The 42,138-nt window shown below is 63.8% G+C and carries 44 protein-coding genes and 1 pseudogene (2 of these 45 cut by a window edge); 24 read left to right on the top strand and 21 right to left on the bottom strand.

Features of this window, described 5'->3' with window-relative positions:
* Positions 1 to 150: the end of a hypothetical protein gene (locus tag BRA471DRAFT_RS33055; protein ID WP_007615282.1), read on the top strand. 453 nt of this gene lie to the left of the window's left edge; only the last 150 of its 603 coding nucleotides appear in the window; its start codon lies off the left edge, out of view; its stop codon occupies positions 148 to 150.
* Between the two features lie 257 nt (positions 151 to 407).
* Here BRA471DRAFT_RS33055 and BRA471DRAFT_RS33050 read toward each other — a convergent pair whose 3' ends face one another.
* Positions 408 to 1,496, bottom strand: coding sequence for a TRAP transporter substrate-binding protein (locus BRA471DRAFT_RS33050; protein WP_007615274.1), 1,089 nt, complete (start codon positions 1,494 to 1,496; stop codon positions 408 to 410).
* Between the two features lie 288 nt (positions 1,497 to 1,784).
* Here BRA471DRAFT_RS33050 and BRA471DRAFT_RS33045 point away from each other — a divergent pair, with 288 nt between their 5' ends.
* Positions 1,785 to 2,870, top strand: coding sequence for an NAD-dependent epimerase/dehydratase family protein (locus BRA471DRAFT_RS33045; RefSeq protein ID WP_007615272.1), 1,086 nt, complete (start codon positions 1,785 to 1,787; stop codon positions 2,868 to 2,870).
* Between the two features lie 100 nt (positions 2,871 to 2,970).
* Here the strand turns inward: BRA471DRAFT_RS33045 and BRA471DRAFT_RS33040 are convergent, their stop codons facing one another.
* The 6 genes and pseudogenes from BRA471DRAFT_RS33040 to BRA471DRAFT_RS33010 all read right to left on the bottom strand — a co-directional run bounded on the left by BRA471DRAFT_RS33040 (position 2,971) and on the right by BRA471DRAFT_RS33010 (position 6,979).
* Positions 2,971 to 3,312: a hypothetical protein gene (locus BRA471DRAFT_RS33040; protein WP_007615270.1), complete on the bottom strand. Its 342-nt coding sequence runs from the start codon at positions 3,310 to 3,312 to the stop codon at positions 2,971 to 2,973.
* A gap of 1,241 nt (positions 3,313 to 4,553) precedes the next feature.
* Positions 4,554 to 4,706: pseudogene (locus BRA471DRAFT_RS40460) on the bottom strand (flagellar biosynthesis protein FlgA); the annotation flags it as partial.
* 195 nt (positions 4,707 to 4,901) lie between these two features.
* On the bottom strand, positions 4,902 to 5,294 hold the full coding sequence (locus BRA471DRAFT_RS33025; protein WP_007615268.1) for a putative quinol monooxygenase: 393 nt from the start codon (positions 5,292 to 5,294) through the stop codon (positions 4,902 to 4,904).
* A complete protein-coding gene (locus tag BRA471DRAFT_RS33020; RefSeq protein WP_007615267.1) occupies positions 5,291 to 5,677 on the bottom strand; it encodes a DUF2255 family protein in 387 nt (128 codons plus the stop codon). The genes BRA471DRAFT_RS33025 and BRA471DRAFT_RS33020 overlap by 4 nt, the downstream gene beginning before the upstream one ends.
* Before the next feature lie 8 nt (positions 5,678 to 5,685).
* Positions 5,686 to 6,081 carry a cupin domain-containing protein gene (locus BRA471DRAFT_RS33015; RefSeq protein ID WP_035975259.1) on the bottom strand — a complete coding sequence of 132 codons (396 nt, stop codon included), beginning with the start codon at positions 6,079 to 6,081 and terminating at the stop codon, positions 5,686 to 5,688.
* A gap of 115 nt (positions 6,082 to 6,196) precedes the next feature.
* On the bottom strand, positions 6,197 to 6,979 hold the full coding sequence (locus tag BRA471DRAFT_RS33010; protein WP_007615265.1) for a carboxymuconolactone decarboxylase family protein: 783 nt from the start codon (positions 6,977 to 6,979) through the stop codon (positions 6,197 to 6,199).
* A gap of 230 nt (positions 6,980 to 7,209) precedes the next feature.
* On the opposite strand from BRA471DRAFT_RS33010, the gene BRA471DRAFT_RS33005 reads away from it, so the two are divergent.
* Positions 7,210 to 8,109: a LysR family transcriptional regulator gene (locus tag BRA471DRAFT_RS33005; RefSeq protein ID WP_007615264.1), complete on the top strand. Its 900-nt coding sequence runs from the start codon at positions 7,210 to 7,212 to the stop codon at positions 8,107 to 8,109.
* Between the two features lie 114 nt (positions 8,110 to 8,223).
* On the opposite strand, the gene BRA471DRAFT_RS33000 is transcribed toward BRA471DRAFT_RS33005, so the two are convergent.
* From BRA471DRAFT_RS33000 to BRA471DRAFT_RS32980, 5 genes are all read right to left on the bottom strand, one after another.
* Positions 8,224 to 9,537 carry an NAD(P)H-dependent oxidoreductase gene (locus BRA471DRAFT_RS33000; RefSeq protein ID WP_007615262.1) on the bottom strand — a complete coding sequence of 438 codons (1,314 nt, stop codon included), beginning with the start codon at positions 9,535 to 9,537 and terminating at the stop codon, positions 8,224 to 8,226.
* A 136-nt stretch (positions 9,538 to 9,673) separates the two neighbouring features.
* Complete coding sequence (locus tag BRA471DRAFT_RS32995; RefSeq protein ID WP_007615261.1) at positions 9,674 to 10,474, bottom strand: phytanoyl-CoA dioxygenase family protein; 801 nt, start codon at positions 10,472 to 10,474, stop codon at positions 9,674 to 9,676.
* A 142-nt stretch (positions 10,475 to 10,616) separates the two neighbouring features.
* On the bottom strand, positions 10,617 to 11,291 hold the full coding sequence (locus BRA471DRAFT_RS32990; protein WP_007615260.1) for a GntR family transcriptional regulator: 675 nt from the start codon (positions 11,289 to 11,291) through the stop codon (positions 10,617 to 10,619).
* A gap of 188 nt (positions 11,292 to 11,479) precedes the next feature.
* The gene (locus BRA471DRAFT_RS32985) at positions 11,480 to 12,295 is read right to left on the bottom strand and encodes an alpha/beta fold hydrolase (RefSeq protein ID WP_007615259.1); all 816 of its coding nucleotides are present in this window, start codon (positions 12,293 to 12,295) and stop codon (positions 11,480 to 11,482) included.
* A gap of 2 nt (positions 12,296 to 12,297) precedes the next feature.
* Complete coding sequence (locus BRA471DRAFT_RS32980; protein WP_007615258.1) at positions 12,298 to 13,116, bottom strand: alpha/beta fold hydrolase; 819 nt, start codon at positions 13,114 to 13,116, stop codon at positions 12,298 to 12,300.
* Positions 13,117 to 13,255: 139 nt separating this feature from the next.
* Between BRA471DRAFT_RS32980 and BRA471DRAFT_RS32975 the strand changes: the two genes are divergently transcribed.
* On the top strand, positions 13,256 to 13,798 hold the full coding sequence (locus BRA471DRAFT_RS32975; RefSeq protein WP_007615257.1) for a methylated-DNA--[protein]-cysteine S-methyltransferase: 543 nt from the start codon (positions 13,256 to 13,258) through the stop codon (positions 13,796 to 13,798).
* A gap of 17 nt (positions 13,799 to 13,815) precedes the next feature.
* Here BRA471DRAFT_RS32975 and BRA471DRAFT_RS32970 read toward each other — a convergent pair whose 3' ends face one another.
* Positions 13,816 to 15,360: an acyl-CoA synthetase gene (locus tag BRA471DRAFT_RS32970; protein ID WP_007615255.1), complete on the bottom strand. Its 1,545-nt coding sequence runs from the start codon at positions 15,358 to 15,360 to the stop codon at positions 13,816 to 13,818.
* Positions 15,361 to 15,432: 72 nt separating this feature from the next.
* A complete protein-coding gene (locus BRA471DRAFT_RS32965) occupies positions 15,433 to 16,605 on the bottom strand; it encodes an acetyl-CoA C-acetyltransferase (protein ID WP_007615254.1) in 1,173 nt (390 codons plus the stop codon).
* 107 nt (positions 16,606 to 16,712) lie between these two features.
* Between BRA471DRAFT_RS32965 and BRA471DRAFT_RS32960 the strand changes: the two genes are divergently transcribed.
* The 8 genes from BRA471DRAFT_RS32960 (at position 16,713) to BRA471DRAFT_RS32925 (ending at position 25,900) form a co-directional block, all read left to right on the top strand.
* A complete protein-coding gene (locus BRA471DRAFT_RS32960) occupies positions 16,713 to 17,417 on the top strand; it encodes a TetR family transcriptional regulator (protein ID WP_007615253.1) in 705 nt (234 codons plus the stop codon).
* A 66-nt stretch (positions 17,418 to 17,483) separates the two neighbouring features.
* Positions 17,484 to 18,242 carry an SDR family NAD(P)-dependent oxidoreductase gene (locus tag BRA471DRAFT_RS32955; protein WP_007615252.1) on the top strand — a complete coding sequence of 253 codons (759 nt, stop codon included), beginning with the start codon at positions 17,484 to 17,486 and terminating at the stop codon, positions 18,240 to 18,242.
* 195 nt (positions 18,243 to 18,437) lie between these two features.
* Positions 18,438 to 19,244: an enoyl-CoA hydratase/isomerase family protein gene (locus BRA471DRAFT_RS32950; protein ID WP_007615251.1), complete on the top strand. Its 807-nt coding sequence runs from the start codon at positions 18,438 to 18,440 to the stop codon at positions 19,242 to 19,244.
* 43 nt (positions 19,245 to 19,287) lie between these two features.
* Positions 19,288 to 21,159 (top strand): AMP-binding protein, encoded by a 1,872-nt coding sequence (locus BRA471DRAFT_RS32945; protein ID WP_007615250.1) that lies wholly within the window; start codon positions 19,288 to 19,290, stop codon positions 21,157 to 21,159.
* Between the two features lie 27 nt (positions 21,160 to 21,186).
* A complete protein-coding gene (locus tag BRA471DRAFT_RS32940) occupies positions 21,187 to 22,314 on the top strand; it encodes an acyl-CoA dehydrogenase family protein (RefSeq protein WP_007615248.1) in 1,128 nt (375 codons plus the stop codon).
* 123 nt (positions 22,315 to 22,437) lie between these two features.
* Positions 22,438 to 23,685, top strand: a complete 1,248-nt coding sequence (locus BRA471DRAFT_RS32935; protein WP_007615247.1) for an acyl-CoA dehydrogenase — start codon at positions 22,438 to 22,440, stop codon at positions 23,683 to 23,685.
* Between the two features lie 137 nt (positions 23,686 to 23,822).
* Positions 23,823 to 25,067, top strand: a complete 1,245-nt coding sequence (locus BRA471DRAFT_RS32930; protein ID WP_007615245.1) for an acyl-CoA dehydrogenase — start codon at positions 23,823 to 23,825, stop codon at positions 25,065 to 25,067.
* Positions 25,068 to 25,201: 134 nt separating this feature from the next.
* Positions 25,202 to 25,900, top strand: a complete 699-nt coding sequence (locus BRA471DRAFT_RS32925) for a nitroreductase (RefSeq protein ID WP_007615243.1) — start codon at positions 25,202 to 25,204, stop codon at positions 25,898 to 25,900.
* 87 nt (positions 25,901 to 25,987) lie between these two features.
* Here the strand turns inward: BRA471DRAFT_RS32925 and BRA471DRAFT_RS32920 are convergent, their stop codons facing one another.
* Both BRA471DRAFT_RS32920 and BRA471DRAFT_RS32915 read right to left on the bottom strand, forming a co-directional pair.
* Positions 25,988 to 26,536, bottom strand: coding sequence for a sigma-70 family RNA polymerase sigma factor (locus BRA471DRAFT_RS32920; protein ID WP_007597240.1), 549 nt, complete (start codon positions 26,534 to 26,536; stop codon positions 25,988 to 25,990).
* On the bottom strand, positions 26,536 to 26,766 hold the full coding sequence (locus BRA471DRAFT_RS32915) for a NepR family anti-sigma factor (protein ID WP_007615241.1): 231 nt from the start codon (positions 26,764 to 26,766) through the stop codon (positions 26,536 to 26,538). The genes BRA471DRAFT_RS32920 and BRA471DRAFT_RS32915 overlap by 1 nt, the downstream gene beginning before the upstream one ends.
* 221 nt (positions 26,767 to 26,987) lie before the next feature.
* Here BRA471DRAFT_RS32915 and BRA471DRAFT_RS32910 point away from each other — a divergent pair, with 221 nt between their 5' ends.
* The 5 genes from BRA471DRAFT_RS32910 to BRA471DRAFT_RS32890 all read left to right on the top strand — a co-directional run bounded on the left by BRA471DRAFT_RS32910 (position 26,988) and on the right by BRA471DRAFT_RS32890 (position 31,745).
* Positions 26,988 to 27,794 (top strand): response regulator, encoded by an 807-nt coding sequence (locus BRA471DRAFT_RS32910; RefSeq protein WP_007597237.1) that lies wholly within the window; start codon positions 26,988 to 26,990, stop codon positions 27,792 to 27,794.
* Between the two features lie 163 nt (positions 27,795 to 27,957).
* Entirely contained in the window at positions 27,958 to 28,557 is a 600-nt protein-coding gene (locus tag BRA471DRAFT_RS32905) for a nuclear transport factor 2 family protein (protein WP_007615232.1), read from the top strand.
* A gap of 251 nt (positions 28,558 to 28,808) precedes the next feature.
* Entirely contained in the window at positions 28,809 to 29,222 is a 414-nt protein-coding gene (locus tag BRA471DRAFT_RS32900; RefSeq protein ID WP_007615220.1) for a hypothetical protein, read from the top strand.
* Positions 29,223 to 29,344: 122 nt separating this feature from the next.
* Positions 29,345 to 31,222 (top strand): molecular chaperone HtpG, encoded by a 1,878-nt coding sequence (gene htpG, locus BRA471DRAFT_RS32895; protein ID WP_007615219.1) that lies wholly within the window; start codon positions 29,345 to 29,347, stop codon positions 31,220 to 31,222.
* 241 nt (positions 31,223 to 31,463) lie between these two features.
* Positions 31,464 to 31,745, top strand: a complete 282-nt coding sequence (locus BRA471DRAFT_RS32890; protein ID WP_007615218.1) for a DUF3551 domain-containing protein — start codon at positions 31,464 to 31,466, stop codon at positions 31,743 to 31,745.
* Positions 31,746 to 31,813: 68 nt separating this feature from the next.
* Here the strand turns inward: BRA471DRAFT_RS32890 and BRA471DRAFT_RS32885 are convergent, their stop codons facing one another.
* Entirely contained in the window at positions 31,814 to 32,527 is a 714-nt protein-coding gene (locus BRA471DRAFT_RS32885) for a tripartite tricarboxylate transporter substrate binding protein (protein WP_256379920.1), read from the bottom strand.
* Between the two features lie 120 nt (positions 32,528 to 32,647).
* Here BRA471DRAFT_RS32885 and BRA471DRAFT_RS32880 point away from each other — a divergent pair, with 120 nt between their 5' ends.
* The 5 genes from BRA471DRAFT_RS32880 to BRA471DRAFT_RS32860 all read left to right on the top strand — a co-directional run bounded on the left by BRA471DRAFT_RS32880 (position 32,648) and on the right by BRA471DRAFT_RS32860 (position 37,275).
* Complete coding sequence (locus tag BRA471DRAFT_RS32880; protein WP_007615217.1) at positions 32,648 to 34,462, top strand: long-chain-acyl-CoA synthetase; 1,815 nt, start codon at positions 32,648 to 32,650, stop codon at positions 34,460 to 34,462.
* A 141-nt stretch (positions 34,463 to 34,603) separates the two neighbouring features.
* Positions 34,604 to 34,849: an acyl carrier protein gene (locus tag BRA471DRAFT_RS32875; protein ID WP_007597226.1), complete on the top strand. Its 246-nt coding sequence runs from the start codon at positions 34,604 to 34,606 to the stop codon at positions 34,847 to 34,849.
* Complete coding sequence (locus BRA471DRAFT_RS32870; RefSeq protein ID WP_007615215.1) at positions 34,836 to 36,218, top strand: class I adenylate-forming enzyme family protein; 1,383 nt, start codon at positions 34,836 to 34,838, stop codon at positions 36,216 to 36,218. The genes BRA471DRAFT_RS32875 and BRA471DRAFT_RS32870 overlap by 14 nt, the downstream gene beginning before the upstream one ends.
* A complete protein-coding gene (locus BRA471DRAFT_RS32865; protein WP_007615213.1) occupies positions 36,211 to 36,933 on the top strand; it encodes an SDR family NAD(P)-dependent oxidoreductase in 723 nt (240 codons plus the stop codon). The genes BRA471DRAFT_RS32870 and BRA471DRAFT_RS32865 overlap by 8 nt, the downstream gene beginning before the upstream one ends.
* A gap of 126 nt (positions 36,934 to 37,059) precedes the next feature.
* Entirely contained in the window at positions 37,060 to 37,275 is a 216-nt protein-coding gene (locus BRA471DRAFT_RS32860; protein WP_007615211.1) for a hypothetical protein, read from the top strand.
* Positions 37,276 to 37,279: 4 nt separating this feature from the next.
* Here the strand turns inward: BRA471DRAFT_RS32860 and BRA471DRAFT_RS32855 are convergent, their stop codons facing one another.
* The gene (locus BRA471DRAFT_RS32855) at positions 37,280 to 37,657 is read right to left on the bottom strand and encodes a ribbon-helix-helix domain-containing protein (RefSeq protein ID WP_007615209.1); all 378 of its coding nucleotides are present in this window, start codon (positions 37,655 to 37,657) and stop codon (positions 37,280 to 37,282) included.
* A gap of 225 nt (positions 37,658 to 37,882) precedes the next feature.
* On the opposite strand from BRA471DRAFT_RS32855, the gene BRA471DRAFT_RS32850 reads away from it, so the two are divergent.
* The gene (locus tag BRA471DRAFT_RS32850) at positions 37,883 to 39,022 is read left to right on the top strand and encodes a DUF3095 domain-containing protein (protein ID WP_007615207.1); all 1,140 of its coding nucleotides are present in this window, start codon (positions 37,883 to 37,885) and stop codon (positions 39,020 to 39,022) included.
* 4 nt (positions 39,023 to 39,026) lie between these two features.
* Here BRA471DRAFT_RS32850 and BRA471DRAFT_RS32845 read toward each other — a convergent pair whose 3' ends face one another.
* The 3 genes from BRA471DRAFT_RS32845 to BRA471DRAFT_RS32835 form a co-directional block, all read right to left on the bottom strand.
* A complete protein-coding gene (locus tag BRA471DRAFT_RS32845) occupies positions 39,027 to 39,461 on the bottom strand; it encodes a DUF2147 domain-containing protein (RefSeq protein ID WP_088931444.1) in 435 nt (144 codons plus the stop codon).
* A gap of 107 nt (positions 39,462 to 39,568) precedes the next feature.
* Positions 39,569 to 40,954 carry an MATE family efflux transporter gene (locus tag BRA471DRAFT_RS32840; protein WP_007615203.1) on the bottom strand — a complete coding sequence of 462 codons (1,386 nt, stop codon included), beginning with the start codon at positions 40,952 to 40,954 and terminating at the stop codon, positions 39,569 to 39,571.
* An 82-nt stretch (positions 40,955 to 41,036) separates the two neighbouring features.
* On the bottom strand, positions 41,037 to 41,564 hold the full coding sequence (locus tag BRA471DRAFT_RS32835; protein ID WP_007615202.1) for a GNAT family N-acetyltransferase: 528 nt from the start codon (positions 41,562 to 41,564) through the stop codon (positions 41,037 to 41,039).
* A gap of 238 nt (positions 41,565 to 41,802) precedes the next feature.
* Here BRA471DRAFT_RS32835 and BRA471DRAFT_RS32830 point away from each other — a divergent pair, with 238 nt between their 5' ends.
* Positions 41,803 to 42,138 carry the 5' portion of a superoxide dismutase gene (locus BRA471DRAFT_RS32830; protein ID WP_007615200.1) on the top strand. Its footprint extends 261 nt past the window's final position, so the window shows 336 of its 597 coding nt (coding positions 1–336); its start codon is at positions 41,803 to 41,805; its stop codon lies off the right edge, out of view.

The raw sequence follows: 42,138 nt of genomic DNA, 5'->3' as shown, positions 1-42,138 counted from the left end.
ATGCCGGCCAAGGACAAGAAGGAAGCGCTCGACGAACTGAACGAAGCGCTGAAGACGCCCGCCCCGCAGATCGAGAACAAGGCCAATATCGAGCTCGTCGGCAAGTATTACGACAAGCTGGTCGCGGCGCTGGGTGACGATGAGAATTGAGTGCGTCACTCTCGTGTCCCGGACGCGCTGCAACGCGTAAGCGTTGCTGCGCAGAGCCGGGACCCAGAGGCCATGGGATCATCATCGGCATGGGCCCCGGCTCTGCAACGCATCGTCGAAGCGACGCTGCGTAGCGTCCGGGGCACGAGAGCCCAACTTGCTTCGTGCCCTCATCGCAAACATCGCTGCAACAAAAAAGCCCCGGAGACATCTCCGGGGCTTTTCGTCGTTTCTGACCTCACGCGTTGCTCAGCGCCTCACGTCCGTGTCCGCATCCGCATCATGAAACTATCGAAACTCAGCTCGGCGACCTGCATCCAGGCCAGCGATTCGCTGCGGAAAGCCGTCAGGCTCGCATACATCTTGCCGAAATGCGGATTGGTCTTGGCGAGATCGGCGTAGATCTCGTTGGCCGCGCCATAGCAGCTTTCCAGCACTTCCTGCGGGAACGGCTTCAGGATCGCACCGGCCACCAGCAGACGCTTGAGCGCCGGCGGATTGACGTAGTCGTATTTGCCGGTCACCCAGGTGAAGGTATCGCGCGACGCGGCATCGACCGCCGCCTGATAGTGTTTCGGCAGCGCGTTCCACTTGTCGAGATTGATGATGTTGTGACCCTGGCCGGTGCCTTCCCACCAACCGGGATAGTAATAGTACTTCGCCACCTTCACGAAGCCGAGCTTCTCGTCGTCATAGGGCCCGACCCATTCGGCGGCATCGAGCGTGCCTTTCTCCAGCGCGGGATAGATATCGCCAGCCGCGATCTGCTGCGGCACGCCGCCGACCTTGGCGATGATCGTTCCGGCAAAGCCGCCGACCCGGAATTTCAGTCCCTTGAGATCGTCGATCGACTTGATCTCCTTCCGGAACCAGCCGCCCATCTGCGCGCCGGTCGACCCGGTCGGAATGCCGATGGTGTTGTATTCCTTCAGGAGATTGTTGATCAGGTCCTGGCCGCCGCCCCACTGCAGCCACGAAATGTGCTGGCGCGTGTTCAAGCCGAACGGCAGCGCCGTTCCGAACGTGAAGGCGGGGTTCTTGCCCCAATAATAATACAGCGCGGTGTTGCCCATCTCGACCGTGCCGTTCGCGACGGCGTCGAGCACCTGCAGGCCCGGCACGATCTCGCCGGCGGCGAATGGCTGAATCTGGAAACGATTGTCGGTGATCTCGGCGACGCGCTTGGCGAAATACTCGCAGCCGCCGTAGAGCGTATCGAGCGCCTTCGGCCAGCTTGCGGCATATCGCCATTTGATCTCGGGCATCGACTGCGCGATCGCCGGCGCAGCGACGGCACTCGCGGCCAGGCCCAATCCGCCTGCCGCCAGGAATTTACGACGTTCCATGCGCTTCCCTCCGTTAAGTCGATGCTTCGACCAGGGAACGATCTTTGGTCGTCTTGTCTTCGTCGACGCTCGACGTTTTCTGTTGAGACGGTGTGGCGTTTCCGAACGGCCCTTGAGGGCCCTCGTAGATGGAATTCCGATCGTTGCGGTTCCGTGCGCGAGGATGACCGGACGCTTCGCCGGAATCAAGCCTCATGGGCGCCTCGCAAGTGCGAACGCCGGCCTGACGCAAGTCGGGCCTGTCAACGATCTGCTATTCAGTCGCGCCAAAAACCAGGAGGCTTGCGCATGACAGGCAAGAAGGTCGTAGTGGCCGGAGCGAGCGGTCTCGTCGGCAATGCCGCCTTGCGACACTTCGGCCGAGCGGGCGGGTGCGATGTCATTGCCCTGTCCCGGCGGAAGCCGCGCGATCTCTACGGCGCTCGCCATGTCCCGATCGACCTGACCAACGCAGCTGATTGCGGGCGCGCCGCCTCGGAACTGAGCGGCGCAACGCACCTGATCTACGCTGCGCTCTACGAGGCGCCGCAGCTCGTCGACGGCTGGCGCGACCCGCAGCAGATCAAGACCAACGACCTGATGCTGCGCAATCTGATGGGTGCCCTCGAGCCTGTGGCGCCCGGCCTCAGGCACGTCGCTCTGCTGCAGGGCACCAAGGCCTACGGCGTCCACGTGCGCCCCTTGACCGTGCCGGCCCGCGAAGGCCGCTCCGAAATGTACGAGCAGCCCAACTTCTACTGGGCGCAGGAAAACTTCTTGCGCGACCTCCAGGCCGGCAAGAATTGGCAATGGAGCATCCTGCGGCCGGTGCTGATCGTCGGTCTCGCCATGGGCGGCGCCATGGATTTGATTCCGCCGCTCGGCGTCTATGCCGCGATGCTGCACGAGCAGGGCAGGCCGCTCGCTTACCCCGGTGGCGCCGCGCGGGTGGGGCAGGCGGTCGATGTCGATCTCCTCGCCCGCGCCATCGCCTGGTCGGGCGAGGCCGAGGCCGCGCGCAACGAGGCCTTCAACGTGACCAATGGCGACGTCTTCACCTGGGAGAACATCTGGCCTGCGGTCGCCGATGCGCTGGAGATGAAGCCGGGCAAGCCGGTCCCGCTGTCGCTCGCGAGGGAGTTTCCATCCTGGGTCGGCCCCTGGGATGCGCTGCGGCGCAAGCACGACCTGGCATCGCCTGCGCTGGCCGAATTCGTCGGCCTCTCGTTCCAATACGCCGATTACAGCCTGCGCTACGGCCACACCGAATCCGGTCCGCCCTCGATCGTCTCGACCGTGAAGATCAACCGCGCCGGCTTCACCGAGATGATGGATACCGAGGACATGTTCCGGAAATGGTTCAGGCAGGCGAAGCAAGAGCGGCTGCTTCCCTGAGGCAGGACCAAAGCCGATGTATCCGCGAATGTTGCCCAGGTCAGATTTTGACCCGGAGCGGTCCTCTGGCAAAGCCGGTTCGAACGGCTTCAAGTCTGGCTTATCTGAGTTTCTGTGGTGACCACCGTGAGGGACGGACATCACCTATGGCGGCGATCCTTTGTAGCGGCGAAAAGTCGACCTTCCAAAGATCAAGTTCAAACAGCTCGTCGCGCTGATCGAGGTTTAGCGCGACCGACACCAGCACTCCATCGGCGTCGTCAAATTCGGCTTCGCCAATACATCGGCCGAAACGCCGGTCTGCGGCACCGACGAAGAGAAGGCTACCCATCCCACCGTCGTTCATTTCCTCGACGAGGCCAAAATGGTCCTGCAAGGGCGAATGCTGACCTAGAATAAAGACAACCAAATCACGCTCGTTGAGGGTAAGTGGGCGAGGCATCTTCTTTCTCGTAGCGGCTAGGTGCATTGGCTCATATCACGCCGCGCTCGCGATGTCCGTTCTGGCCCATGGCGTCCGTGTCCGGCACGAAGTGCAAGAGCAGCATTTGATCGTAGCGGACATAGTCTCGTTCTTGCTATCGTCCTTGGACCGAGACCGAGGTTGCCAACACTTATGCGACTGATTTCGCACTTGCTGGTCGGACTGCTCTGCGCCTTAGGCGTGATAGCAGCAGGTGCTTTTAGTCACGAAATGATATGGCCCTTTTTCTTGATCGTTTGGACGCCAGCAACCTGGCTGGTTCGTCTTTCAAACGCGCTATGTCTACCGACAGGCGCAAGATGTTTTCTGGGGTCGGTCAGCCAAGGTGCGCAGCACCTTTGGTTTGGGCTATGCCTCCTTGGCTTTTGGTGGATTGTCTTGTCGTTCGCGATTTGGCCGCTCTTCTGGTTGCGTCGATCGCCTCCGCCGGAAAATTAGAGGTCGCCGTTTGACCGGTGCAGACATGGACGTTGCGTGCTTCTTGTGCGGGGTTTTATGGACGTCGGTAGCTGAGAAGGGATTGTAACGTGCCGTACTGGGTCAAGCGAATTCTTCTGAAATCGGGAGACCTTGTGACTGAGAAGGAGCTTGGTCGCGATGAGAACTATTTTCAGGGGCCCGCACCTATTGTGGGCGATGTAATAAACGTTCGCTGCCACGGTAGGAATTTTGACGCTAAAGTCGTTTTGGGGAAATTGGCCCGGGAGAAATTATGCAGCGGAGACAGTTGTTCCGCTCCGGGTGGAAGAGATTTGGCGTGACTGCTGTTGGCCCCGTAGCGGGCGTATTCGGCCCAAAGTGAAATAGCAGCTTTTGACCCATTGCGGAATTGGGTTGCTTTTGGCGTTCGTGACGCTGAAATTGCGTTCGTAGCCTTTTGGAAGCAAGATGCTCAAAACCCTGAAGATCGCGATTCAAATCACTTGGGCCATCTCTATGATCGTCCTGGGCACAGCGATAGGTGCGGCGTACGGGTGGCATCATCATGGATGGATAGGAGCCATTGCACTAGGCTTCGTTGGGCTGACCGTTGGAGCGCTCCTTGCTGCATCGCCGACGTTGCTCTTCAGTTGGATTTAAGTTCGTGCCCTACCAGCATGTCGCCTATTGGCCCATAGCTGACCTGAGTCGATGTTCAGCTTGAGTCCGCAAAGCGTCGGCCAGCGGACATCGCTCAGGCCGCACCAACGAATACCGATCTATGAGTGCGCGGCCTGATCAGCGCTTATGAACGCCGCTTCCATTGCCTTCCGCGTCCTGATCGTCTTGTTGCCTGCGTCGAACTCGACGTCGCTCCAGCGCACGATCTCGCCATGGGCGACGTCGTGCTTCAGCTTCAGCCGATGCGCGACTTCGTCGGCCTCTCGTTTCAATACGCCGATTACAGCCTGCGCTACGGCCACACCGAATCCGGTCCGCCCTCGATCGTCTCGACCGTGAAGATCAACCGCGCCGGCTTCACCGAGATGATGGACACCGAAGACATGTTCCGGAAATGGTTCAGGCAGGCGAAGGAGGAGAGGTTGTTGCCTTGAGGCAGGTAAACCTCATTTCGCCTTTGCCCCAAGTGCGATCGGCGTCGCCTGCACCAGCTTGAGCGACTTCACCATCTTCTCCACCGCCGCCTTGTACTTCCTGAAATGATCCGATCCGAGATGCGCTTCGTACGCCTTCCTGTCGCGGTAGATTTCGAAGACCTTGACGCGGGACGGCTCGTCCTTTTCGGACACTGCGTAAAGCACCAGAACGCCCGGCTCTTTTTGGATTGCCGCGTCAATCTGCTCTTGGACCGCGGCCCTGTAGGTGTCCAGTTGAGCCGGATCGATCTCGATCTCCGCCACCTGGACGTACTGTCCGCCCGCCTCTTGGGCGACGGTGGCGCCGCCCAGCGACGTGGCCAGCACCGATGCGCCGTAAATGAAAAGTTGCATCGTATTCATGATCTGCTCCCGTCGTGCGGCATGATCCTAACGGTTGCGAACCGGGCGCGCGCGCCGATCATCGGTTCGAGATACCGATTTCCGCGGTACTTCGCGCGATAGGCCTGGTCGATCGAATCCAGGATCGCCCCCTCGACCGGTTCGAAGGTTACTTCTTTCGTGAGGCCGGCAGCGAGGATTCGTCCGGCCCTCTGCCGTGCAGCGGCCCGGTACCACCGTGAGTCCCGTCCGTTGTAGCCACGAACGTAGAGCGCGCCGTCGACCGCGACGGACCATATCCACGTCGGTGTCCCGTACGTCGTCCCGTCCTCCCTGAACGGGGAGACGTGCAGGTCGTCGGTATCAACGATCTCGCGCAATTCATCGCTGTCCCAGCCGTGCATCGCGGACCTCATTTCCGGTACTGGTCGTCGGCCACCTTCTCCATCCAGTCGACGTTCTTTCCGTCGAGAGGTTCCTGGATGGCGATGTGCGTCATGGCCGTCGTGGGTGAAGCGCCGTGCCAATGCTTCAGACCCGGCGGAAACCACACCACGTCCCCGGCGCGGATCTCCTCGATAGGACCGCCCTCGCGCTGCATCCATCCAAGACCGGCGGTGACGACCAGCGTCTGGCCGAGCGGGTGCGTGTGCCAGGCCGTCCGGGCACCGGGTTCGAAGGTGACCTGGCCGCCGCTCACTCGCCCCGGGTCTGGAGCCTGAAAGAGAGGATCCACCCGGACCGAACCGGTGAACCAATCGGCGTTCCCTTTGGTCGAGGGGCGAGAGCCGCTTCGCTTGATATCGATGTCCATGACTGCGTTCCTCTGCGTGGTCGAATCTTTGGCGTGGGCGTCCAGCGCCGCCGACGCGGCGAAACCGGCGACCAAGACGATGGCCTGTCGTCGGGAATACGGCGACACGCTACCGGGACCGCTTTTCGATGACGTCCTTGACCGCCGGCGCAGCCGAGAAGGCATTAGGCCAGCCCGCATAGAAGGCGAGGTGTCCAACGACCTCGCCGGCTTCTTCCTTGGTCAACCCGTTATCCATCGCTCGGTTCAGATGGTAAGTGATCTGCGCGACCTGGCCTGTCGCGACGAGAGCGCTGACCGTAACGAGGCTGCGGTCGCGCGGCGCGAGCCCCGGCCTCAGCCAGAGATCGCGGAACAGCACGTCCGTCGTGTACTGGACGAGGCTGGGCGTGATCTTGCCGAACTGCTCGCCGACGCGCGTCGCCCGCTGCGCCTCCGCCGCTTCGTCGAGGGGAAGCTGAGGACCGGATGCGGGCGGAAGGTGGTCGGCGCCGATGTTGCGGCTCTTGAACACGTCCTTGGCTGCAGCGACGGCATCCATCGCGTTGGCCCAGCCGGTGTAGAACCCCAGGTGAGTGATAATTTCCGAGAGTTCGATCGGCTTCACGCCGTTGTCGAGCGCGAGGTTGAGATAGTACGGCAGTTCGACCGTCTGATCGCGGGCGATGAGCGCGGCGACCGTGACGATGCTCCGGTCCCGCACGGACAGCCCCGGCCGCTGCCAGAGATCGCCGCGCACGACGTCCTTGGCATATTTTTCGAGGGCGGGCGCGACGGCCCGAATATCTTCGGTCGTGGGCATGGCTCTTGCTCCTTCGATGATTGTCTGTTGACCGTCGGCCGCGCTGGCGACGATCGAAAGCGAAAGTACGGTTGCCGAGAAAAGCTTCATTAAGGTCCTCCGACTGTTGCCGGCTTCACGATCAGCCACGATGTTACTAACGCGGCGCAGCGTACCGTGACGGCGCTGACGAGAAACACGGCGTCGAGCGCGGGGCATGGCGCTTCCGGCGATCCGTCACGTTCCGCTGTCGGAGCCGCCGGTCAGGATCCAAAGTAGGCGCTTGGGCCCATTCCGATTAGATGATAAAAGCCAATTAGATTGATTGGAGCAGCCTATAAATGGAACGTGCCGACGCGAGCGATCTGCTCGCCTTCCTTGCCGTGGCGAGGGAGCGCAGCTTCACCCGTGCGGCGGCGCGGCTGGCGATCGCTCAGCCGACGCTCAGTCAAATCGTCCAGAACCTGGAGGAGCGGCTGGGCGTAAGGTTGCTGAACCGTACCACCCGCAGCGTTACGCCGACGCAAGCTGGCGAGCGGCTGCTGCAGAAGATCGGACCCAAGTTCGACGAGATGGATGCCGAGCTCGGAGCCTTGAGCGAACTACGCGAAAAGCCGGCCGGAACGATCCGAATTACCGCGACGGAATATGCGGCGCAGGCGATCCTGATGCCTGCTTTGGCCAAACTCGTGCCGCTGTATACGGACATCAAAGTCGAGGTGATGATCGACGTTGGCCTCACGAACATCGTGGTCGCGCAGTACGATGCCGGGATTCGGCCAGGCGAACTGGTCGCGAAGGACATGATCGCGGTGCGGGTCGGTCCGGACCTGCGCATGGCCGTGGTGGGCTCGCCGTCCTACTTCGCGTCCCGAGCGAAGCCGCGCACACCGCAGGATCTGACGCAGCATAACTGCGTCAACCTTCATCTACCCACCCACGGCGGAAGTCTCTACGCGTGGGAGTTCGAGAGGAACGGACGCGATGTCAAAGTCCGCGTGGACGGGCAACTTGTCTTCAACAGTTCGGGCGCCCTGCTTCAGGCTGCACTGCAGGGTCTCGGCCTGGCCTACCTGATCGAAGGCAACGTGCAGCCCTATCTCTCTAGCGGCGAACTCATTCGTGTGTTGTCGGATTGGTGCCCGCCATTCTCCGGATATCACCTTTACTATCCGAGCCGCCGACAACCGTCGCCTGCGTTCTCACTGTTGGTTGATGCTCTTCGATATCGCGGGAAATAATCGAAGCCGAAGACCAGGAGGTGAAGTTCATCTCGGCCGGATTAAGTCCCTAAGCATCGCATAGCGACCATCCCTTAACCCGCGCTGATGAATCACGTTTTGTGAGTGCACGGTCTACTCCTCTTTCACGAACGCCGCTTCCATTGCTTTCCGGGTCCTGATCGTCTCGTTGCCTGCGTCGAACTCGACGTCGCTCCAGCGCACGATCTCGCCATGCGCGACATCGTGCTTCAGCCTCACGCGATGCGCCAGCCCGATCGGAAGCGCGCCGGCCCTGAGGCTTGTGGCCGCCGGCACCAGCTTGCCCCACACCGTGTAGCCGCCTTCGCCGTCCAGCATCTCGCCGGCGCGCAGATTGCGTTTTGCCACGGCGGCGACGTCGCCGCGGAAACCATGGGGCTGCCCCGTCGGCTCGCCCCGCAGTGCGGCCGACAGCACTGAGATGTTCAGCTCAAGCCCGATCAGATGGTAGGGTTTGTACATCGCAGCGTACCGTCCGCTGCCGTCGGTCTTGAGGCCGTACTGCCTGAAGCAGTCGGCGGCGTAGTCGTTCGGCGCCTCCAGCACGACGTAAACGCCCCAGCGCAGATCGCGAAACACCGGCCTTCCGTCGCGCTCGAGCGAGGAGACCACCTCCACGACGCCCGACCGCTCCAGCACGCCGCCCCTGCTGCGCGGCCGCATGATATGCGGCAGGTCGTCGACGCCGCAGGGTGGAAACAGCAGGCCCTCTGCAGGCACGTCCAGTCCGCAGGCGTTCGCAATCGCGGCCATCTCGATCGCCGACTTGGTGCCGTCGAGGAAAGAGTTGAACATCTGCGGATTCATCCCGGCCGATTGCGCCTCGCCCGCGGTCAACCCGTAATGCAGCCAGACGCTGTCAGGCGTCACGTCGTGATAGGCCGGCAGATACTTTGTCCCTTTGCCGGCGGCAACCACGTGAAAACCGGTGGCGCGGGCCCAATCCACCATCTCCGCGGTCAGCGCCGGCTGGTCGCCATAGGCGAGCGAATAGACCACGCCGGCCTTGCGGGCCTCCTCGGCGAGCAGAGGACCCGCCAGCACGTCGGCCTCGACATTGACCATCACGATATGCTTGCCGGCCGCGATCGCCGCGCGGGCGTGCTTGATGCCGACGGCCGGATTGCCGGTCGCCTCCACCACCACGTCCATCGCGCCGCCGGCAATGGCGCGCGCGCCGTCATCCGTGAAGACGGTGGCGGCGATGCGGCCCTCGTCCCACCCGACGGTGCGGCAGGCCTCGCGCGCGCGGTCGCGGTCGATGTCGACGATGATGGGCACCTCCAGCCCCGGCGTGTGCGGCACCTGCGCCAAAAACATCGAGCCGAATTTGCCGGCGCCGATCAGCGCCACACGGACGGGCTTGCCGGCGGCAGCGCGGGCCTGGAGGAGGCGGAAGAGGTTCATGGGGCTTGTCCTAAGCGCAACGATTGAAGCTCGTCATTCCGGGGCGCGCGAAGCGCGAGCCCGGAATCCATCCATCCGCGACTTCTGTGGCCTGATGGATTCCGGGCTCGACGCTACCGCCGCCCCGGAATGACGGTTACTCCGCGGCCTGCCGCGGCGCACGGGCGAGCCGGACCAGCGCGTCGTCCTCCACCGTCTTGATCGGCGCAAAATCGCGATGCGCGATGTACTCCGGCCGCGTCGGGGTTCGGATGTAGTTCGAAACTGCGTTCAGCGTCAGGTACACGATCTTGCGCGGGTAGGGCGTGATGTTGCCGGCCGAGCCATGCACGAGATTGCCGTGGAACATCAGCATGCCGCCGGGCTTGCCGGTCGGCGCCACGATGCCGCCCTGCTTGACCAGCCGCGTCACGGTCTCCTCGTCCAGCGTCCACAGCGGATAGGAGGTCGTCGCGAGGTCGTGCGAGGCCTTGAGGTCGCCGGCGTTCTGGCTCTGCGGCACCAGCATCAGCGGTCCGTTGATCGGCATCACCTCGTCCAGGAAGATTGCGATGTTCATCGCGCGCGGCTCCGGCATGCCGTCGTCGCGCTTCCAGGTGCCATAATCCTGGTGCCATTGCCAGACGTCGCCGGTGAAGGCGGATTTCGCGTTGATCTTGAACTGGTGCATGTAGACCTGCTCGCCGAACAGCTGCTCGACGGGGTCGATCATGCGCGGATGCGCACCCAGAATGCCGAACGCCTCGTTGTAGAGATGCGCGGCAAAGGCGGTGCGCGGCGCGCCGCTCTTCTCGCGCCAGACTTCCGGCCGGTTCGCGTCATAGATGGCAACCGCCTCGCGCGCGAGGAGATCGACCTCCTCCTGGCTGAACAATTCGGGCAGGAACAGCCAGCCCTCGCGGTGGAAGAACTCCAATTGCTCCTGGGACAGTTTCATAAGGCGTCCTCCTTTGGTTTGTTTTGTTGTCATTCCGGGGCACGCGAAGCGTGAGCCCGGAATCCATTTCTCCGCAGCGCAGGCCGTCCGATGGATTCCGGGCTCAATGCTGCGCATCGGCCCGGAACGACAGCGTGTGCGGTTACGCCGCCTCTTCCGTCGCCCTCAATCTCTCCTCGGTCAGCCGTCCCGCCGTCTGCGCATGCGCAAGCGCCGCACGTTCGGCCGCCTTCGCATCGCCTGCGAAAATGTGTCCGGCAATGTCGGCATGCTCGGCCCAGGCGCTGCCGCGATAATCGAGCTCCGACAGCACCGTCGCCATCGAGCGGCGCATATGCGGCCATTGCGGCGTAATCGTCTCCTCGATCACGGGATTGCCGGAGAGCCGATAGATTGCGCGATGAAATTCGACGTCGAGCGCGATCAGCTCGGCGAGCGTGGTCTTGCCGTCGATCCCGCGCCCGGCGGCGAGCGCCGCCTCCAGCCGCGCGCGTCCTGCCGCATCGCTTGCGGCGCGTTCGCCGGCAAGCCGCGCCGCCAGCGCATCGATCGCGCCGCGTACCTCGTAGAGCTGGCGGATGCGTGCGGGATCGAGCTGGGTGACTTCAAAACCGCGCCGGCCGCTTTCGGCGACCAGTCCCTGCCGGTGCAACAGGTGCAGCGCATGCGACACCGGCTGGCGCGACACGCCGAGCCTGTCGGCGAGTTCGTTCTGGCGGATGCGCTGGCCGGGCTGCAGCGTGCGGTCGGAGATCGCCTCCAGGATCCGCGCATAGACCTGGTCGATCAAGTTCGGAAGCGGGTCGAGAGGGATCACGCCGGCAGCTCCGAGACCATGAGAGGGAATACGGAATTCCGTATTCGAAGATACGGCGAGAGGATAAGGGCGTCAAGCGCGACCAATGGGGTCTCCAACCTCGTTTTTGCGCCCGGCCAAGCCATTGATATTGCTGGGCTCGGCTACTGTGCATGGGGTTGTTTTCGAGGAAAAAAAGCGTGAGGCGTTTACTCCCCCAAAAACGCGTCCACCGCCTCCCCGAACTCCAGCGGCGCCTGCTCGAACATCCAGTGGCCGGCATCGGGGATCACGGCCGTCTTGGCCCCGGCGATGTGCTCGGCCAGCACGCGCCACATCACCGAAAGGCTCCCCGTCGTCGCGCCGCCGCCGATCAGGAGCGTCGGGGTCCTGATCGCCTGCGCGTCCGCGAGCGTGTAGGGCCTGCGCTGCTCGTTGACCTGGCCGAGGAAGGTGATCGCGTTGTCGCGCAATTGCTGCTTCGCCGCCGCCGCCGGCACGCGCCGCCACGAGCCGTCGCCTTCGATGCCTTCGTAGAAATTCTGCAGTGCGCTCTCGATGTCGCCGGCGCGGATCATCTCGACCGAGCGCGCCGTGCGCGCCGCCAGCGGCGGGTGCGCGGGCGTGCCCGCGGGCACCGGCAGGCTCGCATCGAGATCGCCGCCGGGCTCGGCCAGCACCAGCTTTCGCAACAGATCCGGCCGCGACTGCGCCACGCGAAACGCGATGTGGCCGCCGCGCGAATGGCCCATCAAATCGACCGGCGTGGGTTCGACCTGCTCGATGAAAGCGATCACGTCAGCGACGTGCTGGGCCATCTTGTAGTCGTCGCCGACTGCATCCCAATGCTCGGGAAAGAAATGCCGCAGGCTCACCGAGATCACGCGATGCGATTTCGACAGCGGACCGAGCACTGAATACCAGGTGCGGAAATCGCCGAGCGTGCCGTGCACGCAGACCAGCGGCAGGCCTCGTCCCACTTCGAGGTAGGCCATGTCGTAACCATTGACGCGAAATGTCTGCATGATCAGCCCGCCAGAAAATCCAGCACCACTTCGGAGTATTTCTGCGGCGCCTGCTCGAACATCGGGTGCGTTGCGTTCGGGATGACGGCCGTCCTGGAATACGGCACATGCGCCGCCAGCGCATGCAGCACTTTCGGCAGCAGGCCCTTGGTCCGCGCGCCCAGGATGAACAGCGTCGGCATCTTGATGGACTCCGCGTCCGCCTTCGAGAACGGCGGGCGGTTGTCGCGGACCTGGCCGATCAGCGTGAAGGCGTTGTCACGCAGGTTCTGCTTCACCAGCGCCGGCAGCCGCGGCCAGGTGTCGGCGCCTTCAAGCGTGTCGACGAAGACCGCAAGGCCGCCGTCGATGTCGCCGGCCGCGATCTTCTCGGCCGAGGCCGTGAACCGTGCCAGCAGCGGCGAGGGGCCGCCGGCATAATCGGGATCGAGGCTCGCATCGAGCTCGCCACCGGGCTCGGCCAGCACCAGCCGCCGAAGCAGCTCCGGCCGGCGCTGCGCCACGCGGAAGCAGATGTGCCCGCCGCGGGAATGGCCCATCAGATCGACCGGGCCGAGGTCGAGTTTGTCGATGAAGGCGATGACGTCGTCGACATGCTGGGCGATGGAATAGGTGTCGCCGACGCCATCCCAACGCGCCGGGAAGAAATGCCGCAGGCTGACGGCAATCAGCCGGTGCCGCTGCGACAGCGGCCCGAGCACGCAGCCCCAGACACGGAAGTCGTTGAGCGAGCCATGCACGCAGACCAGCGGCGGCCGGCCCCGGTCTTCGCCCACGTCGAGATAGGGCATGTCGTATCCGTTGACGTGGAGGTTTTGCATTGTGGGCTCGCGAAAAGGGAAGGCGGAACTCCTGTGCAAGATTCCCGGAAACCGGGTGGATCGCAACTATTTCCAAGCCTAGATTTGGGCTCAGTTCACATTGGGGGCATGCAAGGGAACGCAAGCCAGGGACCAAGCCATGACGAACCAGCATTTCGCCCTGTTCGATAGCAAGATCGGCCTGTGCGCCATTGCTTGGGGTCCGCGCGGCATCAACGGCACGCAACTGCCGATGGGCGGTGAGCAGAAGATCCGCACCCGCATCAGCCAGCGCCATGCCGACGCCAGCGAAGCCGAGCCGACCGCCGACGTGCAGCAGGCGATCGACCGCATCACAAAACTGCTCGCGGGCGAGCCGGATGACCTCACCGACATCCCGCTCGATCTCGATGGCGTGCCCGACTTCAACCGCGGCGTCTACGCGATCGCCCGCACCATTCCGCCGGGCAAGACCGTCACCTATGGCGATATTGCCAAGCAACTCGGCGGTGTCGAACTGTCGCGCGACGTCGGCCAGGCGCTCGGCCGCAACCCGTGCCCGATCGTCGTGCCCTGCCACCGCGTGCTGGCGGCCGGCAACAAGCCCGGCGGCTTCTCCGCGAATGGCGGCGTGGTGACGAAACTGAAGATGCTGGAGATCGAAGGCGCGCTGGTGAACCACACGCCGAGCTTGTTCGATTGAGGCGATCAGGCGGCTGGCTAGATTTTCGCCGCCGCCTTCGGCCAATATTTGTCGCGCAAATGCCGCTTCACCAGCTTGCCGGTGGGGGTGCGCGGCAGCTCGGCTTCGAAATCGATCGAGCGTGGGCATTTGATCGTCGAGAGGCGGCTCTTGCAGTAGGCGATCAGGTCGGCCTCGAGCTCCCTGCCGGCGCGCTGGGGATCATGCGGCTGCACCACCGCCTTGACCTCTTCGCCCATCTCCTCGTTCGGCACACCGAACACGGCAACGTCGGCGACCTCGGGGTGGGTGATGAGCACGTCCTCGGTCTCCTGCGGGTAGATGTTCACGCCGCCCGAGATGATCATGTAGGACTTGCGGTCGGTGAGAAAGAGAAAGCCGTCTCTGTCGAGATAGCCGACGTCGCCGAGCGTCGACCAGCCTTTTGCGTTGTAGGCCTTCTTCGTCTTCTCGGGATCGTTGTGATAGGTGAAAACCGGCGCATCGGCGAAATAGACCGTGCCGATCTCGCCCGTCGGCAGCTCCTCGTCGTTTTCGTCCAGAATCTTGATCTTGCCCACCACGGCGCGGCCGACGCTGCCGCGGTGCTCCAGCCATTCTCTCGAGTTGCAGACAGTGACACCGTTGCCTTCGGAGCCAGCGTAATACTCGATCAGGATCGGCCCCCACCATTCGATCATCTTGGCCTTGACGTCGATCGGGCAGGGCGCGGCGGCGTGGATCGCGCCCTTCAGCGTCGAGACGTCGTAGCGGTTGCGGACCTCGTCCGGCAGCTTCAGCATGCGCACGAACATGGTCGGCACGAGCTGCGCGTGGGTCACCTTGTATTTTTCAACCAGCCTCAGGAAATCTTCGGCGTCAAAGTGCTCCATGATGATGGAAGTGCCGCCGAGCAGGATGGCCATCATGTTGAAGCGCAAGGGAGCGGCGTGATAGAGTGGTGCCGGTGAGAGATAAATAGTCTCGGCGTTCATGCCGCACATGCCGGCGCAGAGGACGCGCAGAAACGCGTTCGGCTCGTCAATCGGCTTGCCCTCGAACGACTTCTTGATGCCCTTGGGTCGGCCGGTGGTGCCGGACGAATACAGCATGTCGTAGCCGGCGACCTCGTCGGCGATCGGGGTTGTCGGCTGCGCGGCCGCTTCCTTGTCATAGGAGCGGAAGCCGGCTTGCGGCTCGTCCATCATGTAGAAGACCGGCTCGCCGGGCGCACCCTTGATCAGGGCCTTGATCTGGTCGGCGCATTTCGGTGTCGTAATCACGACCTTGGCGCCGCAATCGGCGATGATGTAGTCGATCTCGTCCTGCTTCAAATAGCGGCTGATCGCGGTGTAGTAGAGCCCGCTGCGTTGCGCCGCCCAGCAGATCTCCATGAAGGCGAGCCGGTTCTCCATCAGCAGCGCGATGTGGTCGCCGGCCTTCAGCCCGAGCGAGCGGAACAGGTGCGCGCCCTGGTTCGAGAGCTCCTCGAGCTCGCGATAGGTGATCGCCTTGCCGGTCCCGGCCATCTGATAGGCGATCTTGTCGGGTGTGGCGCGGGCGTGGATGGAGGGGTGGGTCATGGTCGAAATCTCTCAACAAGAAAGGTGTCATCCCGGCCTTCGCCGGGACTACACCTTTAATGCGGCAGCAGCTTACAGCCGCTCCACGATCGTCACGTTCGCCATGCCGCCACCCTCGCACATGGTCTGCAAGCCGTAACGCTTGCCGCGCTGATGCAGGGCATGCACCAGGGTCGTCATCAGCTTGGTGCCGGAGCCGCCGAGCGGATGGCCGAGCGCGATGGCGCCGCCATTGACGTTGAGACGCTCGGGATCGGCGCCGGTGGTCTTGAGCCAGGCGGTCGGCACCGAGGCAAAGGCCTCGTTGACCTCGAACAGGTCGATGTCGTCGATCCCCATGCCCGCCTTCTCCAGCGCGCGTTTGGTGGCGTGCAGCGGTGCATCGAGCATGATCACGGGATCGCCGCCCATCATGGTCATGTGATGAATGCGCGCCAGCGGCTTCACGCCGAGCTGCTTCAGGCCCCGCTCGTTCACCACCATTAGGCCGGAGGCGCCGTCGCAGATCTGGCTGGCGCTGGCCGCGGAGAGCTTGCCGTTCTCCGCGATCAGCTTGACGCCCTTGATGCCGTCGAGCGTGGCGTCGAAACGGATGCCCTCGTCGATATGGTGGGTGTCGTTGGAGCCGTCGGCGCGGGTGATCTCGAGCGGCACGATCTCCTTCTTGAAGTGGCCGGCCTGCGTCGCCGCGATCGCGCGCTGATGGCTGTTGTAGGAGTACTCGTCGAGCTCATCCTTGGAGAGGCCGTACTTCTCGGCCATCATCTCCGCGCCGGTGAACTGGCTGAACACGATGTTCGGATAACGCTGCTCGATGCCCGGGCTCTTGTAGTTGCCAAAGCCGTTCTTGGCGGGAAGCTGCGACGACAGGCCCATAGGGACGCGCGTCATCGATTCCACGCCGGCCGCGATCACCACGTCCATCGCGCCGGACATCACGGCCTGCGCTGCGAAGTGCAGCGCCTGCTGCGAGGAGCCGCACTGGCGGTCGATCGAGGTGCCCGGCACGCTCTCCGGCAGCTTCGAGGCCATGATCGCATTGCGCGCGACGTTGTTGGACTGCTCGCCGACCTGCATGACGCAGCCCATGATCACATCCTCGACCAAAGCGGGATCGACCTTGGTGCGATCGACCAACTCGTCCAGCACCTTCGCAGCGAGATCGGCCGGATGCCATCCGGCGAGGCGGCCCCCCTTGCGCCCACCGGCGGTACGCGCAGCGGCGACGATATAAGCCTCGGCCATCTCGGTTTCTCCCTGGATTATTCTGAATGGTTGGTTGTCGGGGTGGATTTAAGGGGTGATCGGTTGTTTAGTCAATCGATCAATTAACTCTTGTGGGGAGGCGCTGCTTGGGCTTATCTGCGGCCGCTCTCGCGCCAAAATCAGGGATCTCCGTGACGACCAGCGTACCGAACAGGCTCCCCAGCGGAAAGAATTCCACGGCAGAGAAATTGCTCGTGGCCGCGAGCGAGCTGATGATCGAACGCTCCTCGATCGAGATTTCGCTGAGCGACATCGCCCAGAAGTCCGGCGCCAACGCCGCGCTGGTCAAATATCACTTCGGCAACAAGGACGGCCTGCTGTTGGCGCTGCTCGAGCGCGACGCGGGGACGGAATTGTCCAATCTCGAATATCTGCTGGCGCAGCCGATCACGCCGACCGCGAAGCTGAAGCTGCATATCGGCGGCATCATCCGCGCCTATCACCGGTTTCCCTATATGAACCGGCTGATCCACTATCTGCTGCACGAGAGCGTCGCGGGCTCCGCGGACGAAGTCTCGAAATTCTTCGTCGCGCCGCTGCTGGATTTCCATCGCCGCCTGCTCGCCGAAGGCGTCAGTCAGGGCGAATTCCGCGCCACCGATCCGGTGCTGTTCTACACCAGCCTGATCGGCGCCTGCGATCACTTGTTCTTCGGCCGGCACGCGATGTCGCGCGCGACGGGCGTCGGCCCGGTCACCGACGACGTCTGCCGACAATACATCAAGCACATGGAAACGCTGATCTGCGGCGGCATTCTCACGAATATCGAGGAAGCTGCCGCGGCCGGATGACCGGCCAGAACGCAGAAGTCTAGAGAAGAAACGTCCCAGGAAAAGGTAGAGGAAAGGTAGCTTACGATGCAGTTGAAAGACGTTGCCGTTCTCATCACCGGCGGTGGTTCGGGCCTTGGTGCCGCGACCGCCCGCGCCATGGCCGCCAAGGGCGCCAAGATCGGCGTGATCGATCAGAGCAAGGAAAACGCCGAGAAGGTTGCCGCCGAAGTGAAGGGCATCGCGCTTCACGCCGATGTCACCAGCGAGGAGCAGATCAAGGCGGCGATCGCCAAGGCGGAAGCCGCGCACGGCGTCGCGCGCGTGCTGATGAACTGCGCCGGCATCGGCGGCTCGCAGCGCATCGTCGGCCGCGACGGCGTCTACCCGCTGGAAAAGTTCGCGCGCATCATCAACGTCAATTTGATCGGCACCTTCAACTGCCTGCGGCTTTTCGCCGAGCGTCTCGTCACGATCGAGCCGGTCGGTGAAGAACGCGGCGTCATCGTCAACACGGCGTCGGTCGCGGCTTACGAAGGCCAGATCGGCCAGATCGCTTATGCAGCGTCGAAGGGCGGCGTCGTCGGTCTCACGCTGCCGGCCGCGCGCGACCTCGCGAGCCAGAAGATCCGCGTCAACACCATCGCGCCCGGCCTGTTCCTGACGCCGCTGCTGATGGGTCTGAACGAAGAGGCCCGCAAGAGCTTAGGGGCCCAGGTGCCGCATCCCGCGCGCCTTGGCGATGCCAATGAATACGGCTCGCTGGCCGTGCATATCGTCGAGAACCCGATGCTCAACGGCGAAACCATCCGCCTCGACGGCGCGATCCGCATGGCGCCGCGGTAGCTCTTCCTCCCTTCTCCCCTTGTGGGAGAAGGTGGCGCGCGTAGCGCAACGGATGAGGGGTTCTCTCCACGATCTCACCCGGAGACAGACCCCTCACCCAAGCGACTTCCGGGCTCACAGCGTACATGCCCTCTCCCACAAGGGGAGAGGGCGCAGCAATCGGCACCGCCAATGGCGGCAAGCACGAGGCGCCTCATGTCCCAACCGCTGCTGATCGAGCACAACGACGGCGTCGACACGGTGACGCTCAATCGTCCCGAACACCTCAACGCGCTCGATCCTGCGCTGATCGACGCGCTCAACGTCTACTTCCAGGGCCTCCAGCGCAACCGCGACACGCGCGTCGTGGTGCTGAAGGGCGCCGGCAAGAATTTTTGCGCGGGTCTCGATCTCAAGGCGGCGATGCAACGTCGTGCCGGGCAGCAGGAGCCGCCTGGTGTCACCGAGTCGCTGGATTCGCAGCGGCGCATCGCCGACATCGTGATGCTGATGCGCCGATGTCCGCAGCCGATCCTCGCACTGGTACAGGGCGCGGCGGCCGGCGGCGGCTTTGCGCTGGCGCTCGCCTCCGATATCCGCGTCGCGACGCGATCGGCGCGGATGAACTGCGCCTTCATCAAGCTCGGCCTTGGCGGCTGCGACATCGGCACCAGCTATTTCCTGCCACGCCTGGTCGGTGTCTCCATCGCCTCGGAGCTGATCCTCACAGGACGCTTCATCGGCGCCGAGCGGGCGCTCGCGGTCGGGCTGGTCTCCGAGGTCGTTGACGAGGACAAGCTCGATGACGCCGCCGAACCCTATGTCGACGCGATGATCACGGCCTCGCCCGTGGGTCTGCGCCTGTCCAAGGAATGTCTCAACATGAGCGTCGATGCCGGATCGCTGGAAGCCGTGATCGCGATGGAGGATCGCAACCAGGTCCTGTGCAGCCGCTCCGAGGAATTTTCGGAAGGCATCAGGGCCTTCCTTGAGAAGCGAAAGCCTGTCTATATCAGGCGCTGACAATGAAGATCCGTAAAGGACAAGAAATTCCGGGAGACGCACAATGAGTGGAAGCGCGGCGGCGGTGATGACGAAGCCCGCCTTTCGCAAGGTCGAGTGGCTGGCGCGCGACATCGATGTCGAGCGCCGCGACGACGGCACGGTGGTGCTGAAGTCGCGCATCCCGCTGCAGACCTACGAGAAGCATATCCCGGCTTCACTGGCGAAATGGGCGAGGGAAGCGCCCGAGCGGATCTGGCTTGCCCAGCGCGGCGGCCCTAACCGCGAATGGCGTAAGGTGTCCTATGGGGAGGCCAAGCGCACCGTGGATGCGCTGACGCAAGGCCTGCTCAATCTTGCGCTCGACGGCCGCCCGGTCACGATCCTCTCCGGCAATTCGATCGAGCACGCGCTGATGACGCAGGCGGCGATGCAGGCGCGCGTCCCGGCCGCGCCGGTCTCGCCGGCCTACTCCTTGATGAGCCATGATCACGTCAAGCTGAAATATTTGTTCGACCTGATCAAACCCGGCGTGGTGATGGTGCAGGACGGCCCGACCTTCGAGAAGGCACTGAAAGCGCTCGATCTCACCGGCGTCACCGTCGTTCATGTCCTACGGCCCTGCGAGGGCATCGAGAGCGTCAGCTTCGCCGAGCTCGCGGCGACAGCCGTGACTGCCGATGTCGAAGCGTCGATCGCGAAGATCACGCCTGAGACCGTCGGCAAACTGCTGTTCACGTCAGGCTCGACCGGCATGCCCAAGGCCGTCATCAACACGCAAGTGATGATGTGCGCCAATGCGGCGATGATGATGCAGGTGCGGCCGCGCGATCCCAGCGGTCCGATCTCGACCATGCTGGACTGGATGCCCTGGAACCACACCATGGGCGGCAACGCGGCGTTCCACCCGATCCTGGTCGACGGCGGCACGCTCTATATCGATGACGGCCGGCCGATGCCGGGCCAATTCGAGGAAACTCTCCGGAATCTGCGCGAGATCTCGCCGACCTATTACGCCAATGTGCCCGCCGGCTATGCCGCGCTCGCCGCCGCCATGGAGAAGGACGACGCGCTGTGCCGATCCTTCTTCAAAAACCTCTCGATCATGGCCTATGGCGGCGCGCGATTGCCTGACGATCTCTTCGATCGCATGCAGGCCCTCGCTGTGAAGACCACCGGCGAGCGCATCGTGTTCTACACCGGCTGGGGCTCGACCGAGACAGCGCCGACCTCGACCGGCACCTATTGGGACACCGAGCGCGTCGGCCTGATCGGCCTGCCGTTCCCCGGGGTCGAACTGAAGATGGTGCCGTGCGGCTCGAAATACGAGCTGCGTCTGCGCGGCGTCAACGTCACCCCGGGCTATTTCGGCCAGCCTGACCTGACGAAGAAGATGTTCGACGAGGAAGGTTTTTATTGCATCGGTGACGCCGGCGTCTTCGTCGACGACACCGATCCGGTGAAGGGCATCATCTTTGCCGGGCGCGTGGTGGAAGATTTCAAGCTGACCACCGGCACCTTCGTCCATGTCGGCTCGCTGCGTACAGATGCGATCGCCGCCGCGACGCCCGTCGTGCATGATGCGCTGGTCGCGGGGCAGGATCGCGCTTTCATCGGCCTGCTGGCCTGGCCGAACCTGCATGCCTGCCGCCAGCTCGTCGGCAGGCCCGACCTCAGCTTTGAGGACGCCGTGAAGCATCCCGAGGTGATCGCTTGCTTCAGGCGCGGGCTGGAGGCTCACAACAAGGAGTGCGAGGGCGCCAGCAGCCGCATCATCGCGCGCGCCATGCTGATGGCGGAACCGCCCTCGATCGACGGCAACGAACTCACCGACAAGGGCTACATCAACCAGCGCGCCGGCCTGGAGCGCCGGGCCGCCCTGGTGGAGCGGCTTTATGCGGACAAGCCCGACCAGGACGTCATCATTCTCAAGTAATCGACATCATCAACACGGATACGCGCCATGAACTTCGATTTCTCCGACGACCAGAAGCAGCTCCGCGACCAGGCGCGCAAATTCCTCGCCGAGAAGTGCCCACCCAAGGCGGTGCGCGCAGTTCTCGACGGCAAGGCGCCGTACGACAAGGAGCTGTGGAAAGGCCTCGCCGAGATGGGTTTTCTCGGTGTCGCAATCCCGGAGGACTTTGGCGGCGCGGGCGCGGGTCATCTCGAACTTTGCGTGATCGCTGAAGAGATGGGCCGGGCGAACGCACCGGTGCCGTTTTCCTCCACCGTCTATCTCGCTGCCGAAGCGCTGCTGATCGCGGGCAGCGACGCGCAGAAGAAGAAATGGCTGCCGGCGATTGCCTCGGGCGAGGCGATCGGTACGCTGGCGCTGTTCGAGGGCAAGGGCAATCCGTCACCGAAGAACGTCAAGCTGACGGCTGCGAATGGCGTGCTCAACGGGGTCAAGAAGCCGGTCGCCGATGGCGCGATCGCCGACTTCGCGGTAGTCGCGGCACGCACGGGATCGGGCGGACGCGACGGCGACATCTCCTTGTTCATTGTCGACCTCAAGGACGGCGGCGTCGAGGTGAGAAGCCTGACCAATCTCGATCCCACCCGCGGGCAGGCCGAGATCACTTTCAGGGATTGCAAGGCCGAGCCGCTGGGCGCGGCCGGCGAGGGCTGGAGCATCTTGACTCAAGTGCTCGATCGCGCCGCGGTGCTGTGCGCGTTCGAGCAGGTGGGCGGCTCCGACCGCGCGCTGGAGATGGGCCGCGACTACGCGCTCGACCGCATTGCTTTTGGCCGACAGATCGGCTCGTTCCAGGCCGTCAAGCACATGCTGGCGGACATGTACGTGTCGGCGACGCTGGCACGTTCCAACAGCTATTACGGCGCTTGGGCACTCTCGACCAATGCATCCGAATTGCCGGAAGCGGCTGCAGCCGCGCGCATCAGCGCGACGAAGGCGTTCCAGCACTGCGCCAAGAACAACATCCAGGTTCACGGCGGCATGGGTTTCACCTGGGAGTTCGACTGCCACATGTACTATCGCCGCGCCAACGCCATGGCGCTCGGGCTCGGCAGCCTCTCCTATTGGGAAGACCAGTTGATCGACCGCATGCGCAAGAAGAACGCGGCGTGACGTTATCGTCATTCCGGGGCGCCGCAACGCGGCGAACCCGGAATCTCGAAATGAGTCGATAACCTCTGGATTCCGGGTTCGATGCTTCGCATCGCCCCGGAATGACGGAAGAAGAGAGACACCATGAACTTCGACGACACCCCGCAGGAAGCCGAATTCCGCGCCACTGCTCGCGCCTGGATCGCGGCCAATGCACCCAAGCAGTACGAGGAGGAGCTTCGAAAGTCCTCGCTCGGCCGCACGCAATTGAAGAACGCCAACATTCTGGAAGTGGCAAAGGCCTGGCAAAAGAAGAAAGCCGATGCGGGGTGGGCCTGTCTGCACTGGCCGAAGGAGTATGGTGGCCGCGGCTCGTCGCCGATCGAACGTGTGATCTGGCAGCAGGAAGAGGGGCCATTCGGCCAGCTATCCCGCATGTTCATCATCGGCCACGGCATGTGCGGGCCGACCATGATGGCGTTCGCGCGCGAGGAGCATAAGCGTGCCTATCTGCCACCACTCGCCTCCGGCGAAAAGGTCTGGTGCCAGCTGTTCTCCGAACCGGCCGGCGGCTCCGACGTTGCGGGCCTGCGCACGCGCGCCGAGAAGGACGGCGACGAATGGGTGATCAACGGCCAGAAAATCTGGACGTCGGGCGCGCACTATTCCGACCACGGCATTTTGCTCACCCGCACCGATCCGACCGTGCCCAAGCACAAGGGCCTTACCATGTTCTTCCTGGACATGAAGAGCCCCGGCGTCGAGGTGCGGCCGATCAAGCAGGCGAGCGGCGCTTCCGATTTCAACGAGGTCTATTTCACCAACGTTCGCATTCCCGATCATCAACGCCTCGGCGAGGTCGGTGATGGCTGGAACGTCTCGCTGACCACGCTGATGAACGAGCGCAGCGCGATCGGCGCGGCCGTCTCGACCGGCTTCCCCGAGCTGTTCGAATATTGCTCGAGCCTGATGCTGGACGACGGCCCGGCAATCGAGGATCGCGCGGTGCGCGCGAAGCTGGCGAACTGGGCCGCGAAGGCGAGCGGGCTGAAATACACCAGCATGCGCGCGATCTCCGCGCTGTCGAAGGGCGAGCGGCCGGGACCGGAAAACTCCATTGGCAAGCTGGTCGCGGGCTCCATGATCCAGGATGTCGCGACCTATGCGCTGGATCTGCAAGGCGCCGCCGGTGTGATCAGCGGTCCCGAAGATTCCGAACTCGCCGGCCGTTTCCAGGCGATGCTGCTGCGCGCGCCGGGTACCCGCGTCGAAGGCGGCACCGACGAGATCATGCGCAACATCATTGCCGAGCGAGTGTTGGGCCTGCCGGGCGACATCCGGGTCGACAAGGACGTGCCGTTCAACAAGATCCCGACCAAGGGAAGAGGCTGATGATCCTCATCCTGAGGAGCCGCGGAACGCGGCGTCTCGAAGGATGCAGGCCCGATTGGGGCCTCGTGGTTCGAGACGGCGCTGCGCGCCTCCTCACCATGAGGGACTAAGACAGAGCAAGAACGAAGAGGTTCGCCATGAATTTCGACGACACCCCGCAGGAAGCCGCATTCCGCGAGACCGCGCGCAAATGGGTCGAGGCCAACGCGCCGAAGGAATTTTTGGCCGAGCTGTCAAAATCCTCGCTCGGTCGCATCCGCTTGGCCAACCACGACATCGTCGATGTCGGCAAGGCCTGGCAGAAGAAGAAGGCCGAAGGCAATTGGGCCTGCCTGCATTGGCCCAAGGAATATGGCGGTCGGGGTGCGACGCCGATCGAGCGGGTGATCTGGCAGCAGGAGGAAGGCGTCTATGGCAAGCTGACGCAGCCGTTCCAGATCGGCGAGGGCATGTGCGGGCCAACCGTGATGGCTTTTGGCAGCGAGGACGCCAAGCGGCGCCATTTGCCGAGGCTGGCCGCGGGCGAGGAGATCTGGTGCCAGCTGTTCTCCGAGCCGTCGGCGGGCTCCGACGTCGCGGGCTTGCGCACACGCGCGGAGAAGAAGGGCGACAATTGGGTCGTCAACGGTCAGAAGATCTGGACCTCCGGTGCGCACTATTCCGACTACGGACTTTTGATCGCGCGCACCGATCCCAATGTGCCCAAGCACAAGGGGCTCACCATGTTCTTCCTGGACATGAAGAGCCCCGGCGTCGAGGTGCGCCCGATCAAGCAGGCCAACGGCATGCAGGAGTTCAACGAGGTCTATTTCACCGACGTCGTCATTCCGGACAGCCAGCGCCTCGGCGCCATCGGCGAGGGCTGGAGCGTGTCGCTGACCACGTTGATGAACGAGCGGATGTCGATCGGCTCGCGACTTGCGACCGGCGTCCCCGAGATGTTCGAGTTCTGCTCCAATCTGATGCTGGAGGATGGCCTCGCCATCGACGATCCCGCCGTGCGCTCAAAACTCGCGAGCTGGGCGGTGAAGTCGAGCGGGCTGAAATACACCAGCTACCGCGCGATCTCGGCGCTGTCCAAGGGCGAGCGGCCGGGGCCGGAGAATTCGATCGGCAAGCTCGTCTCCGGCATGATGCTGCAGGACATCGCAACCTACGCCATGGACCTCCAGGGCGCGGCCGGCGTTCTCACCGGCACGGACGAGCAGACCGTGCAGGGCCAGTTCCAGCAGATGCTGCTGTCCTCGCCCTCGATGCGCATCGCGGGCGGCACCGACGAGATCTTGCGCAACATCATCGCCGAGCGCGTGCTGGGATTGCCGGGCGACATCCGCGTGGACAAGGACGTGCCGTATAACAAGATCCCGACCAAGGGACGATGATATCTCGTGTCCCGGACGCGCGAAGCGCGAGCCGGGACCCAGGAGCCATAATAGACAGGCCACAATGGGCCCCGCCTCAGCGCCGCATCACTTCGTGCTGCGTCGCGTCCGGGGCACGAAAGCGAGCTTAAGCAATGGACGCTGCAGTCAATCAGAATAACCGCATCGGCGTACTCGAAGAGCTGCTTAACGAGCGCTACTCGGTCCGTGCCTTCCTGGCCAAGGAGGTCGATCGCGCGACGATCGAACATTTGCTGACCACCGCGCAACGCACGGCGTCCTGGTGCAACAGCCAGCCCTGGCAAGTCGTCATCGCCAGCGGCGAGGCCAAGGAGCGCTTCCGCAAGCTGATCTACAAGGAGGCTTCGGGCGGTCTCGGGGACGACTATGATTTCCCGCCGCCGCGCGAATATCTCGGCGCGTACCTCGAACGCCGCCGCGAGAGCGGTTTTCAGCTCTACAACACGCTCGGCATCGTGCGCGGAGACAAGGCGGCTTACGCGAAGCAGGCGCTGGAAAACTACAATTTCTTCGGTGCGCCGCATGTGGCCATCATCCACACCGATGAGCCGCTCGGCATTTACGGTGCGATCGATTGCGGCGCCTATGTCTCGAACTTCATGCTGGCCGCCCAGGCGCTCGGGCTCGGCACGATTCCGCAGGCGGCGCTCGCGCGCCACTCCGGCCTGATCCGCCGCCATTTCAACGTGTCTGCTGACCGCCGCATCGTGTGCGGCATCTCGTTCGGCTATGCCGACAACGCCCACAAGGTCAACAGCTACCGCACTTCGCGTGCGAGCGTGGCCGAGACCGTGACCTTCGTGGACGAGTGATCACGCGCGACGTGATCACGTCAGACGTGTGAAGACGGCCGCGGAAGCGGCCGCCTTCTTGCGGTCTCAGTCCGATTGACGCCGGCTTCAGCCGCCGCTGCCGCCGATCACGGCGCGAATGGTCTCGTCGGGCCCGAAATCCTCCGCGCCGTCGACATAGAGCAGCGCCGCGAGCTTGGAGCGCGCGCGGTTGACGCGGCTCTTGATCGTGCCGACTGCGCAGCCGCAGATCGAAGCCGCATCCTCATAGGAGAAGCCGGAGGCGCCGACGAGGATCAGCGCTTCACGCTGGTCCTGCGGAAGCTTGTCGAGCGCCGTGCGGAATTCCTCGAACTCGAGATGGGCGTTCTGCGAGGGCTGCGTCTTCAGCGTCTTGGCATAGTTGCCTTCGGCATCCTCGACTTCCCGCCGCCGCTTGCGATAATCGGAGCGGAACAGGTTGCGCAGGATCGTGAACAGCCATGCAGGCAGATTGGAGCCGGGCTGGAACGAGTCGATGTTGGCGAGCGCGCGCAACAGCGTCTCCTGGACCAGATCGTCGGCGCGATCGGCATTGCCGCTGAGCGAGATGGCGAACGCGCGCAGACTGGGCACGGCCGCCAGGATGTCGTTACGCAGGGAGTCCGTGAGAGGCATCAATCCCTCCCATTGTTGTCGTTAGAGCCGCCACCATTTTCCACTTGGGGTACCGCTCCCGGCGCATCAAGTTTCTTGATCAGTTCCGCGAACCGGTCCGGAACCCCCTGCCGCACCACATCGTCATACATGGCGCGCAGCTGGTGCCCGATCCGGGACTGGATCTCCGGAGTGAGCCCTCCCTTTCCGGGGGTCGTGCTTTTGCTGGCTTGAGACTTGAGATCTTTCATGACCTGTTCCACGTTTCCCCGAGTTAAGTAACTGTAAAATCGAGAAGTTCTCTCAACCGGGAGCCGTTCCCTGGATAGGCTCAATGCGAGCTGCGAGAAAAAGTTCCGCCCCGATGCGGAACTTTTCTTGGTCTGAGGCGTAATCAGCCCAGCAGGGGAACCCGGGCCCCCCGCCTAACGCCTGCACGTCAAGGTCGGCCCGAAAATGATATGGAGTGGGGATGTCCCGTTCACAGCTTGTTGCTGAACACTTGCCGTTATTGCGCCGGTACGCACGCGCCCTGACGGGCAGCCAGTCCTCCGGTGACGCCTATGTCGCAGCCATGTTGGAAGCCATGCTGGGAGATCCGTCGGTGCTCGACGAGAGCCACGGGCCGCGCGCCGGCCTGTTCCGGCTGTTCACCCAGATCTGGAATTCCGTTTCCGTCAACGACGATTCGGAGGTGACGAACCTGCCGATGCCGCCGGAGCGACGGCTGTCCAACATCACGCCGTTGCCGCGGCAAGCCTTCCTGCTGCTCTCGCTCGAGGGCTTTTCGGAGGAAGAGGTCGGCTACATTCTCGGCACCGACGTCGGCGAGACGCGCCGGCTCGCGGATGCCGCAGGGCGTGAGATGGCCGCCGAGATCGCCACCGACGTGCTGATCATCGAAGATGAGACCTTCATCGCCATGGATCTCGAGAGCCTGGTGAAGAACCTCGGCCACAATGTCGTCGGCGTCGCCCGCACCCACGCCGATGCGGTCGCCTTGGCCAAGAACAAGCGGCCCGGCCTGATCCTCGCCGACATCCAGCTCGCCGATGGCTCGTCGGGCCTCGACGCCGTCAACGAGTTGCTCCGCACCTTTGAGGTGCCGGTGGTGTTCATCACCGCGTACCCGGAACGCTTCCTCACCGGCGAGCGCCCCGAGCCGGCCTTCCTGATCTCGAAGCCGTTCCAGCCGGCGATGGTGTCGGCGGTGGCGAGCCAGGCGCTGTTCTTCCAACGCAACTCCCGCAACCGCGCACCGAAGGTGCCGGCGGCGTAAGGGAAGCGCCTGCGCCCGGCATTTGACGAAATCCGATCCGGCGTGCCGCAAGGTGCGCCGGATTTTCGTTGATCCGGTTGCCGCGCTTGACGGCCATCGAATTCGCCGCTCATACCTCGTGCAGCGGCTGCGTTGCAGCCGCGGTGCCATCGGAGACGCATTCATGGACCAGCAACTCCTCGACCGCCTCGCTATCCGCGACCTCGTCGAGAACTGGGCGGTGTGGCGGGATGCCGGCGACTGGGAGCGCTTTGCCACCGTCTGGCACGAAGAGGGCTGGATGTCTGCCACCTGGTTTCAGGGGCCGGCGCGGGATTTCATGCGGGTCAGCCAGGAGGGGTTCGCCAAGGGCGTGCGCATCCTGCATTTCCTCGGCGGCACCAGTATCGACCTCGAGGGGACCCGCGCCATCGCGCAGACCAAGATGACCATCTCGCAGCGCGCGCCTGTGCACGACGTGCCCTGCGACGTCGTCTGCACCGGGCGCTTCTACGATTTCCTGGAGAAGCGGCAGGGAAAATGGGGCCTCGTCCGCCGCCAGCCGATCTACGAGAAGGACCGGATCGACCCGGTCGATCCCGCCGCGACACTTCTGCTCGACCAGAAAGCCCTTGCCGCGCTGCCCGAAGGCTACCGCCACCTCGCCTACATGCAGGAGCTGATCGGCTACAAGGTCAAGCGCGACATGCCGGGCCTCACCGGGCCCGAGGTCGAGAAGCTCTACGGGGAGGGGCGGGAGTGGCTCGCGGGGAAAGCGAACTGAACTCGAGACAAAAGTAAGGCGCGACTGGCATCACCACAGTCGCGCCCTACGTCGCCGGCTTATGGGGCAGGGGGGAATAGCCGGCTGTTGAGACGACTCCCGTCCGCAAAAGTCGTTCCAGGCGGTTGCGAATTTTTTTCGCGGGGACCGTGCCCTTTTCGCACACGGTTAAGTGATCTTAACGACTGAGAACTCTGGGTCCTCTCCTCGCGTTGTTCCCGCGATCGCCATGGGGCGAGGGACCGACAGCCATGTCACAGTTTCAAAAGGTATTTCTAGGCGCCGTCGCGATCGCCGCGACGCTTGGTGCCGTCCAGGTCGGCGCCGTGCAGCTGGCCTCCGGCCATGATCTGGCCGACCGCTGGCAGGCGGTCGCCGAAAAGCCGGGCCATAACGTCAATCGCTCCAGCAAAACCGACCGGCTCGCCGACATCAAGCAGGCTGAGGTTCCGACCCGTACCGTGTCAATGCGGCTGAACGATCTGGCCGACACGTCGGTGCTGCTGCGGGTCCCCGCGGTGATCGAGACCGGTAACGCCAAGCCGCCGGTGCTGCTCCCGGACCGGAAGCAGAGCCGCAAAAAGCCGACGATCGCCTGCGAGCCGATGGTCAGCTCCCTGACCGAGGTCGCAAAACTGCTCCAGCCCGGCCGCTGTGTGACTTGATCGGCATGTGCCACGGACAGGTCGCCCTTCCGCCTGGAGGGCGATTGCTGACGTCCACTTGATCCCCTGCCCCGTCGCGTTATATCCCGGGTTTCTTCCCCTTCGATTGACCGGGTAAACGCATGACGACGTCAGACACGGCTGTGCTTACGCAGCCCTTCCAGGCCGAGGTTTCCGAGCTTCTGCACCTGATGGTGCACTCGGTCTATTCCGAGACCGATATCTTCCTGCGCGAGCTCGTCTCCAACGCATCGGACGCCTGCGACAAGCTGCGCTATGAGGCCATCGCGAATCCAGCGCTGCTGGGCGACGGCGACGCGCTCAAGATCCGGATCATTCCGAACAAGACGGCCGGAACGCTTGCGATCGCCGACAACGGCATCGGCATGGAGCGGCAGGAGCTGATCGACCACCTCGGCACCATTGCCCGCTCGGGCACCAAGGCCTTCGTGTCGAAGCTCAAGGAGGCCAAGGATGGTCTCGGCCTGATCGGCCAATTCGGCGTCGGCTTCTATTCCGCCTTCATGGTCGCCGACAAGATCGTCGTGGTGAGCCGCCGCGCCGGCGAGAGCGACGTCTGGACATGGACGTCCTCGGGCGGCTCGGGCTTCGAGATCGCGCGTGCCAGCGAGGAGGATGCAGGCCGCGTGCAGCGCGGCACCGAGATCGTCCTGCATCTCAAGGACGATGCGAAGAAATATCTCGAAGCTTACGAGATCGAGCGCATCGTCGCCGCTTATTCCGACAACATCCTCTTCCCCATCGAGCTCGTGCCGGAAGAGGGCGAGCCGCGTCAGATCAATTCTGCAAGCGCGCTGTGGCAGCGCTCGAAATCCGAGCTCACGCCGGACGACTACAAGAAGGCCTATCAGCAGATCGCCTCCGCCTTCGACGATCCCGCGATGACGCTGCATTATCGCGCGGAGGGGCGTTACTCCTACGCCGTGCTGCTGTTCGCGCCCTCGACCAAGCCGTTCGACCTGTTCGAGCCGAACCGCAAGGGGCGCGTCAAGCTCTACGTCCGCCGCGTGTTCATCACCGACGATGCCGATCTGCTGCCGGGCTACCTCCGCTTCATCCGCGGCGTCGTCGACAGCGAGGATCTCCCGCTCAACATCTCCCGCGAGATGCTTCAGAACAATCCGCAGCTCGCGCAGATCCGCAAGGCCGTGGCGACCCGCGTGCTGTCCGAGCTCGAAAGCCTTGCGGAGAAGGATCCGGAGAACTTCGCGAAGATCTGGGAGGCCTTCGGCGCGGTGCTGAAGGAAGGCATCTACGAGGATTTCGAGCGCCGGGAAAAGCTGCTCGCGCTGTCGCGTTTCACCACGACCTCGGGCGAGAAGCGCTCGCTCAAGGACGTCATCGCCGATTTCAAGCCGAACCAGACCGAGATCTATTATCTCGTCGGCGACAGCATCGACCGGCTGAAGTCGAACCCCCGACTCGAGGCGGCGACTGCGCGCGGCATCGAAGTTCTGCTGCTGTCCGATCCCGTCGACGCCTTCTGGACCTCGATGCCCTCGGAGTTCGACGGCAAGCCGCTGAAGTCGCTGAGCCAGGGCGATCTCAATCTCGACCTGATCCCGCGCGTCGACGAGACCGACGAGGCGAAAAAGGACGAGCCGGCCGCCGACGAGGCCGCCACCATCGCGGTGATCAAGGCCGCGCTGGGCGAGCGCGTCAGCGACGTCAAGGCCTCGACGCGTCTTACCAGCTCCGCGTCCTGCCTCGTCGCCGACAGCCAGGGCCCAAGCCGCGAGCTCGAGCGCATCCTGTCTCAGCAGAACCGTGGCATGCGCACCAAGCCGATCCTCGAGATCAACCTGCGCCATGCGCTGGTGACCGCGATCACGAAGGCTCAGGCCGGCTCCAAGACCGTTGACGATCTCAGCCTGCTGCTGCTCGAACAGGCGCAGATCCTGGACGGCGAGCTGCCGGAAGACCCCGCCGCTTTTGCTGCGCGCCTGAACCGGCTGGTGTTGCAGGGGCTCGGTGGATAGCAGCCCGTAAACGGCGAATCATCTCACATCGCGCTCCTTCCCCCTTGTGGGGGAGGAGGTTGTCAGAAACGAAATCTGTCGCGATGCTCGCGAACAGCGCCGAGCGGTTATGTGCGTCACACGAGCCGCACCTCAACTTGCCGTCATCTGTCGTTAGGAACAGTCGCGTGCACCGAGATGTTGTGTCATATCAAGCCGTCGGCATCGACTTCGCCGCAGTTACCGATTCGAGGATTTCTCCATGCGCCAGCCGTTCCTGACCCTCACTGCGATCTTCACGCTGCTGGGCGTAGCGGATGCCGGCGCGCAGCGGTACGATCCGGCCTATCCCGTATGCATGCACCGCTACACCGGCGGCGGTTTGGGGGGTGGGGGCGGTGACTACTTTGACTGCACCTTCACTTCGTTGCCGCAATGCCGTGCCACGGCATCGGGGCTTGCCGCGACCTGCGATCTCAATCCCTATTTCGCCTTCAACGAACCGGTGCCGCCTCGCCGGCGTCACAAGAAGGTGCAACAGTAGCGGTAGGTGACTGCCGGTGCGGTTCTCATGGCCGTGCCTTGGTCCACCTTGCGGGCAGATGCCGCGCGCTATTCCTTCTTGATCCCCGACAGCTCTACCACCTTCCGCCAGCGCTCGGTTTCTGCGGTCAGCATGCAGCCGAACGCGTTGGCGTTGCCGTGCAATGGGACCGCGCCGAGCCCGGCGATGCGGGACTTGATCTCCGCATCGGACAGCGCGGCGGCGATTTCGCGATTGAGCAGGTCGACGATCTCGCGCGGCGTGTCGTGCGGAGCGCCGACACCGTAGAACGAACTCGTCTCGTAGCCGGCGAGCGTGTCCGCGATCGATGGCACGTCCGGCAGAATCTCCGAGCGCTCGCGCGTGGTGACGCCGAGCGCGCGCAGCTTGCCGGCGCGCACGAGCTCGAAGGATGAAGTGACGTTGTCGAACATGCCATGGATCTGGCCGCTCATCACGTCGGTCAATCCGGGAGCCGAGCCGCGATGGGGCACGTGGGTGAACTGCACGCCGGCCAGCGACTTGAACAGCTCACCGGAGAGATGCAGCGAGGTACCGATGCCGGAAGAGGCGATCGACATCTTGCCGGGATTGGCCTTGGCGTAGGCGATGAAGTCGGCGACGCTGGTCACCGGCAGGTCGTTGTTGACGACCAGCACCAGCGGAATTCGCGCGAGGCCGGCGACCGGCGCGATGTCCCTGGCGAAATCATGCGGCAGCGCCGGGTCGAACGAGGCGTTGATGGCGTTCGCGGTCGAGGTCACCGCGCACGCCGATCCCACCGGTTTGGTAAAGGATGACTAGAGTTAATCGCGCACTAACCCGCTTTTACCTTGTCTCTTAACACCTGGGCAGGGCGTGCGAGCTAAGCTGCCGGGAACCAGCAGACACGTTCCGAAAGAATGAACGGCATGACAACCGGCGTCATCGAGCAACCGAAAGCTCCGCGCGCACCTTCGGCTTCGAAAATTTGGCTGAAGGCGATCGAGCTCACCGCACGGATCGAGACGTTGCCGGGCCGGCTGTTCGCCGATGTCGTCGATGATTGGGCGCAGCGCCAGCCCGATCGCATTGCGCTGGCCACCGATGACGCGAGCCTCGACTATGAGGGGCTCTCGAAACGCATCAATCGTTACGCGCGGTGGGCGCGCTCGGCCGGTGTGGCCAAGGGCGACACTGTCGCGCTGATCATGCCGAACGGCATCGACTATGTCGCAGCCTGGCTCGGCATCAGCCGGGTCGGCGGCGTGGTCGCGCTGATCAACACCAAGCTCGTCGGCCAGTCGCTCGCGCATTGCATCGGAGTAGCAAAGCCCGCTCACATCATTGTCGCGCACGAGCTCAAGGATGCGCTGGATGGCGCGTCGCCGCACCTGAAAACGGAAGCAAAGGTCTGGACCCATGGCGATGCCCGCAGCGAACGCGCGATCGATGTCGCGCTCGCCGCCCTCTGTGACGGGCCGCTTTCGCCGGACGAGCGTGGCGACGTCACCATCGACGACAGGGCCCTGCTGATCTACACGTCCGGGACGACCGGCCTTCCGAAGGCCGCCAGCATCAGCCACCGCCGCATCCTCAATTGGGGCTTTTGGTTCGCCGGCCTCACCAGCGCGACGCCGCAGGATCGGCTCTACGATTGCTTGCCGCTGTTCCACTCGGTCGGCGGCATCGTCGCACCATGCAGCATGCTCGCTGCCGGCGGCTCGGTGGTGATCGCGGAAAAATTCTCAGCCTCGAATTTCTGGCCCGACATCGTGCGCCACGACTGCACGTTGTTTCAGTATATCGGCGAGCTCTGCCGCTACCTGCTCAAGGCGCCGCCCTCGGAATACGAGAACCGGCATCGCCTGCGAATCGTCTGCGGCAACGGCCTTCGCGGTGACATCTGGGACGATTTTCAGGGGCGTTTCGCCATTCCGCGCATCCTCGAATTCTACGCGGCGACGGAAGGCAATTTCTCGCTGTTCAACGTCGAGGGCCAGCCCGGCGCGATCGGCCGCATTCCGCCGCTGCTCGCGCATCGTTTCCCTGCCGGTCTCGTCAGGCTCGACCCCGATAACGGCGCGCCGCTGCGCAATGCAGGGGGATTTTGTATCGCCTGCGCGCGTGGCGAGGCCGGCGAAGCCATAGGCCGCATCGGCACGGCGGACGAGGGCGGCGGTCGCTTCGAGGGCTACACCGAGGCGAGCGAGACCGAGAAGAAGATCCTGCGCGATGTCTTTGCCAGGGGCGATTCCTGGTTTCGCACCGGCGATCTGATGCGGCTCGACGAGAAGGGCTTCTTCCACTTCGTCGACCGCATCGGCGACACCTTTCGCTGGAAGGGCGAGAACGTCGCGACCTCGGAGGTCAACGACGCCGTGCGCGATTTCACCGGCGTGATCGATGCCACCACCTACGGCGTCAGCATCCCCGGCACCGATGGGCGCGCCGGCATGAGCGCGATCGTGGTGAACGAGGGCTTTGCCGTCGAGGTGCTGCCCGCCCACTTCGCACAGCGCCTGCCGGCCTATGCTCACCCCGTCTTCATACGCATCTCGCGCGAGCTCGATGCGACCGAGACCTTCAAGCAGAAAAAGGGCGAGCTCGTGCGCGAGGGATTTGATCCGGGCGCGGTCTCCGATCCGCTGTTCATGCTGGACCCGAAGACCGGCGCCTATGTCGCGCTGGACGCGGAGACGTATGCGCAAATCAACGATGGTACGATCCGGCTCTAGCCGCGCGAAAATTCGCCAGATAGGTCCAATTTTATCCGAATTGTCCAAGAAGCCATTTACTTCTGTCGGGTAAACAAACGGCCAAGGGAGGCGGTCATCAAGAACCGCCGCAACACGAACGACAACAGAAGCGAGCCAGCCATGTCGGTACGGTCTAAGGTCATTGAAGCGATCCAGCAGATCGCCAAGGAGCAGCACGTCGCGCTTCCCGCGCTCTCGGACGATCTGTCCCTGCACGAGACGGGCTTCGACTCGCTCGCCTTCGCCATCCTGGTGGCGCGCCTCGAGGACGAGACCGGCGTCGACCCCTTCACCATCTCCGAGGACGCAGCGTTCCCCGCCACCGTGGGCGATTTCGTGCGGGCCTACGAAAATGTCCCCGCGTGAGATCTTTGCGCTTCGCGACCATCTCGGCGCGGAGCTGACGGGCCGCGCTCTGTCGGATGCGCACCATGTCGTGTCGCTGACCGATGTCCTGTCGCAGACGGTCCTGGGTGGCCGCCTGGGCGAGCTGTCCGGGCGCGCGGTGCTGCTGAAAGTGTCCGACCAGCTCCGATCGGGCCTTGCCATGATCGAGCTCGACGGTATTGCCCGCCGCATGCTGCTGTGTCCGCCCGATCTCAACCCCGCGCATCTCGACACGCTGATGGCGGATGCCGGGGTCGATGCCGTCATCACCGACGAGCCCGATTGCTGGGCAGAGACTGGCGTGCCGCTGGTCGTCACCGCACAACTGCCGCTTCAGGCCACCGCACCGGCCAGGACCGAACGCGCCACGGAATGGCTGATGCTGACTTCGGGCACGTCGGGCGTGCCGAAAATCGTCGGCCATACACTGGAAGCACTCACCGGCGCCATCGTCGCCGAAGGCCCGGCGCGCGGACCCGCGCCGGTATGGGCGACGTTCTACGACATCCGCCGCTATGGCGGCCTGCAGATATTCCTCCGCGCCGTCCTCTCCGGCGGTTCGATGGTGCTATCCGATCCGCATGAGGCCCTCGGCGATCACGTTACGCGGCTGAACGCGCGCGGCGTATCCCACATCTCCGGCACGCCCTCGCACTGGCGCAAGCTGTTGATGAGCGGCTCGGTCGCGCAATTCGCGCCGCGTTACGTCCGCCTCTCCGGCGAGATCGCCGACCAGGCGGTGCTGGACGGCCTGAAAGCGGCGTTCCCGAATTCCTCCGTCGGCCATGCCTATGCATCGACCGAGGCCGGCGTCGGCTTTGCCGTCAATGACGGGCTGGAAGGCTTTCCGGCGGACTATCTCGGCAACCGCAACGGCGTCGAAATGAAGGTCGTCGACGGCTCGCTACGTATCCGCTCGACGCGCACGGCGCACGCCTACATCGGCCGCGACGCGGCTGCGCTCACCGATGCAGACGGGTATGTCGATAGCGGCGATATCGTAGAATTGCGTGGCGACCGCTACTATTTCGTCGGCCGCCGCGGCGGCATCATCAATATCGGTGGGCTGAAGGTTCACCCCGAAGAGATCGAGGCGGTGATCAACCGTCATCCCGACGTGCGGATGTCGCGGGCGAAGTCACGCAGGAGCCCGATCACCGGCGGCATCGTCGTCGCGGACGTGATCCTCGCCGACGGCACCGATCCGGCGCGCGCGAAAGAGATCCGCGACCAGATCCTGGATCAGTGCCGCGCGCAGCTCGCGTCCCACAAGGTGCCGGCGGTGATCCGCTTCGTCGAGGCGCTCGACGTCACCCCGGCCGGCAAACTGGCGCGCACCGATGCATAATGTTCTCGTCACGGGTGGTAGCCGCGGCATCGGCCTTGCGATCGGCCAGCGGCTTGTTGATGGCGGCTACAACGTGATCGCGGCGGCGCGGCGCGAGAGCGACGAGCTCAAGGCGGCGATTGCCGGGTCGGAGGGCCGCCTGCATTTCCGCGCCTGCGACCTCGCCGTGATCGATGCGATTCCCGCTTTCGCAAAACTCGTGCGCGATGAATTCGGCCCGATCTACGGCCTCGTCAACAATGCCGGCCTCGGCACCGAAGGCCTGCTGGCGACCATGCACAATTCCGAGATCGAGGCGCTGGTACAGCTCAACGTGCTGTCGCCGATCATTCTCACCAAATATGTGGCGCGCCAGATGATGGCCGACGGCGCCGGCCGCATCATCAACATCTCCTCGATCATTGCGACCACCGGCTATAACGGCCTCTCCGTTTACGGTGCGACCAAGGCCGCCGCTACCGGCTTCACCCGTTCGCTCGCGCGCGAGGTCGGCAAGCTCGGCATCACCGTGAACGCGATCGCGCCCGGTTTCATCGACACCGAGCTGACGCACAACCTGTCCGACGACAGCCGCAAGCGCATCGCCGGCCGCAGCGCGCTACGCCGCCTGCCGGAGACCGACGACGTCGCGCGGATGGTGGAATATTTGCTGGGAGAGGGCGGCCGCAATGTGACGGGTACCGTGTTTACGGTCGACGCGGGCAACACGGCGTAGCCGGAACTCCGTCGCCACAATTGCATTGATCCGGCGCAATGACATCATCCGGATTTGGTCGTAAGATGCCGCGCAATCGATTGGGTTTACGTCAATCGATCTGCCCTAATCGATAGGGAGCAGTCCATGACCGCTTCGAGCCTGGACAAGGCGTCGGCAAAGCCATCTTGCGCACAGCAAAGCGACGTTCACTGCCAGCCCGTTCACTGCGAGCCGATGTCTCACCAAAATTCCGGTGACCACGGTCACGAAATGTATCCGCAGAAATTCGTGCGTCTGGTCGGTTGCCACGACGTACCCTCATCCGCGCTGCGCAAGCGTCAGGACGAGAAGCTGCACTAGACATTCAGGTCCGGTGCTTCGGCAGGTCAATCCGTTCGTGTGAGAACTCCGGCGGGCCGTCGGTGAGGCGGCGGATCCGGCGCTCGCGTTCGTCTTCAGACAGGGCAGGATCGAGCAGTCCCTCGAGTTCATGCACCGCAAGCTTTTCGATCCTGGTGGCATCCGAAGCGAGCGGGTGCCCTGGCGGGAGTGCCGGGGGCGCGACCTTCAGGCCCAGCTCGACCAGCTGACGGATGGCATCCGAGCGCGACAGGTGATGGGTTTCGGCCCAACTATCGACGGCGGCGGTCAGGCTTTCCGGCATCTTCACCGCGCTGATCGGATCACGCCCAGTGTGCCGGCTTACCGGAGCGATGGGGTCCTTCCTGTCGGAGTCGGACACGTCGATGTTCCCTCGCTACCATGTCAGATCATCGAGACTAGACGCCATTTGCGCGCAGCTGTTTGATGCCGATCAATGACCTTCTGTGGCATTGCAGCGCGCCTTCATCTTGTTGTCCCGGTCCATTTCGGCCAATGGTTGCAAGGGCGCGCGCCTGGCGAACCCGAACCGATTCTTCTACGTATGTCTCTTTGGACGTGCGTCCCAACCATCCGGCATCATCCGATGACATCAGCGTTCTATAGCGGCATTCCGGTCTTTCGCGGCTTCACCAGCCTGATGGACCCCGCTTTGTATTCGCCGCTGCCCGACGACTGGAGCGTCGGCGTTGCCGACATCGTGGATTCGACCAAGGCTATCGCGGCGCAGCGCTACAAGGCTGTGAACATGGCCGGTGCCGCCGTGATCGCGGCCGTGACCAACGCATTGGAGGGACGCGAATTTCCCTTTGTGTTCGGCGGCGACGGCGCGAGTTTTGCGATCGCGCCCAATGATCTCGAACTGGCCCGCGAGGCTTTGGCTGCGACCGCGACCTGGGTCCGGGAAGATCTCGACTTGCGGATGCGCGTCGCGCTGGTGCCGGTGAGCGCCATTCGCGCGCAGGGCTTCGACGTGCGCGTCGCGCGCTTCGGTCCGTCGGCCAATTTGTCCTACGCGATGTTTTCGGGCGGCGGGCTCGCCTGGGCGGACGCTGCGATGAAGCGCGGCGAGTTTGCGATACCCGAAGCGCCCGCGGGCACGCAGCCCGATCTCTCCGGCCTGTCCTGCCGCTTCGAGGTGATTCCGGCGGCGCGTGGCCTGATCCTGTCCGTGCTGGTGATGCCGGCCCAGGGCGCCGATCCCTCGGTATTCCGCAACGTGATCGAGGACATCATCCATCTCGTCGAGCGCAGTCCGGATGCCGGTCGGCCCGTGCCGCCACAAGGGCCGCCGCTGACATGGCCGCCACAGGGGCTGGAATATGAGGCGCGCACCAAGCGCGGAGGTCCGTTGTTCGCACGCCGCGCCAGCGTGCTGGCCTACACGCTTTTCGTCTATCTGATCATGCGCTTCGATCTCAAGGTCGGCGGCTTCGTGCCGAAGTTCTATACACGGCAGGTCGTGGAGAACTCCGATTTCCGAAAATATGACGACGGCCTGCGCATGATCCTCGACTGTACGCCCGAGCTCGAACGCGCCCTCAGCGATCGCCTCGCGACTGCCGCGCGCGACGGCATCGTACGTTACGGCCTCTACCAGCAGGACGCTGCGATGATGACCTGCTTCACCCCGTCGGCGCTCCGCAGTGACCACGTCCATTTCATCGACGGTGCGCGGGGCGGCTACGCCTCGGCTGCGACGGCGCTGAAGGCGATGACGGCGTGAAGCGCTAGCGCCCCGCCCGCGTCCAGGTCTCGCCGCCGCAGAGCGCGCCGACGCAGCCTTCGACCCGCAGTGAATCCGCTGATGTCACCGTAACGCTGCTCGCATAGGTGCTGCCGTCGTCGGCATTGTAGATCTGGCCCGACCATTTGTTCGGCCCTGAAGGCTGCATGCCGCTGAACAATGGCAAGCCGATCATCGGGCGCCTGGCGAGGGCGGGATTGGGATTCTTGCTGTCGGAGGCGGGCTGGCCGGTCGCGGTGTCGTGGGGTTCACGCAGCCAGACGACATTGCCGCAGATGCCGCTGCCGCATTTGCTGATCTTGACGCGGGCATCGCCGGCCTGGGTCAGCCAGGTCCCGTCGGCGCTCTGCGCATGGGCGGCAGTCGCGCCGAGGAGCGCAGCCAGAAGGACGATGAGAGCAGCGAATCTGGAAGTCATGGAGAGAGCCCCGAAGTGGAGCGCCTCCATAGCAGCCTAGCAGGACAGTGCAACGCTGGATGGAATCACATTCCTGCGTTTATTTGCCTGCGTGCAATGACCTGCGCTCATTTGCCCCAGCGCACCAAGGCGACCGAACCTGCGGTCGACAGCCCGAACACCATCATGGCGCCGCCGACCAGGGCGAACAGGGTCCAGGCTGGAGCCTGCGCCATCATGAGGGTGCCGCCGCCGATCGCGACGATCAGAAGCCGCGCGGTGGAGGCGAGCACGGGACCGCCGACCCGCGCCGCGCCCTGCGAGGAGAAATACAGCGATACGCCCATGCCGAAGAACACGAAGGTCGGGCCTGCCCAGTGGAAATAGCTGTGCGCGGCGGCGGCGACGCCGGGATCCCTGGTGAAGAGCGAAACCCACAGTGACGGATCGAGCGCGATGACGAGGCCGATCAGGCCGACCGTGATTCCCGAGGCCGCGGCCGCGGTCCAGGCCACGCGCCGCGCGCGCTTCACCTGGCCGGCGCCCATCGCCATGCCGACCATCGGCACCGATGCGATGCCGAAGGCGAAGGTGATCGGGATCAGCAAGAATTCCAGTCGCGAGCCGATGCCATAACCTGCCAGCATCTCGGTGCCGAAGGTCGCCAGGATCTTGGTGAAGATCAAAATGGTGAGCACGGTCTGGAGCGGCGACAGGCAGGCGACCGCGCCGACCTTGAGGATGTCGAAGAACAGCGCGCGATCGAAATGGAAGGCGCGGAAGTCCAGCGGCAGCCGGCTGCGGCCGGACCAGAGATACCAGAGGAAAAAGATCGCAGCGCAGGTGAACGCGATCAACTGACCGGCGGCGACACCGGGCATGCCGAATTGCGGCACGCCGAACAGGCCAAGCCCCAGCGTGCCGCCGAGCGCGATCTGGAGCACGCTCGTCCCGATCAGCGCCATCGAGGGCAGACGCATGTCGCCGGTGCCGCGGATCACCGAGGCCAGCGTGTTGACGAGCCAGATCGCGACCGCGCCGGAGAACAGCATTTGCGAATAGCCGCTGGCTTCCTCGAGTACACGCTCGCGCCCGCCCAGCAGCATGAAGAAGGAGCGGCCGAAGACGAGCATGGTCACCGTGAAGAAAAGCCCGCCGCAGAGGCCGATGATGGCGGCGTGCAGCGCCAGCGTCGCCGCACGGGTCCGATCGCCTGCGCCGAGCGCGCGGCTGATCGCAGACGAGACGCCGCCGCCCATCGCGCCCGCGCTCATCATCTGTGTCAGCATGGCGAACGGAAACACCAGCGCGATCGCTGCGAGCGGGATGGTGCCGAGCCGGCCGATATAGGAGGTCTCGGCAATCGCGACCAGCGTGCTGCCGACCATCGCGATCATGTTGGGGATCGCAAGCCGCAGCAGTGTCGGCAGGATCGGTGCCGTCAGCAAGCTGGCGATGGGGGAGGCGACCGGGGCAGGCGGCGGCACGGCGTCCAGGGAGGCGTCGATCGTCATGTGTCACCGCGCGGAATATTGGATGATGATCGACATATTACAGGGCGTGCGGCGCCGGCGCCAGCCTCGCTTCACGCAGGGCTCACCAAGGCAGGCCGCAGAGGTCGATGGTGCCCAGCGTCGGCGCGCTGACGATGTTGCAGACATAGGGCGCCATGTGGGTGAAGCGGATCCGCCCCTCCGGCTGCTCGCAATAGACCTCGCCCTTGAAGGGGAGCCAGCTGCGGGCCTCGTAGAACGCGACATTGTGCGGCTCACAGAACAGCAGCGCGAAGCGGACCGCCTCGTTGGCGCGCATGGTATGCACTGCGGCGTCGATCGCCATGGTCGCATAGCCGCGGCCGCGCCGGTCCTCCCGCGTGCAGACGCCGCCGATGCCGCCGATGTGAACCTTCTGCCCGTTCCAGGTGACGGTACGGAAATAGATGCCGACATGGCAGACGAGACCATCCTCGGGCGTCTCGATCAGCACGCGCAGGTCGGCATTGGCCCATTTGACGTGAGCCCAAGGCTGCTTCGCGACGATATCAGGTCCGAAGACCGCCTGATGCAGCGGCTGCGCCATTCGCCAAGAGGCGTCGCCGTTCAAAATGTCGATCTCGATGCTCATCGCTCTCTCTTTCGCATCTCCGCGCCGCCGGTGCGTTTCGTTCTGCCATAAGCATCTCAAAGGCAATGATATTTTACGGCCCGGTTGAAACGCCCGACATCCTTGCGGCGATTTTATGCAATCCGGCCAAGCCGCCGTACCATGCCTTTTGGAAAATTCGCGGTATTTAACGGCCACGGAACCTTCTATAAGGGGTGACCGTTAAGTCTCGTTCCCCCATCAGTCGCGGACAACACCCATGACCTTTACGCTGCCCCCACTCCCCTACGCCTATGACGCCCTCGGGCAATTCATGTCGAAGGAAACGCTCGAATTCCACCACGACAAGCATCATCAGGCCTATGTCACCAACGGCAACAACGCGCTCAAGGGCACCGAATGGGAAGGCAAGTCCCTTGAGGAGATCGTCAAGGGCTCGTTCGGCAAGAACCCTGCGGTGTTCAACAATGCCGGCCAGCACTACAACCACATCCATTTCTGGAGCTGGATGAAGCCCAATGGCGGCGGCACCAAGCTGCCGGGCAAGATCGAGAAGAAGATCAACGAGGACCTCGGCGGGTTCGAGAAGTTCAAG

The organism is Bradyrhizobium sp. WSM471 (assembly GCF_000244915.1).
Taxonomy (GTDB): domain Bacteria; phylum Pseudomonadota; class Alphaproteobacteria; order Rhizobiales; family Xanthobacteraceae; genus Bradyrhizobium.
Note: the sequence above shows the minus strand (reverse complement) of the source record. Positions and strands in the feature narration are given on the sequence as shown.

Coding starts and splice junctions, on each gene's coding strand:
- BRA471DRAFT_RS32915 (WP_007615241.1), bottom strand. CDS start 26,766: ATGAAAGATCTCAAGTCTCAAGCCAGCAAAAGCACGACCCCCGGAAAG.
- BRA471DRAFT_RS32880 (WP_007615217.1), top strand. CDS start 32,648: ATGAACGGCATGACAACCGGCGTCATCGAGCAACCGAAAGCTCCGCGC.
- BRA471DRAFT_RS33025 (WP_007615268.1), bottom strand. CDS start 5,294: ATGAATACGATGCAACTTTTCATTTACGGCGCATCGGTGCTGGCCACG.
- BRA471DRAFT_RS32910 (WP_007597237.1), top strand. CDS start 26,988: ATGTCCCGTTCACAGCTTGTTGCTGAACACTTGCCGTTATTGCGCCGG.
- BRA471DRAFT_RS33005 (WP_007615264.1), top strand. CDS start 7,210: ATGGAACGTGCCGACGCGAGCGATCTGCTCGCCTTCCTTGCCGTGGCG.
- BRA471DRAFT_RS33040 (WP_007615270.1), bottom strand. CDS start 3,312: ATGCCTCGCCCACTTACCCTCAACGAGCGTGATTTGGTTGTCTTTATT.
- BRA471DRAFT_RS32845 (WP_088931444.1), bottom strand. CDS start 39,461: ATGACTTCCAGATTCGCTGCTCTCATCGTCCTTCTGGCTGCGCTCCTC.
- BRA471DRAFT_RS33010 (WP_007615265.1), bottom strand. CDS start 6,979: ATGAAGCTTTTCTCGGCAACCGTACTTTCGCTTTCGATCGTCGCCAGC.
- BRA471DRAFT_RS32940 (WP_007615248.1), top strand. CDS start 21,187: ATGAACTTCGATTTCTCCGACGACCAGAAGCAGCTCCGCGACCAGGCG.
- BRA471DRAFT_RS32935 (WP_007615247.1), top strand. CDS start 22,438: ATGAACTTCGACGACACCCCGCAGGAAGCCGAATTCCGCGCCACTGCT.
- BRA471DRAFT_RS32925 (WP_007615243.1), top strand. CDS start 25,202: ATGGACGCTGCAGTCAATCAGAATAACCGCATCGGCGTACTCGAAGAG.
- BRA471DRAFT_RS32905 (WP_007615232.1), top strand. CDS start 27,958: ATGGACCAGCAACTCCTCGACCGCCTCGCTATCCGCGACCTCGTCGAG.
- BRA471DRAFT_RS32835 (WP_007615202.1), bottom strand. CDS start 41,564: ATGAGCATCGAGATCGACATTTTGAACGGCGACGCCTCTTGGCGAATG.
- BRA471DRAFT_RS33045 (WP_007615272.1), top strand. CDS start 1,785: ATGACAGGCAAGAAGGTCGTAGTGGCCGGAGCGAGCGGTCTCGTCGGC.
- BRA471DRAFT_RS32975 (WP_007615257.1), top strand. CDS start 13,256: ATGACGAACCAGCATTTCGCCCTGTTCGATAGCAAGATCGGCCTGTGC.
- BRA471DRAFT_RS32955 (WP_007615252.1), top strand. CDS start 17,484: ATGCAGTTGAAAGACGTTGCCGTTCTCATCACCGGCGGTGGTTCGGGC.
- BRA471DRAFT_RS32860 (WP_007615211.1), top strand. CDS start 37,060: ATGACCGCTTCGAGCCTGGACAAGGCGTCGGCAAAGCCATCTTGCGCA.
- htpG (WP_007615219.1), top strand. CDS start 29,345: ATGACGACGTCAGACACGGCTGTGCTTACGCAGCCCTTCCAGGCCGAG.
- BRA471DRAFT_RS32985 (WP_007615259.1), bottom strand. CDS start 12,295: ATGCAGACATTTCGCGTCAATGGTTACGACATGGCCTACCTCGAAGTG.
- BRA471DRAFT_RS32980 (WP_007615258.1), bottom strand. CDS start 13,116: ATGCAAAACCTCCACGTCAACGGATACGACATGCCCTATCTCGACGTG.
- BRA471DRAFT_RS32840 (WP_007615203.1), bottom strand. CDS start 40,954: ATGACGATCGACGCCTCCCTGGACGCCGTGCCGCCGCCTGCCCCGGTC.
- BRA471DRAFT_RS32950 (WP_007615251.1), top strand. CDS start 18,438: ATGTCCCAACCGCTGCTGATCGAGCACAACGACGGCGTCGACACGGTG.
- BRA471DRAFT_RS32875 (WP_007597226.1), top strand. CDS start 34,604: ATGTCGGTACGGTCTAAGGTCATTGAAGCGATCCAGCAGATCGCCAAG.
- BRA471DRAFT_RS32965 (WP_007615254.1), bottom strand. CDS start 16,605: ATGGCCGAGGCTTATATCGTCGCCGCTGCGCGTACCGCCGGTGGGCGC.
- BRA471DRAFT_RS33020 (WP_007615267.1), bottom strand. CDS start 5,677: ATGCACGGCTGGGACAGCGATGAATTGCGCGAGATCGTTGATACCGAC.
- BRA471DRAFT_RS32930 (WP_007615245.1), top strand. CDS start 23,823: ATGAATTTCGACGACACCCCGCAGGAAGCCGCATTCCGCGAGACCGCG.
- BRA471DRAFT_RS32850 (WP_007615207.1), top strand. CDS start 37,883: ATGACATCAGCGTTCTATAGCGGCATTCCGGTCTTTCGCGGCTTCACC.
- BRA471DRAFT_RS32945 (WP_007615250.1), top strand. CDS start 19,288: ATGAGTGGAAGCGCGGCGGCGGTGATGACGAAGCCCGCCTTTCGCAAG.
- BRA471DRAFT_RS33050 (WP_007615274.1), bottom strand. CDS start 1,496: ATGGAACGTCGTAAATTCCTGGCGGCAGGCGGATTGGGCCTGGCCGCG.
- BRA471DRAFT_RS33000 (WP_007615262.1), bottom strand. CDS start 9,537: ATGAACCTCTTCCGCCTCCTCCAGGCCCGCGCTGCCGCCGGCAAGCCC.
- BRA471DRAFT_RS32995 (WP_007615261.1), bottom strand. CDS start 10,474: ATGAAACTGTCCCAGGAGCAATTGGAGTTCTTCCACCGCGAGGGCTGG.
- BRA471DRAFT_RS32870 (WP_007615215.1), top strand. CDS start 34,836: ATGTCCCCGCGTGAGATCTTTGCGCTTCGCGACCATCTCGGCGCGGAG.
- BRA471DRAFT_RS32970 (WP_007615255.1), bottom strand. CDS start 15,360: ATGACCCACCCCTCCATCCACGCCCGCGCCACACCCGACAAGATCGCC.
- BRA471DRAFT_RS32920 (WP_007597240.1), bottom strand. CDS start 26,536: ATGCCTCTCACGGACTCCCTGCGTAACGACATCCTGGCGGCCGTGCCC.
- BRA471DRAFT_RS32865 (WP_007615213.1), top strand. CDS start 36,211: ATGCATAATGTTCTCGTCACGGGTGGTAGCCGCGGCATCGGCCTTGCG.
- BRA471DRAFT_RS32890 (WP_007615218.1), top strand. CDS start 31,464: ATGCGCCAGCCGTTCCTGACCCTCACTGCGATCTTCACGCTGCTGGGC.
- BRA471DRAFT_RS32900 (WP_007615220.1), top strand. CDS start 28,809: ATGTCACAGTTTCAAAAGGTATTTCTAGGCGCCGTCGCGATCGCCGCG.